The sequence below is a fragment of the Subdoligranulum sp. DSM 23681 genome (genome assembly GCF_057005535.1).
The window spans coordinates 3,042,866-3,099,177 of sequence record NZ_CM168050.1; the positions used below are offsets into that span (position 1 = coordinate 3,042,866).

Annotated in this window: 59 protein-coding genes and 1 other annotated feature (2 of these 60 running past the window's edge); of the genes, 8 read left to right on the plus strand and 51 right to left on the minus strand. The window is 52.9% G+C overall.

The annotated features are described in order from the left end of the window. On the plus strand, positions 1-599 hold the 3' portion of the coding sequence (locus tag AC127K_RS14100; RefSeq protein WP_294539889.1) for a hypothetical protein. The gene continues 88 nt to the left of window position 1, outside the view; 599 of the gene's 687 nt are visible here — the last part of the coding sequence; the start codon falls outside the window, past its left edge; it ends in the stop codon at positions 597-599. Here the strand turns inward: AC127K_RS14100 and AC127K_RS14105 are convergent. The 26 genes from AC127K_RS14105 to AC127K_RS14230 form a co-directional block, all read right to left on the minus strand. Beyond that, positions 567-1,625, minus strand: a complete 1,059-nt coding sequence (locus AC127K_RS14105; RefSeq protein WP_483721040.1) for a tyrosine recombinase XerC — start codon at positions 1,623-1,625, stop codon at positions 567-569. The two genes, AC127K_RS14100 and AC127K_RS14105, sit on opposite strands and share 33 nt — an antisense overlap. A gap of 288 nt (positions 1,626-1,913) precedes the next feature. Next, positions 1,914-2,840, minus strand: a complete 927-nt coding sequence (locus AC127K_RS14110) for a DUF7916 family protein (RefSeq protein ID WP_483721041.1) — start codon at positions 2,838-2,840, stop codon at positions 1,914-1,916. Between the two features lies 1 nt (position 2,841). After that, positions 2,842-3,750, minus strand: coding sequence for an enhanced serine sensitivity protein SseB (locus AC127K_RS14115; protein ID WP_483721042.1), 909 nt, complete (start codon positions 3,748-3,750; stop codon positions 2,842-2,844). 41 nt (positions 3,751-3,791) lie between these two features. Next, positions 3,792-5,192 carry a DNA repair protein RadA gene (gene radA / locus AC127K_RS14120; RefSeq protein WP_483721043.1) on the minus strand — a complete coding sequence of 467 codons (1,401 nt, stop codon included), beginning with the start codon at positions 5,190-5,192 and terminating at the stop codon, positions 3,792-3,794. A 95-nt stretch (positions 5,193-5,287) separates the two neighbouring features. Beyond that, positions 5,288-5,668, minus strand: a complete 381-nt coding sequence (locus AC127K_RS14125; protein ID WP_294539883.1) for a DUF5655 domain-containing protein — start codon at positions 5,666-5,668, stop codon at positions 5,288-5,290. Between the two features lie 96 nt (positions 5,669-5,764). Further along, positions 5,765-6,985 (minus strand): tyrosine--tRNA ligase, encoded by a 1,221-nt coding sequence (gene tyrS, locus AC127K_RS14130; protein WP_294539881.1) that lies wholly within the window; start codon positions 6,983-6,985, stop codon positions 5,765-5,767. Between the two features lie 70 nt (positions 6,986-7,055). Further along, positions 7,056-7,320 (minus strand) — a binding site (T-box leader). 46 nt (positions 7,321-7,366) lie between these two features. Beyond that, positions 7,367-9,034, minus strand: coding sequence for a DNA repair protein RecN (gene recN, locus AC127K_RS14135; protein WP_483721044.1), 1,668 nt, complete (start codon positions 9,032-9,034; stop codon positions 7,367-7,369). A gap of 21 nt (positions 9,035-9,055) precedes the next feature. Next, positions 9,056-9,520, minus strand: coding sequence for an arginine repressor (locus AC127K_RS14140; protein ID WP_294539877.1), 465 nt, complete (start codon positions 9,518-9,520; stop codon positions 9,056-9,058). Positions 9,521-9,530: 10 nt separating this feature from the next. Then, positions 9,531-10,376, minus strand: coding sequence for an NAD(+)/NADH kinase (locus tag AC127K_RS14145; protein WP_483721045.1), 846 nt, complete (start codon positions 10,374-10,376; stop codon positions 9,531-9,533). 15 nt (positions 10,377-10,391) lie between these two features. Continuing rightward, a complete protein-coding gene (locus AC127K_RS14150) occupies positions 10,392-11,210 on the minus strand; it encodes a TlyA family RNA methyltransferase (RefSeq protein WP_294539871.1) in 819 nt (272 codons plus the stop codon). Then, the gene (gene dxs, locus AC127K_RS14155) at positions 11,207-13,084 is read right to left on the minus strand and encodes a 1-deoxy-D-xylulose-5-phosphate synthase (RefSeq protein ID WP_483721046.1); all 1,878 of its coding nucleotides are present in this window, start codon (positions 13,082-13,084) and stop codon (positions 11,207-11,209) included. Before dxs ends, AC127K_RS14150 begins: the two co-directional genes overlap by 4 nt. 11 nt (positions 13,085-13,095) lie before the next feature. Continuing rightward, positions 13,096-13,563, minus strand: coding sequence for a divergent PAP2 family protein (locus tag AC127K_RS14160; protein WP_483721047.1), 468 nt, complete (start codon positions 13,561-13,563; stop codon positions 13,096-13,098). A gap of 45 nt (positions 13,564-13,608) precedes the next feature. Continuing rightward, positions 13,609-14,496, minus strand: a complete 888-nt coding sequence (locus AC127K_RS14165; protein WP_483721048.1) for a polyprenyl synthetase family protein — start codon at positions 14,494-14,496, stop codon at positions 13,609-13,611. A 5-nt stretch (positions 14,497-14,501) separates the two neighbouring features. Further along, positions 14,502-14,714: an exodeoxyribonuclease VII small subunit gene (gene xseB / locus AC127K_RS14170; RefSeq protein WP_294539863.1), complete on the minus strand. Its 213-nt coding sequence runs from the start codon at positions 14,712-14,714 to the stop codon at positions 14,502-14,504. Continuing rightward, the gene (gene xseA / locus AC127K_RS14175) at positions 14,711-15,931 is read right to left on the minus strand and encodes an exodeoxyribonuclease VII large subunit (RefSeq protein ID WP_483721049.1); all 1,221 of its coding nucleotides are present in this window, start codon (positions 15,929-15,931) and stop codon (positions 14,711-14,713) included. The genes xseB and xseA overlap by 4 nt, the downstream gene beginning before the upstream one ends. Next, positions 15,910-16,857 (minus strand): tRNA (adenosine(37)-N6)-threonylcarbamoyltransferase complex transferase subunit TsaD, encoded by a 948-nt coding sequence (locus tag AC127K_RS14180; RefSeq protein ID WP_483721050.1) that lies wholly within the window; start codon positions 16,855-16,857, stop codon positions 15,910-15,912. Before AC127K_RS14180 ends, xseA begins: the two co-directional genes overlap by 22 nt. After that, on the minus strand, positions 16,851-17,291 hold the full coding sequence (gene nusB / locus AC127K_RS14185; protein WP_483721051.1) for a transcription antitermination factor NusB: 441 nt from the start codon (positions 17,289-17,291) through the stop codon (positions 16,851-16,853). Before nusB ends, AC127K_RS14180 begins: the two co-directional genes overlap by 7 nt. A gap of 34 nt (positions 17,292-17,325) precedes the next feature. Next, positions 17,326-17,682, minus strand: coding sequence for an Asp23/Gls24 family envelope stress response protein (locus tag AC127K_RS14190; RefSeq protein ID WP_294539855.1), 357 nt, complete (start codon positions 17,680-17,682; stop codon positions 17,326-17,328). Between the two features lie 109 nt (positions 17,683-17,791). Further along, positions 17,792-18,409, minus strand: coding sequence for a SpoIIIAH-like family protein (locus tag AC127K_RS14195; protein WP_483721052.1), 618 nt, complete (start codon positions 18,407-18,409; stop codon positions 17,792-17,794). Between the two features lie 12 nt (positions 18,410-18,421). Continuing rightward, complete coding sequence (locus AC127K_RS14200) at positions 18,422-18,967, minus strand: stage III sporulation protein AG (RefSeq protein ID WP_483721053.1); 546 nt, start codon at positions 18,965-18,967, stop codon at positions 18,422-18,424. A 1-nt stretch (position 18,968) separates the two neighbouring features. Continuing rightward, positions 18,969-19,406, minus strand: a complete 438-nt coding sequence (locus AC127K_RS14205) for a hypothetical protein (protein WP_483721054.1) — start codon at positions 19,404-19,406, stop codon at positions 18,969-18,971. A 5-nt stretch (positions 19,407-19,411) separates the two neighbouring features. Then, positions 19,412-20,437 carry a stage III sporulation protein AE gene (locus tag AC127K_RS14210; RefSeq protein ID WP_483721055.1) on the minus strand — a complete coding sequence of 342 codons (1,026 nt, stop codon included), beginning with the start codon at positions 20,435-20,437 and terminating at the stop codon, positions 19,412-19,414. A 2-nt stretch (positions 20,438-20,439) separates the two neighbouring features. Continuing rightward, entirely contained in the window at positions 20,440-20,829 is a 390-nt protein-coding gene (locus AC127K_RS14215) for a SpoIIIAC/SpoIIIAD family protein (RefSeq protein WP_483721056.1), read from the minus strand. A gap of 8 nt (positions 20,830-20,837) precedes the next feature. Further along, positions 20,838-21,032, minus strand: coding sequence for a stage III sporulation protein AC (gene spoIIIAC, locus AC127K_RS14220; protein WP_204647906.1), 195 nt, complete (start codon positions 21,030-21,032; stop codon positions 20,838-20,840). Between the two features lie 38 nt (positions 21,033-21,070). Further along, positions 21,071-21,547, minus strand: a complete 477-nt coding sequence (locus AC127K_RS14225) for a hypothetical protein (RefSeq protein ID WP_483721057.1) — start codon at positions 21,545-21,547, stop codon at positions 21,071-21,073. After that, positions 21,544-22,434 carry an ATPase, T2SS/T4P/T4SS family gene (locus AC127K_RS14230; protein WP_483721058.1) on the minus strand — a complete coding sequence of 297 codons (891 nt, stop codon included), beginning with the start codon at positions 22,432-22,434 and terminating at the stop codon, positions 21,544-21,546. Before AC127K_RS14230 ends, AC127K_RS14225 begins: the two co-directional genes overlap by 4 nt. 182 nt (positions 22,435-22,616) lie before the next feature. On the opposite strand from AC127K_RS14230, the gene AC127K_RS14235 reads away from it, so the two are divergent. Both AC127K_RS14235 and AC127K_RS14240 read left to right on the plus strand, forming a co-directional pair. After that, entirely contained in the window at positions 22,617-23,369 is a 753-nt protein-coding gene (locus tag AC127K_RS14235) for a hypothetical protein (protein WP_483721059.1), read from the plus strand. 228 nt (positions 23,370-23,597) lie between these two features. Further along, positions 23,598-24,995, plus strand: a complete 1,398-nt coding sequence (locus AC127K_RS14240; protein ID WP_483721060.1) for an alanine/glycine:cation symporter family protein — start codon at positions 23,598-23,600, stop codon at positions 24,993-24,995. 125 nt (positions 24,996-25,120) lie between these two features. On the opposite strand, the gene pfkB is transcribed toward AC127K_RS14240, so the two are convergent. Continuing rightward, positions 25,121-26,050, minus strand: coding sequence for a 1-phosphofructokinase (gene pfkB, locus AC127K_RS14245; RefSeq protein WP_483721061.1), 930 nt, complete (start codon positions 26,048-26,050; stop codon positions 25,121-25,123). Between pfkB and AC127K_RS14250 the strand changes: the two genes are divergently transcribed. Together AC127K_RS14250 and AC127K_RS14255 are read left to right on the plus strand one after the other, a co-directional pair. Beyond that, complete coding sequence (locus AC127K_RS14250; RefSeq protein WP_483721062.1) at positions 26,049-26,276, plus strand: hypothetical protein; 228 nt, start codon at positions 26,049-26,051, stop codon at positions 26,274-26,276. The two genes, pfkB and AC127K_RS14250, sit on opposite strands and share 2 nt — an antisense overlap. Positions 26,277-26,318: 42 nt before the next feature. Continuing rightward, positions 26,319-27,203: a YitT family protein gene (locus AC127K_RS14255; protein ID WP_483722203.1), complete on the plus strand. Its 885-nt coding sequence runs from the start codon at positions 26,319-26,321 to the stop codon at positions 27,201-27,203. Positions 27,204-27,264: 61 nt separating this feature from the next. Here AC127K_RS14255 and AC127K_RS14260 read toward each other — a convergent pair whose 3' ends face one another. The 7 genes from AC127K_RS14260 to AC127K_RS14290 form a co-directional block, all read right to left on the minus strand. Continuing rightward, positions 27,265-28,011 (minus strand): helix-turn-helix domain-containing protein, encoded by a 747-nt coding sequence (locus AC127K_RS14260; protein ID WP_483721063.1) that lies wholly within the window; start codon positions 28,009-28,011, stop codon positions 27,265-27,267. Between the two features lie 146 nt (positions 28,012-28,157). Next, positions 28,158-29,555, minus strand: coding sequence for an aminopeptidase (locus AC127K_RS14265; protein ID WP_483721064.1), 1,398 nt, complete (start codon positions 29,553-29,555; stop codon positions 28,158-28,160). 64 nt (positions 29,556-29,619) lie between these two features. Continuing rightward, the gene (locus AC127K_RS14270; RefSeq protein ID WP_483721065.1) at positions 29,620-30,228 is read right to left on the minus strand and encodes a lytic transglycosylase domain-containing protein; all 609 of its coding nucleotides are present in this window, start codon (positions 30,226-30,228) and stop codon (positions 29,620-29,622) included. A 24-nt stretch (positions 30,229-30,252) separates the two neighbouring features. Continuing rightward, positions 30,253-30,852, minus strand: a complete 600-nt coding sequence (gene coaE / locus AC127K_RS14275; protein WP_294540515.1) for a dephospho-CoA kinase — start codon at positions 30,850-30,852, stop codon at positions 30,253-30,255. Next, on the minus strand, positions 30,849-31,868 hold the full coding sequence (locus AC127K_RS14280) for an L-threonylcarbamoyladenylate synthase (RefSeq protein WP_483721066.1): 1,020 nt from the start codon (positions 31,866-31,868) through the stop codon (positions 30,849-30,851). The genes coaE and AC127K_RS14280 overlap by 4 nt, the downstream gene beginning before the upstream one ends. 16 nt (positions 31,869-31,884) lie before the next feature. After that, positions 31,885-32,976 carry a peptide chain release factor 1 gene (gene prfA / locus AC127K_RS14285; RefSeq protein WP_483721067.1) on the minus strand — a complete coding sequence of 364 codons (1,092 nt, stop codon included), beginning with the start codon at positions 32,974-32,976 and terminating at the stop codon, positions 31,885-31,887. A gap of 55 nt (positions 32,977-33,031) precedes the next feature. Beyond that, a complete protein-coding gene (locus AC127K_RS14290) occupies positions 33,032-33,223 on the minus strand; it encodes a DUF951 domain-containing protein (RefSeq protein ID WP_294540525.1) in 192 nt (63 codons plus the stop codon). Between the two features lie 133 nt (positions 33,224-33,356). On the opposite strand from AC127K_RS14290, the gene AC127K_RS14295 reads away from it, so the two are divergent. Both AC127K_RS14295 and AC127K_RS14300 read left to right on the plus strand, forming a co-directional pair. Beyond that, positions 33,357-34,262, plus strand: coding sequence for a S1 RNA-binding domain-containing protein (locus AC127K_RS14295; RefSeq protein ID WP_294540510.1), 906 nt, complete (start codon positions 33,357-33,359; stop codon positions 34,260-34,262). Positions 34,263-34,350: 88 nt separating this feature from the next. Then, on the plus strand, positions 34,351-34,926 hold the full coding sequence (locus AC127K_RS14300; protein ID WP_483721068.1) for a DUF4364 family protein: 576 nt from the start codon (positions 34,351-34,353) through the stop codon (positions 34,924-34,926). Positions 34,927-35,005: 79 nt separating this feature from the next. Here AC127K_RS14300 and AC127K_RS14305 read toward each other — a convergent pair whose 3' ends face one another. From AC127K_RS14305 to AC127K_RS14325, 5 genes are all read right to left on the minus strand, one after another. After that, entirely contained in the window at positions 35,006-35,725 is a 720-nt protein-coding gene (locus AC127K_RS14305; protein ID WP_294540506.1) for an ABC transporter ATP-binding protein, read from the minus strand. A gap of 2 nt (positions 35,726-35,727) precedes the next feature. Further along, on the minus strand, positions 35,728-36,489 hold the full coding sequence (locus AC127K_RS14310; RefSeq protein WP_294540504.1) for an ABC transporter ATP-binding protein: 762 nt from the start codon (positions 36,487-36,489) through the stop codon (positions 35,728-35,730). Next, complete coding sequence (locus AC127K_RS14315; protein ID WP_294540502.1) at positions 36,489-37,565, minus strand: branched-chain amino acid ABC transporter permease; 1,077 nt, start codon at positions 37,563-37,565, stop codon at positions 36,489-36,491. Before AC127K_RS14315 ends, AC127K_RS14310 begins: the two co-directional genes overlap by 1 nt. Positions 37,566-37,577: 12 nt before the next feature. Beyond that, positions 37,578-38,471, minus strand: a complete 894-nt coding sequence (locus AC127K_RS14320; RefSeq protein ID WP_483721069.1) for a branched-chain amino acid ABC transporter permease — start codon at positions 38,469-38,471, stop codon at positions 37,578-37,580. A 225-nt stretch (positions 38,472-38,696) separates the two neighbouring features. Beyond that, a complete protein-coding gene (locus tag AC127K_RS14325) occupies positions 38,697-39,905 on the minus strand; it encodes an ABC transporter substrate-binding protein (RefSeq protein WP_483721070.1) in 1,209 nt (402 codons plus the stop codon). A 304-nt stretch (positions 39,906-40,209) separates the two neighbouring features. On the opposite strand from AC127K_RS14325, the gene AC127K_RS14330 reads away from it, so the two are divergent. Further along, positions 40,210-40,791: a xanthine phosphoribosyltransferase gene (locus AC127K_RS14330; protein WP_483721071.1), complete on the plus strand. Its 582-nt coding sequence runs from the start codon at positions 40,210-40,212 to the stop codon at positions 40,789-40,791. A gap of 1,251 nt (positions 40,792-42,042) precedes the next feature. On the opposite strand, the gene tsf is transcribed toward AC127K_RS14330, so the two are convergent. The 12 genes from tsf to AC127K_RS14390 all read right to left on the minus strand — a co-directional run. Further along, positions 42,043-42,960, minus strand: a complete 918-nt coding sequence (gene tsf, locus AC127K_RS14335; RefSeq protein WP_483721072.1) for a translation elongation factor Ts — start codon at positions 42,958-42,960, stop codon at positions 42,043-42,045. A 57-nt stretch (positions 42,961-43,017) separates the two neighbouring features. After that, positions 43,018-43,740: a 30S ribosomal protein S2 gene (rpsB, locus tag AC127K_RS14340; RefSeq protein ID WP_294540494.1), complete on the minus strand. Its 723-nt coding sequence runs from the start codon at positions 43,738-43,740 to the stop codon at positions 43,018-43,020. Between the two features lie 312 nt (positions 43,741-44,052). Next, positions 44,053-45,027 carry a 6-phosphofructokinase gene (pfkA, locus tag AC127K_RS14345; RefSeq protein WP_294540492.1) on the minus strand — a complete coding sequence of 325 codons (975 nt, stop codon included), beginning with the start codon at positions 45,025-45,027 and terminating at the stop codon, positions 44,053-44,055. Positions 45,028-45,201: 174 nt separating this feature from the next. After that, complete coding sequence (locus AC127K_RS14350) at positions 45,202-48,741, minus strand: DNA polymerase III subunit alpha (protein WP_483721073.1); 3,540 nt, start codon at positions 48,739-48,741, stop codon at positions 45,202-45,204. Next, positions 48,734-49,672 carry a DNA-binding protein WhiA gene (gene whiA / locus AC127K_RS14355; protein WP_483721074.1) on the minus strand — a complete coding sequence of 313 codons (939 nt, stop codon included), beginning with the start codon at positions 49,670-49,672 and terminating at the stop codon, positions 48,734-48,736. The genes AC127K_RS14350 and whiA overlap by 8 nt, the downstream gene beginning before the upstream one ends. A 24-nt stretch (positions 49,673-49,696) precedes the next feature. Beyond that, positions 49,697-50,560: an RNase adapter RapZ gene (gene rapZ, locus AC127K_RS14360; protein WP_294540486.1), complete on the minus strand. Its 864-nt coding sequence runs from the start codon at positions 50,558-50,560 to the stop codon at positions 49,697-49,699. Positions 50,561-50,594: 34 nt separating this feature from the next. After that, complete coding sequence (gene murB, locus AC127K_RS14365; RefSeq protein WP_483721075.1) at positions 50,595-51,521, minus strand: UDP-N-acetylmuramate dehydrogenase; 927 nt, start codon at positions 51,519-51,521, stop codon at positions 50,595-50,597. A 38-nt stretch (positions 51,522-51,559) separates the two neighbouring features. Then, complete coding sequence (locus AC127K_RS14370) at positions 51,560-52,516, minus strand: ROK family protein (protein WP_483721076.1); 957 nt, start codon at positions 52,514-52,516, stop codon at positions 51,560-51,562. Next, positions 52,513-53,262 (minus strand): phosphatase, encoded by a 750-nt coding sequence (locus AC127K_RS14375; RefSeq protein WP_483721077.1) that lies wholly within the window; start codon positions 53,260-53,262, stop codon positions 52,513-52,515. The genes AC127K_RS14370 and AC127K_RS14375 overlap by 4 nt, the downstream gene beginning before the upstream one ends. A gap of 32 nt (positions 53,263-53,294) precedes the next feature. Then, positions 53,295-54,230, minus strand: coding sequence for an HPr(Ser) kinase/phosphatase (gene hprK / locus AC127K_RS14380; RefSeq protein WP_204647103.1), 936 nt, complete (start codon positions 54,228-54,230; stop codon positions 53,295-53,297). A 125-nt stretch (positions 54,231-54,355) separates the two neighbouring features. Next, entirely contained in the window at positions 54,356-55,366 is a 1,011-nt protein-coding gene (locus tag AC127K_RS14385) for an acyltransferase family protein (protein WP_483721078.1), read from the minus strand. Beyond that, positions 55,363-56,312: the 3' portion of a rhamnan synthesis F family protein gene (locus AC127K_RS14390; RefSeq protein ID WP_483721079.1), read on the minus strand. 559 nt of this gene lie beyond the right edge of the window; only the last 950 of its 1,509 coding nucleotides appear in the window; its start codon lies beyond the right edge, outside the window; its stop codon occupies positions 55,363-55,365. The genes AC127K_RS14385 and AC127K_RS14390 overlap by 4 nt, the downstream gene beginning before the upstream one ends.

Consider the following 56,312-nt stretch of genomic DNA (forward strand, 5'->3'; position numbering starts at 1 on the left):
GAAAAGCGGATCATACCCGACCGCGGGATGGGAATTCCACCTGGAAAATAACTGCGCTCTTTGGTCTTTTGTTTTTTGCCGGATACATGGTAGGAATCCTGAAAGGCAGGTCGGAAGAATCGAATTTTGGAAAACTGCTGGCTGCGTATTATATGGAGGCAAAAAATTTCTCTCTTTTCACGCCGCTGTTTTGGAATGAATTCGGCAGCGCCTTTTTGCAGGCTGTTCTTGTTCTGGCTTGTGGATTCAGTGCATTGGGGAGCGGATTTCTCTGCCTGTACTTTGCTGCCCGTGGCGCGGTGTGGGGGCTCTGTGCATCCAGCGTTTTTATGCAAGGAGGCACAAGGGCCCTGGTAATCCACTGGCTGTTAACCTGTCTGCCGGATTTGAGTGTTTTTTTGGTCATGCTGTGGCTGGCAATGCAGGCGCACCTATGCGCATCTGGAATACTGCGCGGACTGACAGGAAGTTCTCAGCTGCGGCTAACAGCACAGCTGCGTAAACTCCTGATCAGATTTTTTACGGCAGTTGCGTTGTGTGCCGGATTCTGCATGCTGGGTGCGGCATCAGGAGTTCTCTTCGCCGGCGTCCTTATCTGATACATTTTCCTGCTGAGGTTTGAATTTGTGAGAGGAGAGGGGAGAAGCCGCGACGGCATCCCTAAGCTGCTGCTGATTGATATGCGTATAGATCTGTGTGGTAGAGACATTTTCGTGCCCCAGGATTTCTTTCAATGCCAGCATGTCAACGCCGCCCTGATACATGAGTGTGGCGGCGGTATGCCGCAGCTTATGCGGAGAATATCCGCGGCCGGACAAACCGGCACTTTGCAGGCACCGTTCCACGATCTGCTGTACCCGGCGTGCAGTCAGGCGTTTGCCGGTTCGCTTGGATACAAAAAGAGCGTTGGAATCTGTCAGATGGGGTAAAGCTGCCCGTGCTGGAAGATAGTGAGCCAGAGCATCCTGGCAAGCAGTGTTCAGATATACCAATCGCTCTTTACCGCCTTTGCCGGTGATCCGGATGGTTCCATCCTTGAAATCGCTCAGATTGATGGTGATCAATTCTGCCAGACGCATACCGCAGTTGAGGAACAAAGTAAGGATGCAGAAGTCTCGCTCATAAAAGTCGCTTTGTATATTATTTAACAATTCGATGCTTTCTTCTGCAGAAAGATACTTGGGCAAAGCTTTTTTGGGCGTACCAAGACTGATGTTGGCAGTAGGATCATCATGGATGAGATTCACCTGATTACACAAATATCCAAAGAATCCGCGCAGAGCCGAAAGCTTGCGGGCACGGGCCTTGGGACCATTTTCATTGGTGCGCGTATAATCCAGATAGTTCAGAATGTCCCGTTTCTGAACTTTTCTGATTTGTTCGATGGTGATGTGGGTCAGATCAATCTTGGCGGGATCCGTTTCCAGCGTTTTCTGACTGTACAGGGACCATATGACCATCATATACCGAAAGAATCCTCGCAGATCGAGATAATAGCCGTTGACTGTACGCGGTGAACGCAGCTTGACGAAGTCGAGATAATGAAGATATTCGATCACAGTATCAGGGATATCCAGATAAGGTGCATGGCGTTCAGGATGTGCGACATCAATGTAAGTGCTCATGGGAAAAATACCTCTCTTACGTATAGGTATGGTTAAAGCCGGATGCAAGGAAAATGACTTACAGACCGGCAGCTGCAAAGGCGGAAAAGATAAAAACCACTCCCCTATATTTCGCTAAACTTACATTTAGCGAAATGCTAGGTTGCGCTTTTACTATACCACAACTTTTCCCCGCCTGTCAAAAGTAAGTTGTACCAAGGATACCAAAAACACATCCAAAAACATGAACATGTTGTGCCCGGACCACGACGATCAAAGCCAAGGTGGTCCGGGCACTTTTTGTTTAGTTTATCGGTTGATGGATAAAGCCATGCGGTGATACGTATGGCGTTCTCCACGGATGGCGATGGAATACGCCAGGATATTTTGTGGCAATGCCATCCCGGGTACACCGGTGTCACCAATATGGTGCAGGTCGGCACCGGCCATTTTGCACCAAAGAGCAATCTGCCGTATGGTACCGGGATCGGCTCCCTCCTGGGAGGTTCCGATAGCTGTCATCAACAGTGCACCCCTTTTGTGCACATATCCGGCCAGATCATGGACGGCTTCCACGGTGATTCCCGGTACGGTGCCGGGAGCGGGAACCAACACAATATCAGCTCCGGCATCAATAAATTCCTTGGCATCGTCCTGGGTCATGACAGATGCGCCGCTTTGAGAAAGAATGCCTGCTCCATGCATTTTCCCTGCGGCCAGAATCACTCTATCCCCTGCTGCGGCTTTTATTTTGCGCAGGGCATCCACAATGGCTGCATTGGCAACACCATTGCCGGGATTGCCGGTCAACAAAATCATATCCACACCCATGTCAGCGGCTCTGACGGCGTTTTCAGCTGTAGCAAGCCGTCCGTCTGACATTTGCCATAGTGTTCCGTCGTTGGAAGCGGCCAACCGCGGATCTACCGGCTCCAAATTGATGCCGATGACGCGGCCTGTCAGGCGTTTCAATTCTCGAATGGTGTTTTCCGGCAAAACTTTTGGCAGCGCCTGGATCACTGGTTTTTGAACATCAAACATGTTCAGCAACAGCACATCGGCTCCCAAAGCGGCAGCGTATTCGGCGTTGGTTACGTCATTCAGCAACGGCTGCGTGATCCCGATTGTCTCGCTGACCATAACACGTCCTTCACATCCGGCCATGGATTCCAGCAGCTCTTTTTTTCCAAAAGAAACCAGATCACTGGCTGTACAGTCCAGCAGACGTTTGGCCATCTCAGTCGTCCTCCTCGTCCAGATTGATCCGTCCCTTGCCGCGAACATAGAAAGGCTCACTGTCACGCATTCCCTGCTGGCCAAGCGGGGTTTCGGAGGTGGTGATATTCAGATTGATCTTTTTGGCGATGTTTTCGGGAGAAGACATAAAGGGACGTGCCGTATTGGCGATAGCGGCAAAAAGCTTGTCATCCTTTCCGGCATCAAGAACAAGCAGATAATACCGGTCTGTATCGTTGACAAGCATCATCTGCAGATAGGCTGCCGCAACGCCGGGTTGCTGTGCAAACAGTTCACACAAAGGATCCAGCAATGCATCCGGGTAGACAGTAGGCTCGACGATGGTGATCTTGTCTCCCGGCTTTACCTGTGCAGGACGCAGACCGGCTTTGACGCGTTCCACAGCCGCGTCATGCTGCTGCTTGATGGAGGCAACCATCTTGGACTCGAACCGCAGATTATCCCCAAAAGGATCCACAACAAATCCGGCCACATTATCGTTCTGCTGCAGCATCCGGGCATAGTCATCAAAGCGCAGTGCCATGACCTGGGTGGCTCCATTCTGATGCCATTTGCGCAGTTCTTCCTCGTTGGTAAAAGCAGGAAAGAAAGAGCGGCCATCCGTTGCCTTCAGGAGAGAAAACGTAACACGGGTATCCTTCGGCAGCTGAACACGGCCATTGGCGTCAGGTTTGGGAATATCTCCATTAATCTCCACTTTGGCCGGAGCAAGAAAGATAGCCCGGGTCAGCTGGTTGATGACGGCATTGAGATTCTGGGGATTGTTTTCCTGACGCAGCTTTTTGGCCGCAGCATTCAGTTCAGGATTGGATACCGGCTGTTTGGTCACCGGGTTCAGGATATGTCCGGCGGGCTGCTTGGGCGCGGCGGGATGATTGCTTTTTTTCATGCTAGTCTCCTTTTTATTTATATAAATACGGTCCGTCATTTTCAGTCTTTCAGTTTGATGGCATTTACGGCCTCTCGCAGGTATGAAACTCCAATCAGATGAAGCCCGGGGAATTCACGCTGGTCCAGCATTTTCATGTTGTGTTTGGGAATGATGGCGGTATCAAATCCAACCCGCTGCGCTTCCCGCAAGCGAGTTTCCAGATGTGGCACGCTGCGGACTTCCCCACCCAGGCCAACTTCCCCGATGGCAAGGGTCTTTTCCGCAATGGGCAAATCCAGCAAGCTAGACACCATCGCCAAACAGGCCGGCAGATCACAGGCTGTTTCATCCAACCGAAGGCCGCCTACCACATTGAGATATACATCCTGATTCCCGAAGAAATGGCCGGTGCGCTTTTCCAGCACAGCCAGCAAAAGATACATGCGATTGTAGTCAAAACCACTGGCGGTACGCCGAGGACTGGGAAAAGATGTCTTGGTTACAAGAGCCTGCAGTTCGCCCAATACAGGGCGGGTCCCTTCCATGACACAGGCAACGCAGGTGCCACTGATTCCCAACGGACGCCCTTCCAGCATGACCTGAGACGGGTTTTCAATTTGTTCCAGTCCACGGCCGGTCATGTCAAACATGCCGATCTCGTTGGTGGAACCGTAGCGGTTCTTGACGGCACGCAGAACGCGGTATGGCAGAGTTTTGTCCCCCTCAAAATACAGGACGGTGTCCACAATATGTTCCATGACCTTGGGGCCGGCAATCGCACCGTCCTTGTTCACATGGCCCACAATAAAGGTGGGAATCTCATACGTCTTGGCTACGTTCAGAAACCGGGCGGTGCTCTCCTTCACCTGAGAAACAGTGCCGGAGGACGAAGCGATGTCGGTGCATCTCATGGTCTGAATGGAGTCGATAACGACCAGGTCTGGTTTCATCTGTTCGATCAGCCCACAGATTTCATCCACATCGCTTTCTGCAACCAGAGAAATATTGTCCTGAGGAACATTCAGCCGCACCGCGCGCAGTTTGATCTGACGGACCGATTCTTCGCCGGTCACATACAGTACAGAACGGGTACGGGATACCTCTCCGCAGAGCTGCAGGAGAATGGTGGATTTGCCGATCCCTGGTTCGCCGCCAATGAGGGTTACACTGCCGATGACAATACCGCCGCCGAGCACCCGGTCCAGTTCACCGATGCCGGTGATGATGCGGCTTTTTTCCTCGGTGGTGCTGACGCCGCTCAGTTTAAGAGGCGTCAGGCTCGTCTGACCGGGTGTGCGCACTGCGGCGGTTTTTCCGGAAGCGGTTTTGGCCGGCTCGGCCACCACATCCTCGGTCATGGTATTCCAGGCCCCGCAGGAAGGGCAGCGTCCTAACCATCGCGGACTGGTTTCTCCGCATTGGGTGCAGACATAAATGGTTTTCAGTTTGTCTTTCGGCATGCTTTGCCCTCCCCTATTATATCCCGTTTATTATAGCCCAAAATGAGAAAGGGAGCAAGGGGCACGGGATGTGCGGTACCATAAAGCGGGCTCTGCTATTTCTGCGCAGCAAAATGATACGCTTCCTTTATCCAGGACATCAGCTCTTCATCAATGTCTTCCGGTCGGGTAATCATAAGGTGATGTGTCCAGCGTCCCGGATAGGCTTCAACAGCAGCCTCAATGCGGGACGAATCCAACTTATGAGCCAGCCCAAAGGTCACAACAATATAGACAGGTGGGCGCTGACTGGCCTTGCGGACTTTGAGAAACGAAATGCAGGCGAACACGTGGCGGTTGGAATAAGTGATCTGTGTCTTTTGGACCCGCACAGTGAATGGACCTACAGACTGCAACAAGCGGCTCTCAAAAGCTTCAAACAGAGATAAAGCTGCAGGATTTTGATCGAAGAAGAACAAAGTGTCGGCATTTGGCACGGTGACCGTCTCCTTTTCTTGTTTTAGATAAAAAGCCGTTCCGCAAATTTACGGAACGGCTTTGGTCTCATGCATAGACTGTACGTCGCAGGTTGGTCACAGCATCACTTTATGGTATACTTTTTTACCCTTCTTAATCACAACACCGCTTTTCAGGGACTCGGCTGTCAGCGCTGTGGCAGGGTCAGTGACCTTCTCGCCATCCAGCAGGACACCTCCCTGCTGGACCAGCTGACGGGCCTCCCGGTTGGAAGAGCACAGTCCGGCGGCCACCATGGCAGCCAGCAGGCCCACTTTTCCATCCTTGACAAGGGCAGCGTCCAGAACGGTGGAAGGCATGTGCTCCTGGTCTGCAGCACCGCTGAACAGACCACGGGCAGTCTCCTGCGCCTTCGTGGCCTCTTCTTCACCATGCACCATCTTGGTCAGCTCAAAGGCCAGAATCTCCTTGGCCTTGTTCAGCTGCTCGCCCTGCCAGTGGTCCATCTCGTCGATCTGCTCCAAAGGCAGGAAGGTAAGCATACGGATGCACTTGAGAACGTCGGCATCGCCCACGTTGCGCCAGTACTGGTAGAACTCGAAGGGGCTGGTTTTGTTCGGGTCAAGCCAGACGGCATTGCCGGCGGTCTTACCCATCTTCTTGCCCTGGGAGTCGGTCAGCAGCGTAATGGTCATGGCGTAGGCATCCTTGCCCAGCTTGCGGCGGATGAGCTCGGTGCCTCCCAGCATGTTGGACCACTGATCATCGCCGCCGAACTGCATGTTGCAGCCGTAGTGCTGGAACAGATGATAGAAGTCGTAACTCTGCATGATCATGTAATTGAATTCCAGGAAGGACAGACCCTTTTCCATGCGCTGCTTGTAGCATTCGGCACGGAGCATGTTGTTCACGCTGAAGCAGGCGCCCACTTCACGCAGCAGTTCCACGTAATTCAGGTTCAGCAGCCACTCTGCGTTGTTCAACATCAGGGCCTTGCCTTCGCCGAACTCGATAAAGCGCTCCATCTGCCGCTTGAAGCAGTCAGCGTTGTGGGCAATGTCTTCCATGGTCAGCATCTTCCGCATGTCGGTACGGCCGGAGGGGTCTCCGATCATGGTGGTACCGCCGCCGATCAGGGCAATGGGCTTGTTGCCCGCCATCTGCAGGCGCTTCATTAGGGTCAGGGCCATGAAGTGGCCGGCAGTCAAACTGTCGGCAGTGCAGTCAAAGCCGATGTAGAAGGTGGCCTTGCCGTTGTTGATGAGGTCGCGGATCTCGTCCTCATCCGTGACCTGCGCAATCAGGCCACGGGCTTTCAGTTCCTCATAGATGGTCATGAATCAAAAACCTCCTGTTTTGTGCGGCAAGAGCGCAAAATAAAAAACGCCCCTGCCAAATGTGAATTTGGCAGAGGGCGATAAATACGCGGTACCACCTCTGTTCACCCGCTCCTCACGGCTGCGGGCCTTCGCGGGTGCGGAACAGCAAAGTGTGACTGAACGACACCCCAAACGCTGTAACGTGCGCACACGGCACAGCCTACTGCCACTGGTGGTGGGTTCAGCCTGCTGCTCCGGGATGTATTCCCCGCCGGTCCTGTCAGCTTCTTGCACCAACCGAAGCTTCTCTGGCACAGTACATGGCGGGTACTGGTTCCCATCAACACATTTGAACAAGATTTACCCTACCACAAGCGGGAGCAAAAGTCAAGTCTGTGTTCAATGAGAGCGCTCAATCAGCTCCCGCGCACTGGCCAGACTCAGCTCCGAAACCTTATCCCCGGAAATCATATTGGCCAGCACACGGACTCGGCCATCCATATCCAGCGTATGAATTTCGGTAAACGTACGGCCATCCCGCACGTTTTTCTGAATCAGCAGCTGGTTATCCGCAAAAGCGGCAACTTGTGGTGTATGGGTGATACACAATACCTGATGTCCGGCCGCGGTCTGATGAAGAAGCTGACCGATACGTCCCGCTGCCAGCCCGGAAACACCGGTGTCAATTTCATCGTAGATGACAGTGGGCAGTGCATCCCGGTCCGCCAGTGCACTCTTAAAGGCAAGCATAATGCGGGAAAGTTCGCCGCCCGAGGCAATCTTGGCCATGGGTTTGGGCTCCTCCCCCGGGTTGGTGGAGATCAGAAATTCCACCTGATCCTGCCCATGGGAAGAAAGCGGACCCTTGGCATGGCGTAGGGCAAAACGGATACCGGGCATATTCAAAAATTCCAAAGCCTGCTTCATCTGGAGATTCATGGCCGTGAACCCTTTCAGGCGGCTTTGGGTCAGGGCTTCCGCGGCTTCCCTGGCCCGACGATATAAAGTTTGGGTCTGAGCCTTATACTCTGCAATTTTTTCGTCGGAGGTCTGGATGGTCTCCAGCTCCTGCTCGTCGGCCTCGCACCGTGCCAGCAGGTCTTCCACTTCCAGACCGTAGCGTTTTTTCAGCCGGTAGATGGTATCCAGACGGCTTTCGATCTGGTCCAGCTCCCCGGCATCAAAGTCATAGGCATCCAGCTTGTCTGCCAGGTCGGTAGCAAGCTCCCGAGCACCATAATACAACTCACTGAGTCGCTCCGCCAAAGGTGCCAGACTTTCATCCAGACGGGCGCTTTGCTGCAGGCCTCCCACGGCCTCCCCCAAAAGATCGGCCGCGCCCACGCTCTCATCGGAATCATCTCCGGAGAGCGCCGCATGGGCACCACTCAGGCCTTCCAGAATGCTTTGAGAGTGAGTGATGATGGTGCGGCGCTCCTCCAAAGACTTCTCTTCTCCCACGGAAAGGCTGGCGGCACGGATCTCCTCAATTTCTGCGCTGAGCTGTTCCATGCGCTGCTGCTTGCTGGCCTCCCCGGCCTGCAGGGAATCCAGCTGACGCTTGACTTCTACCAGTTTGCGGTACAGGGTATAGTAAGACTCAAACAGGTCCCGATTGTGGGCATACAGATCCAGCAATCCCAGATGAGTGGCCGGGTTGGTCAGGCTCTGGCTGTCATGCTGCCCATGGATGCTTAAAAGCCCCGCAGAAATATCGCGCACCACTGCGGCGGTAGCCGGCATGCCGTTGACCCGGCAGGAGCCTTTGCCATCGGCACTGATCTCACGATACAAAAGCAAATCGTCCGCATCCTCGTATCCGAACTTTTCCAGCTGTTTATGGACCGAAGCCGGAATCTGTTCAAAGGTTGCCCAGATGGCCGCTTTCTGAGCACCGCTGCGCACCAGTTCCCGGGAAGTACGATTGCCCAGGATGGCGTTAATGGAATCGATCAGGATGGATTTGCCGGCGCCAGTCTCGCCTGTCAGCACATTGAGGCCGGGAGTAAAGCGAACTTCGGCTTTTTCAATGACCGCCACATTTTCGATTTTCAGTTGTGCCAGCATATGTGGACACTCCCCTTTTGCTCAAGTACGGTGTGCGGTGTACTGCTGAAGCTGACGGCAGATATCGGCAGCGGCTTCTTCCGAACGCATCAGAATAAAGAAGGTATCATCCCCGGAAAGGGTTCCCACCACCTTATCCCAGGTGCGGGAATCAAAGACTTCACAGGCGGCGTTGGCCATGCCGGAAAAGCACTTGACCAGAACCATATGGCCGGCATAGTCCACACCAATGACCGATTCCCGGAAGATGGTTTCGAACCGGCTGGCAGAATGGGCTGTTTTGCCGTTCCCGGTGGCGGCCATGTAGCGATAGGTACCATCGCCGGAAGCGGTCTTGATGAGCCTCAACTCCCGGATATCCCGCGACACAGTGGCTTGTGTCACATCGAAACCTTCTTGGCGCAAATGTGCCAGGAGATCTTCCTGCCGGTCAATGGGATATTTTTCAATCAGATGCAAAATAGCCTGATGGCGTGCACTTTTCATAATAGTTGGCTCATCTCCTCATCAGCTTGGTTTCTATGGCGCGGAACTGTTCTTCCCGGTTGAATTCTATTAAACCGAGTTTTTGCGGTGCCGTACGAATTTCCACCGAGGAACCCGGCGGAAGCAGGCAGGGTGCCTGACTGTCGGCACAGACGGTAGCGGTGGAACGGTTTTGTGCCACTACAAGAATCCGCAAGGTGCGCCCGGAGGAAAAAACGATGGGAGCATTGCGGACACCATGAGCACAGATAGGGGTAAGGACCATGACCGGGGCTTCCGCATCAAGAATCGGGCCGCCGGCAGAAAACGAATATGCGGTGGAACCTGTTGGCGTGGCTACGATCAAGCCATCCCCACGGAATCGGCTGACAGCGACTCCGTCGCAGTACACCGTAAAATCGGAAGGATGCAAACGGGATGTACCAAATACCACGATGTCATTCATGGCAATTTTCTGCCACTGTCCGTCGGACGTTGTGGCGGTCAGAAAGGAGCGGGACACCACCGAAAAGTTTCCTGCGGCCAGACGTGCCAGCTTTTCCGGCAGCTCACTTACTTCGCAAGTTGCCAGAAAGCCGGTCCGGCCCAGATTGACTCCCAGTACCGGCTTGCCGGCCTGCAGGCAAAAAGGAGCCGCCTGCAGAAGGGTGCCATCCCCTCCGACAGTCAGAACCTGATCTGCCTGGGCAAAAGCTTCTTCCTGCGGCAGAAACGTGATCCTGGTTTTTTCCAGCTCCGGCTTCAGGTCGGGCAAGGCCAAAAGATCGACACCCAGGTCTTGCAGCAGGCGAGCTACACGCTTGGTCACGGTCAACTTGGCATCTTTGGTTCGGTTGGAGTACAGCAGAACTGCCATGTTCATATCCTCAGATCAGTGAAGGTTGGGAGCCTTGTCCAGTGCCGCGTGAGCGGCCGCCACAGTTTGCTCAATCAGCCCATCAGGCAAGGGCTTGGGGGCGGGATCATGACGCACAAACAGCAAAAATTCAATGTTGCCTTCCGGACCCTTGATCGGCGAAAAATCCAGCCCTGCCGCAGTGAAGTGATTCTGCAATGCGTATTCCTGGGCCATGTACAGTACTTCCCGGTGCGTTTCCGATTCCCGGACAACCCCTTTTTTGCCGACCTTTTCCCGTCCTGCCTCGAACTGGGGCTTGACCAGACAAACGCCACAGGCGTCCGGCGTGCAGATGGCATCTGCCACCGGGAAAATATGCTTCAAAGAAATAAACGAGACATCCACGCTGAAAAAAGCAATGGGGTCTGCCAGATCTTCAGGAGTCACGTTGCGGATGTTGGTGCGTTCCATATTGACTACGCGGTCATCTGTGCGCAGGCTCCAGGCCAGCTGACCATATCCGACATCCACGGCATAGACTTTGACAGCACCGTTTTTCAGCATACAGTCAGTAAAGCCGCCGGTAGAGGCACCGATGTCCATGCAGACCTTGTTGTCCGGATGCATGGGAAAAACCTGCATGGCCTTTTCCAGCTTGAGACCGCCGCGGCTGACATAGCCGATATCGTGGCCACGGACTTCTACCTTGGCATCTTCCTTGATCATTTCTCCGGCTTTATCGACCTTTTGTTCATTTACAAAAACGATGCCGGACATGATGAGCGCCTTGGCCCGTTCACGACTTTGGGCGTAGCCATTTTGGCAAAGATATTGATCGAGACGAATTTTCAATCTTGTACCGCCTTTCCTGCCTGTTGGATCGCATATACCAGCGATGCCGCATCCAACGCCTGGTCACGGCGAAGCTGTGGCACATTGGCGTGCAGCAGATGGGTATTATCGACTGCATGGACCAGGAACCGGCCTGTCCAGCTGAGCTGCTGCATGGCGAAAGAGAGCTGCTGGCCGATGCCGCCGGTCAGTACGGCTTCCTCGGCAAACAGGATGGTATCATACTTTTGCAGCGCTTCGTAAAGTCCCTGAGGCAGCGGATGGATCTGGACCAACTTGCAGCAGTCTGCGGAGATTCCCTGCTGTGCCAGCAGGTCAGCGGCTGCCAGGATCTCCTCGCTCTCGGAGCCGTAGCTTACCAGAACGATATGCGCATCGGGAGATGTGTGAATGAAATCAAAGGGATGGCCACTGCAGGCAAGGGATGCCAAAGCAGGGCTTTCCTTGCCGCGGGCATAACGTATGGCCCGCGGGCCGCGAGGTTCATGCACCAGTTTATCCAGCCAGAAACGCAGCTCTGCATAGTTCGCAGGCGAGTAAGTGGGGATGCCGATCTGGCTGAAGTAACCGGGGTCGTAGATGCCCTGATGGGTCTCGCCGTCGCCAGGAACCAATCCGGCGCGGTCCACAGCAAACAGCACATTCAGACGCATCAGACTCACATCATGGATCATCTGGTCGTAAGCGCGCTGGAAGAAGGTGGAATAGATGGCCACAACCGGCAGCAAGCCCTGGCTGGCAAGTCCTGCCGCAAAAGTCACGGCATGCTCCTCTGCCATACCCACGTCAAAGAAACGGTCCGGATGGGCCTTTTTGAAAAAGTTCAGACCGGTGCCGTACTTCATGGCTGCTGTAATGGCGCACAGCCGGGTTTCCTCATTGGCAAGCCGGCTCAATTCAGTACCGAAACAGGTGGAAAAAGAGTCGCTGGGCGACATTTCCGGGTTGGTCAGATGATTCAGATCAAAAGCAGAAACACTGTGAAACTCGCCGGGATTATCCTCCGCCGGTTTCAGGCCTTTCCCTTTCTGGGTCACCACATGCAGAAAGACCGGGGCATACTGCTCCTGCAGGTTGCCGAACAGGCGGGTCAGTTCCAGCACGTCATGTCCGTCCACCGGACCGACATACTGAAAGCCCATTTCCTCAAACATTGTAGAATGGTAGATGCCGCGGCGAATCAGCTGTTTGCCGCCTTGCAAAGCCTTGACTACACCGCTGCCCACCACAGGGATTCCTTCCAGCATGTTTTCCATCTGGGCTTTGGCATGAAAATATTTGGGGTCGGTGCGCAGTTTGGTCAGATAATTGGCCATTTGTCCGACATTCTTGGAGATGGACATCTTGTTATCGTTGAGTACCACGATCAGGTTGTTGAGCATGCTTACATTGTTCATGCCCTCATAGACCATACCGCCGGTAAAAGCACCGTCGCCGATAATGGCAATGACTTTTCCGGGCTCTCCTTTGATCTTTTTGGCGCGCGCCACACCGATGGCCGTGGAAAGCGCCGTACTGCCATGTCCGGCAACAAAGGTATCGCAAATGCTTTCTTTTGGACTGGGAAAGCCGGAAAGTCCATCCTTCTGGCGCAGTTCGGCAAAGCCGGCGCGGCGACCGGTAAGAAGTTTATGAGTGTAGCATTGGTGCCCTACGTCAAAGAGAATCTTGTCCCGGGGCAAGGTGAGAACGCGATGCAATGCCACCGTCAATTCCACCACACCCAGGTTGGACGAAAGATGACCGCCGGTGGCGGATACGCTCTCAATCAAAAAGTTGCGGATATCGGTGCACAGTGCAGGCAAATCCTGCGCTGCCAGTTTTTTGACATCCCCTGTTTGCTTGATTTGATCCAGCAAAGGATATTTCATCATCGTACACCTCGTTACACCATGGGCATGACAAAACCGATCAGGCAACCAAAAACAGCCCCTGTCACGACCTGGATGGGGGTGTGGCCCACCATTTCCTTGAGCTTTTTATGACCCAGAATCGGCCAGATTTCGGATTCCTGGTCCATCCATTCACTGAGAAGATGGTTCAGGACCTTGGCCTGCTCCCCTGTTTCGCGCCGTACCCCCATAGCATCGTACATGACGATGATGGACACGATCAACGCGATGGCAAAAAGGGTCGAGTGAATGCCACAGTACCGGCCGGTAGCCACAACCATGGCACAAACGGTAGCGGAATGGGCGCTGGGCATGCCGCCGGCACCCCACATGCGTTCCGGTATAAACTTGCCCACAATGATCAGGTTCAGAATCACCTTGATCATCTGGGCGGAAAAGGAACTGAGCAATGCGGTTACAAGTACGTAGTTCCAGCTCAGAGCCTCTTTCAGTAAAGTCATACGGTTCCAACTCCTTACGGCGTCGGCGGGCCCGGGCAGGCCGCCTTATTTTCTGCGCTGCAAAAGCTGCTGCGCCAGTTCACGCAGAAACCAGGCATCGGGACCCAGCGTGTCCAACGCCTGCAGCGAATCTTCGTTGTTTTGTCTTGCCAGTTCCTGTGCGCCGCCCAAGCCGTACAGTGTGACAAAAGTGGTTTTGTCGTTGGCTTCATCACTGCCGACGGGCTTGCCCAGCTCTTCTGTGGTGGATGTTACATCCAGAATATCATCTACAATCTGGAACACAAGGCCCACACCGGCTGCATACCGGGTCAAGGCATGGCACACTTCCGGTCCAGCATCCGCTGCAATGCAGCCCAGCTCGGCTGCAGCCACAATCAAGGCACCGGTTTTATGGCGATGCAAAGCCAGAAGCTCCTCTTCTCCGGCACGCTCATGCTCATACTTCTTGTCCAGTTCCTGCCCATACAACATGCCGCGTGCGCCGCCGCCTGCAGCAAGATAAGCTGCCGCCCGGACACGACTCTCAGCACAGAGATCCGCGTTGGCAATGACCTCAAAAGCGGCGGTCACAAGAGCGTCAGCAGCCAACAAAGCGGTGGCTTCATCGAACTGGCAATGGCAGCTCGGACGCCCCCGGCGGGTGTCATCATTGTCCATGCAAGGCAAGTCGTCATGGATGAGAGAATAACAGTGCAGCATTTCCAGTGCGCAGGCGTAGTCCAACGCAAGCATCGGATCCTTGCCGGCAACAGCACAGGACGCCAGCGTAAGGGCCGCACGCACACGTTTGCCGCCCCCCAGCAAGCTGTAGCGGGCAGCCTGACCAATACGGGCCTTCTCCGGGAGATACTGGTCACACAGCACGTGCAGGCGCTGCTCCACCGCAGTGGTATATGCCTGATACTGTGCCTGATAGTCGGTACTCTGCATATTGCTCACTCCCCTGCGGTTTCTTTGGCAGACGCTGCATCAATCTCTTCAATCTGCAGCTTTGCCTGATCCAATGTGTTGTTGCAGTACGCAATCAGCTGAGCAGCTTCGGCGTACAGTTTGACGGATTTATCCAGGGTAGTTGTTTCATCCTGCATCTGGCGCAGAATCTCCTGAAGGCGGGCAAGCCCATCCTCAAAATTTTTGGGTGTTCTCATGAGGTCTCCTCCGGGGAAAAGGAATCAACTTGATTGACGGTACAGCTGGCTGCGGCATCTGCGCCTTGTATGGTGATGCACTGGCCGGATTTCAATTGCCCTACAAAACGGCAGTGACCGCTTTTGTCGCGGACAATCGTATAACCACGGGCCAAAACACCATATGGACTCAGGGACTCCGCCATTGCTGCGGCTGTGCGCAAGGCGAGATCTTTTTGACGCATCTGGGTGATATTTGCGCTTTTTACGGCCTCTGCCACATCTTGCAGAGCCTTTGCGCGTCCCTCCAACGCTGCCTTTTGCGCCGCCAGCGCACGCTGAGGGGCCAAGACATTAAGATTATTATAACACATTTGGAGGCGTGACTGCATATTTTTTTGAATATTTTGTCTAAGAATGAATAAATTCTGTCGAACCTGGCGGATATCCGGCACACAGACTTCCGCCGCGGCCGACGGGGTTGGGGCCCGGAGATCAGCCACATAGTCCAGGATGGTGTAGTCAATTTCGTGTCCCACGGCAGAAACAACGGGTTTGCTGCATTGACTGACAGCACGGGCGATTCGTTCGCTGTTAAATACCCACAGGTCCTCCTTGCTCCCGCCGCCCCGGGTTACCAGAATCAGGTCGGGACGTGTGTCGGCATCCAAAGCATGAATACCGTCCAGAATGCTCTGTTCGGCCTCCAGCCCCTGAACATTGACGGGGGCCAGCAACAGCTTTGTCAGCGGCCAGCGCCGATCGATCACGTGACAGACATCCTGCAAGGCAGCGCCGGTCTTGGAGGTGACCACTCCGATGCAGCGAGGCATGGGCGGCAACGGACGCTTCCGCGCAGGATCAAACAGACCTTCCGCTTCCAGCTTCTTGCGCAATGCATCGAAAGCCATTTGTGCCGCCCCCGCTCCGAAGGGGCGCATATACTCGGCATAAACCTGTAAGGCACCGTCCCGCTCATACAAAGTGGCACGACCATATACCAGAACCAGCATTCCATTCTGCGGAGCAAATCCCAAAAGGCGGGCCTTGTCCCGGAACATAACAGTCTTTACACTGGACTGCTCATCCTTCAAAGTAAAATAAAGATGGCCGCTTTTGCTGTGCCGGGTGAAATTGGAGATTTCGCCGCAGACAATCAGATTGTTCAGCGGATCGCAGGTTTCCAGCACCCGGCGGGCCAGAGCATTCAGGGCACTTACACGGATGTATTCGGCCATGCCCCCACCTCCCTGGCAGCCAGAATCGATACGCCGATGGCATTGTCGGAGGCAAACTTGCCTGGGACGAAATACGCATGCGGAATCCGATGGGTTATATACTGGCGGACAAGGTCGCTGCTCATCACACCTCCGGCAAAGACCACCGGCAGATTGGGATACTGCGTTCTGGCTGCCATGCACATACGGCGAAGAGTCTCGGCAATGCACAACAGGCAGTACTTGCAGACGTATTCAGCGGGATGGCCCTCGGCCAGCAAACGTTCACATTGATTTTGCAGACCGGACAGACTGCAGTTCATTCCCTGTACACTGAATTTCGGGCGAACGTTTTCGGAACACCGAGCAGCCAATTCACTGACTTGTACGCCAGCGGGGAATCCATATCCCAGCCGCACACCCAGGCGGTCTACCGCCTGCCCTGCGTACAGATCGTTGGATGTGCCAAGACATTCCAAATGACCTGCCGCATCGCAGTGCAGCAGGTCGGTTGTCCCACCGGAGACGTGAAAGATCAGCAATTCCCGCCCAAACAGTTCCGGGCCGGCAGCCGCAAACATCGCCGCTGCCGCATGTCCTTGCTGATGGGTGGTTTGCACCAGCGGGATGCCGCGGGCCAAGGCGAAAGACGTGGCCGCACTGACACCTGTCAGGAAACAAGGCATATAGGAACCTTCCGCATCACGCGGGCGGGCAGAGACACCTACCGCGCCGATCTGTGTCAGATCTACTTTGTCAGCTATCGTCTGCATCAGTTGGGGCAGGGCGGCGGTGTGATGAAACACCGCATCGCTTTGACGCAGACCCAATTGCCCGTTTTTTACCGGCAAAAAGCGCTTGCAATCACAAACAACCTCTCCGGCTGTTGCATTGAAAACTGCCAGAGAGGTTGCATAGTTGCTTGTATCAAACCCGAGAATCAGCATGTTTCGCCTTCGGATTCCGGCACCAGACCCTTTTCCCGTGCAACGGACCCCAGCAGACCGTTGACAAACTGATGGTCATTATCGGCACCATATTTCTTGACAAGTTCCACGGCTTCATTGATAGCGACGGCGGGCTTCTTTTCCTCACCATACAGCATCTCGGCCAAACAAATACGCATGGCGGTCAGGCTGACACGCGGCAGACGAGACAAGGTCCAGCCTTTCAGATGGGAAGCAATCATCTCATCAATTTCATCACTGTGGGCAGACCAATCGTTCAACAGACGCTTGGAAAAGTCGTCCATTGTCAATTCGCCGCTTTCTCCGCCGGCCTGCAGGGTATCCTGCAGCAGATCAATGTGAAAAGTGGCGGCAAAAGCGGCCAGGAAGGCGTTTTCGCGGGATTCGCGTCGGGTCAATGATTGTTGGGTCATGTTTTCTGTTTCCTAACTTTCCGTTTTGATTTTATCAGGCTTCGGCCTCTTCAGCCAGACCGCAGACGATCACGTCCACGCGGGACACCGTGATGCCGCACATATTCTGGATGGTCTGCTTGACGTTTTCCTGCACCTTTTTGCTCACGGACATGATCTTGCAGCCATACTTGGCAATGATGTGCAGGGTGACCATGGCAACACCATCTTCCATCTCGACAGAAACGGGCTTGTGCAGGCTGGTCTTGCTCAGAAGCCCGCGCACACTCTGCATATTGCCGGAAGAAACGGAATCCACGCCGTCCACTTCCAGTGCAGCAACGCTGGCGATTTTGGCAATTACATCGGTCGATATCTGCAGGCTGCCCGCCACGGTATTGCGCACATCCATGGGTCTTACCTCCTGTTATGCGGAGCGTTTGGAACATGCTCCGATATTCATTGTTTAATTAAACATACTATACCATAGAAAACTTTTTTTGTAAATATCGGGCAGCCTTTTACTTCACTTCGGTGATGGTGATGTCCTGAGCTGTCAGGTCTTTGCAGCTGGTCAGCAGTACATCCCGGATCTGCGTCACCTCATCGGCGGTCAGGGCATCGTTTTCGGTCATGACGGTTACATCGGCGCGGCCGACTCCAAGCGTCACAACGCAGTCGGCAAATCCTTTGGCCTTGATTTTGCTCTCCAGACTGGTTTCGGAAGTAATGTTGCTGACCTGCATTTCCAGTTCTTCGGTGAGTTTTTCCTTTTCTTCTTCACTGAGACTGGTATTCTTCAGCGTTTTCTGAATGGAATCCAGCGCCTCATCACGGGCTTTGGTCCGGACCATGCGGGCGGTGTCGAAAAATTCGGTGCCGGTGTCCTGACTGGCGCTGACCAGCTGGGCTTCCCCGTAGTTTTTGTTGGCGGTCTCTTCGGCAGGCAGTTCATCGGTCAAAGGGTCATATACCGCGGTGGTATCAGCCTGGGCCGAAACCGCCGCTGCTTCCGATTCAGTGCTCACAGCCTGAGGCGCGCTTTTGGCAAAATTCCAGTTCATATAAACAGCCGCCCCCAAAGCGAGCACCAGCGTGGCCAGGGTCACGCCGCGGCCTTTGTGTTGCAGTTTCATCATACATTGCCTCCTTTATTGCGCTGTGACCATTTTTGTGACGGTGATATGATTTGCCCCGATCCCGGTCAATGCCCGGACCAGTTCAGTAACAGTATTTTGGACGTGAATGTCGTCTCCGCCTTCGCAGACAATGGCAACACCCTGGATGGCGGGACAGGTAATGCTTTCTATAAGGGCTTCCTCACCCAGCAGCACGTGCTCGCTGCGGCTGGTGGTCTCTCCCTGTTCGGTATCGGTGGCGTAAACGGTTTGTTCGCTGGCGGCGAGCGTTACCATGACGTTGCATTCCCCTGCTCCCTCCACCGTTTCAATCAACCCTTTCAGGCGCTGCTCCAGCTCGGCGGCATATCCCGCCCAATCTTCCTGTTCTGCAGCCTGGTCTTGTGCCAGGGAAGCCTCCGCCTTGGAAGGGGTGGGAATCCATTCCGACAGACACAGCAAAACCATGCCGATCAGGCCGGCTGCTACCAGTAAGTTCAGGCGGGTACGTTCTCCGTGCAGCTGATTTCGCAAAAGGTCCAGCCCGTGTCCAATGGTTTCTTTCCAGAAAGCCGGCATTTTAGCGTCCCCCTTCCGTCTCAAGCACATATGCCAGTGTGCCGCTGTTTTCCTTCAGCAACTCCTGAGCGGCAGAAAGGTCTGTTTCTTCGCGCAATTTTATATGCAGCGTGTCGTTTTCCCATTCAAAGCCGGCGCCGATTCCCTTTTGCAGAAACAGGTCTTCCAATGCCTGAACAGATACGTCGCGCCCCAGTTGCTCCTGATAAGCGGTGATATCTGCCGGTGAGACTTGCGGACTGCTGAAATCACTGATTCCGTCTGCAACAGCCCCCCAATCTGTTCCGGTTCCGGCTTGCAGTACCGACGTTAGAATATATAGCAATAAAACGGTATTTATGACCGGCTTGAACTGATTGTCCGGCCAAAAAATACGGATCATACCTGCTGCGGCACAAAGCAGACAGATTCCCAAAGCCATATGACGGAGCGTCTGCATATCGTTTATCCCCCCGTTCCCGTGAGCAGAAGCAGTGCAGTGGACAGAAACACCATAAAAAAGTAAAGAGTCAGGATAGAACCGCAGAGTCTGGCACCCTGGGCAAAACTGCGGCAGATCTGCCAGCATTGCTGTTGTCCGCTTCCGGCGGCAACGATTCCGGCCAAAGAAAAGCTCAGATAAAAGAGAAGGCAGCGCAAAAATACCGGCAGAAACAATCCAGTCAGAGCCAGAACGGCGGTCAGGGCCAGGGACCCCTTCAGCATCTGTACGGCACTGATCGCTCCTGTCAAGGCAGCCGCGGCTGCATCACCAACTACCGGGATAGCCCCGCTCAGAACGCCGCGTCCCATTCGGATGGCAGCATTATCCACACTGCCGGCCAGAATATTCTGCAGCCCAAGCACAAAACTGAACAAAGCGGCACATAATTTCAACAGCCAGGAAAGGCATTTGGCAAACAGTGAAGCGGCCTCGGCGATTCCCGTGTTGCCCCAGACGGCAGCAGAAATGCCAAAGCAGAAATATATTTGCATCACCGGCATCAGCACGGAACGAATGGCGCCTGAAAGGAAACCGGACATGGCATAAAACATCGTGCTGTACACGGCAGCACCTCCGGTTTGCCCGCCTGCAATGGCTGCCGCGCTATAGACAGGGATAAAGCCGATCAGATAGGTCTGACATTCCTGTGCTGTTTGCCCCACAAGGGAGACAAGATCCATCATACCTGCCAGACTGATGGCACCGAAACCCAATACAGAAACGGCATCTATACATTTTTTCCAGCCCCCTTGGGTGACCAGAAGGCTGGCGGCACAGGAAAGCAACAAGAAGGTTATGGACTGAACCGCCAGCCTTACAGGGGCGCCAAAAGCGTTCTGCACGGCATTTGCGAGCATTTCCCAGAGGGAAGAAAGGTTCCATTGAAGTACCTGAGAAAGCGTGTCCCGCGCCTGATCTGCGTAATCTGCGGGATTCCCTGGTGCTTCTGCCGCCAAAATTTCCGGAGATATTAGCAGGGCAGCCAACGTTATCCCAGAAAATAGGACAAAGAACCGACCAAGCTTTGCAGCAGCGGGAGTGCCTGCAGCATGGCCAGCATGCGTCCGGATAACTCCACGGCGCTGGCTGCAGCATTCATTCCGGATTCCCGACATAAATCCGCAGCGAATTGAGCTACAAGAGCAATCCCCAGTACCTGCAGCACGCATCCGAAATTTTGGCCGTCCGACAAAACGGTATAGGCCGTGAGCGTCTCGATGAATGCAAGAAGAGGTTCGATCTGGCGGAAGGCAAGGACCAGAACGGCGCTGGCACCGCAGACGGAGAGCAAAAAAGCGAAGGCCGGCTGTTCTTTTTTCAGCGTCAGGACCAGCAGCCCGCCGGCCAGGACCAGCGCTGCAATTTTTATGATCAGCATAGTTCATATCACAAATCGAACAGTGCCTTGATCAGCACAAACAAGTCACTGATCTGCCGCACCAACATGGTAAGTACCACGATCAGACCGGCCAGAGTTGTCATCATGGCCTGATCTTCCCGTCCGGAACGGATCAGCAGCTGGTTCAGCACCGCCACAATGATGCCGATTGCTGCGATCTTGAAAACCAGATCAATATCCATTTTGGGGAGTTCCTCCATAGTAAGTACGGCCTGGGCGGTCAAGCCAGCACAATGGCAGCCAGCATTCCCAGGCAAGCCCCCATGCGAGGGTAAAGACGCAGAGCGCGATCGGCGGCGTCCTGTGCCTGCTGGCCGGCATGACGGCACATCTCATTCATGTGGGCCAGGGTATCACATGCGTTTTGGTGCGGAGCAGTCTCCAACGTCCGCAGCCCGTCACGAAGTTCCCTTGTAAGGTCCTGATCCAGACAATCAGGAGGCCTGACCTGAGAAAAAGTGGAGACAGGGCCGGCACAAAAGGCGGCAAAATCAGTACGCTGTGACGCCATATGCAGGACAACTGCTCCCGGTAGACTTCGGAACTGGATGGATTCTAATACATATTGAAGAAAACGCTCAAAATCGGAAATTTTGCGTGCGATTTCCCTTTTTCGGCAGGCGGAGGTCCAGCCTATTCCACCGCTGCACAAGATCAGCAACCCGCCGCCCAGAAACTTTAAGAAAAGATTTGTCATGACAAATTCACCATACGCGTTACCTGACCCGGCTTGTCCCGGCCGGATAAAAAGACTGCCAGAGAAAAAGCTCCGGTTTTGAGCAGGCGGGCCAGCTGAGGTTTTTGGTACAGATGTTCCGGAGTATCGCAATGAACCGAGGCCAGGAAGACGACGCCGGAAGCAAGACCTGCTTCCAAGGCGGATGCATCAGCTGCTGTTCCCAGCTCATCGCATACAATGGCCTGCGGGTTCATGCAGCGCAGAGCCATATTGATTCCGGCTGCGCGGTCCACCCGTGTATATACGTCACAATTCAGGTCTGGCGCGTCTGCCCCATGGGTGAAACTTTGCGGAACCAGCTCTCCCCGCTCGTCCACCACACAAAAAATGCGATCCCATCTTGTCAGCTCCATGATAAGGCTGCGCAAAAATGTGGTTTTCCCGCTTCCGGGAACACCGGCTACCAGGATACCGCCCTCAAGCCGTTGGACGGCCTGTTGAACACGGGATGGGAGCGGACAGGTCACCCATCGTGCTACCCGAAGGTTGAGAGCCCGTACAACGGCAAATCCGTCCTGCGCACACAGACCGGCCACGCCCACGCGGCTTCCTGTGTCGGTTGTGAAATATCCACAGGCCAGTTCCTTCTCATATGCGTATGCACTGTGGCCGCACAAGGCAAGAAAGCACTTCTGCAAGATATCTGGTGTGAGCCGGCGGAGTGCAGCGGCCTGCGGAAGGAAAAGCTGCGCCGGAACCAGCCGGCCTCCGATGGTAAACTGAAGCGGCTGGTGGAGACGAAGACGTATTTCTTGCACAGTCCTGGCTTTGGCTGACGGAAGCCGCATCAGTTCGGTCTTTATCTCAGCGGGCAGCCCTTGGATAACAGTATAATACTCGTCCATTCCTTTCACCTCACACCATCACTGTATGATAGGGGCAGGCCACATAGAACCTGGTTCTCAAAGAGCTGTACATCCCGATTCTGGCAGGCATAGACTGTGATAGCAAACAAGAATAAACAAACCTGAATCCGGCACACTACCCAGGAGTTTGTTTTACGGCTTTTTCCACAGGGAGTTCCGAAATGAAACGTGTTGCCAGACTATTTTTGCTGCTTCTATTTTTGGCAGCAGCTGTCACCGGAAGCTTTTATCTCTATCTTTATACACATCGCAACAGTGGGGCGGTTGCTTCTGCCCTGCTGGCGGGCTTCACCTCTATAAGCCCCTATAAGGTTGCTTATGCAGGTCCGGACAGCGACCCACTGTGCAGGCAGGCTTACGCTTTTGTGAAGAACAATACCGGCGTGTGCTTTATCGAAAATGGAGATTCAAGCCGCTACAATCCCCAGGAAAATATTGTGTATTTGACAGAGAAAGCGCTGCTGACAGATTCGGCGGAAGCCGTGCATGAATTCGGACATGCACTGGATCGATACTTGAATGGTGAAGAATCAGGGTATTTTTCCCGGGGAGAGACCTTTTCTCAAGCATATGCCCTGGATTGTGCACGCATGCAGGAATCCTTTCAGGCACAAGATTTGTTTGAAGCCGAGACTTACCGCAATCTGGCAATCAGCGATATTCTCTTTTCCGTTTTTTATCAGGATACAGCCATGACCAACACGCTGATTGCCAGTTATAACACTTCCGGTGTTCCCTATTGGCGGCATGACGAAAACTATATGTCCGACCTTGAAAAACGGCAGACAGAAGTATTTGCTGATATTTTTGTCGTGCTTCTTTCGGATGATGAACAAGCCCAGAATTTTATACAAGAATTTTTGCCGGAAAGCAAAGAAGTACTTCACTGCGCTGTAAGCAAAAGAGAGTGGTAAAGAAAGGCTGAGGGGGTTGCATACTTTTGAACATACTGTATAATAAAAAGGAAAGTCTCGATAACAGGGCAAATGGCCGCTGAAAGTCTGTCTGATTACAAGAAAACAGAGCAGCATTTTTCCTTGCGTGATATCCCCGGAACAACGTTTTGCAGGATTGCTTTGCCGCTTGCTTGAAAAGCCCGAGACGCAGACAAGAATGTTGATGAAAGATTGAGGACTGCCGATATGGCTCTTTTTAAGGCAATCTATAATATTCTTTGGGAAGATCTGATCCGTATACCGTTGCCGGGTGGCAGTGTGTTAGGACTTTCGCTTCTGGTGCTGATCCTGGTCCCGGCGGGGCTGTATTTTACGGTACGCACACACTTTCTTCCTTTCAGGCTGTTTCCGGAAATGATGAAAGTCACTCTGGAAAAGAACAAAAAAGATGGCAGCGATGCAATTTCCGGTGTGCAGGCACTGATTGTTTCTACTGCCTGTCGTGTCGGCATGGGCAATCTGGTAGGTGTGGTTGCAGCTATTTCCGCCGGGGGCGCTGGTGCTGTGTTCTGGATGTGGATATTGGCTTTGCTGGGGTCATCTACAGCGTTTGTGGAATCTACCCTGGCGCAAATCTATAAGGAAAAGGATCCTTTGTATGGTGGATACCGCGGAGGGCCGGCCTATTATCTGCATCATCTGTTCGTAAAAAAGGAAAGCCGAAAAAAGCGGTCTGTCATAGCCTCTTTATTTGCTCTGTCAGGGCTTATGTGCTGGTGTGGGATCAGTCAGGTGACCAGCAATTCTATTACCTCTTCCTTTCAGAATGCGTTCCACATCCCGCCGCTTTATACGGCAATCGCGCTTGTGATCGTGGCGGGCGTTATCGTTCTGCGAAAAAATGCAACCGTAAAGGTACTGGATGTCATAGTGCCGATTATGGCTGCCTGCTATTTCTTTATTACAATCTTTATCATTCTGAAAAATGCCGGACAACTGCCGGCGGTTTTTGTACGTATTTTCTCCGAAGCATTTGGATTCCGCCAGGTTGTAAGTGGTGGGATCGGAGTTGTCATTATGAACGGAGCTAAACGGGGACTGTTCTCCAACGAAGCCGGCTCCGGATCTTCCCCCTGCGCGGCCGCTGCGGCGCAGGCAAGCCACCCGGCCAAAGTGGGGCTTTTGCAGGCGCTGGGGGTTTTTATTGATACCATTGTGATTTGCAGCTGCTCGGCGATGATCATGCTTCTTACCCCGGAGTCGCTGACCAGCGATTTGGAAGGCATGGATCTGCTTCAGACAGCCATGCGATATCATTTGGGTGAGTTTGGCGTAATCTTTATCGCGGTGATTCTGCTTCTGTTCAGTCTGTCCACCTTCCTGGGAATTCTGTTTTATGCGCGATCAAATGTAGCCTATCTGTTCGGAGATAACTGGCTGTCCCAGACATTGTATAAGATTCTGGCCTTGGTAATGTTGTTTGTCGGCGGACTGGCCGCCTATCAATTTGTTTGGGATCTGGGAGATATCGGTGTCGGTCTAATGACCATATTCAATATGATTGCGCTGTTCCCTCTTGCGCCCGAAGCGCTGGCAGCTCTACAGGATTACGAAAAGAATGTCATAGGGCAAAAAGTGCAATAAGAATTTTCTTGCTGTAGTAAAGTAAAAATTCCCGCCTGTGATGGGAGTGCGACTCTCCTATACAGGCGGGAATTTTGTAAGATACTCTTTTTACCAGAAATGTACTTAATTGTAACAATAAAAAATCACAGCAATTGACAACGTACCTTTGGCAGTAATACCTGGATCTGCTCCATGTCTGCCGCCTGTGTACCGCTGCACATTACGTTGGCGGCTCCGGTGGCGGTGGCAAGTTTGAGGGTGTCTTCAGGTGAAAGTACCTGCTCCTCCGCCAGCGCCAATGCGGCGACTACACTGTCACCGGCGCCCACAGTGCTGCCAACTGGAACAGAGAGCGCGGGCGCATACAGGCATGTATCTTTTGCGACATACATCGCACCCTGCCCTCCCAAACTGACCACGACTTTCTGGATGCCATCCTGCAGCAAAGAGCAGGCAGCCGCTTTGATTTCTTCCAACGTTTGCAGAGGACGCTTTACGAGCCGGCTCAGCTCATCCCGGTTAGGCTTTACCAGATAGGGCGTGGCGCGGATGCCTTTTGCAAGAAGTTCCCCATCAGCATCCAGAAATACTTTTGCGCCAAGCTCCCGGCATTTTTCGACATATTGGGCATAGATATCCGGCTGAGCCCCCTTTGGAACGCTGCCAGCCAGGACTACAATGTCATTGGGGTGCAGTTGTCGGACAAAATGGGAAAAGACGAAGTTGGCCTGTTCTGCGGACAGTTCGGGGCCGGGTTCGTTGATATCGGTGTTGGTCCCCTGGACAGGGTCTATGATTTTCAGATTGGTACGCGTCTGGCCGGGGATTTCTACATAATCTACCTGGATTCCAAGCTGTTCCAGCATCCGGCTAATTTGCTGCCCGCTGCTGCCGCCCAGCAACGCGGTGGCGCGGCTGGTTCCTCCCATTTTTTTGATCACTTTGCTGACATTGATTCCTTTTCCGCCTGGATCCAGACGCAGAGAAACAATACGGTTGACGGTATCAACCTGAAAATTCGGGATAACAACAGTTTTATCCAGTGCCGGATTCAAGGTGAGCGTGTGAATCATGATTCCGATTCCCCTTCTGTTTGAACATGAAAATACGGATTTTGCCTTTTGTGGATTCAATCCAACAATACCAGAGCCACACAATCTTGTCAAATATGAAAATGTTACTCTTCTGAGACTGCAAAATGCAAAAAGCGCAAGAGTGAAGCTTTTTCAACTTGACTTTTTATCCCCCTGGCGATATTCTTTACAAGGACTTGGCCGTCAGGCCTTCGCTTTGATGTAAGAAAGAGAGGATTCTACCACTATGGAGGCAAATGCCAACGCGATGATAAAAGGCCTGCAGAAACAACTGGGCCCTCAAAACGCGAAACAAAACGTCACATTTTTTCTTCTTCTGAATGCCGGTTTGTTCGCAACCGCTGCGGGCATTCATTTTTTCAAAACACCGAACCACTTTGCCTTTGGTGGAACTTCGGGGCTTTCCATCATTTTATCCACACTGTTCCCGACCTTCCCGGTAGGCACTTTTATGTGGATTGTAAATGCTGTCCTTGTTGTATTGGGGTTCGTTTTCCTGGGAGTTCGTTCCATGGGCTGGACAATCTATTCCTCCTTTGCCCTTTCCTTCTTTGTCAGTCTGTGTGAAGCGGTTTTTCCGCTGCAGCATGCCTTGACCAATGATACATTTCTGGAACTTTGCTTTGCAGTGATTTTACCTGCGGTGGGAAGCGCCATTGTATTTAATATCGGGGCTTCTACCGGCGGTACCGATATTGTGGCCATGATCCTGAATAAGTACACAAGCCTGGAAATAGGTCGGGCGCTTCTGGTCAGCGATCTTGGCATTGTGCTGGTAGCCGCGTATCTGTATGGCCCACAGACAGGTCTGTACTGTATCTTGGGCATGATTATGAAATCGACCATCGTGGACAGCGCCATTGAAAGTTTGAACCTGCGCAAGGTGTGTACGGTTGTGACTCACAATCCGGAACCGGTGCGGGATTTCATCGTCAAGGAACTCAACCGCTCTGCTACCGAACAGGAGGCCAGCGGTGCTTATACCCATGAGCCGATTCATGTGCTGATGACGGTGCTCACCCGTCATCAGGCAGCTATGCTGCGCAACTTCCTGCGCGCTACTGACCCCCATGCGTTCATTACCATTGTGAACAGCAGCGAAATCATTGGCAAGGGATTCCGGTCCATTTAAGATCCGGTCAATTTTATATAGAAGACGCCGCCGCAGAGAAAGTGTCCTGCGGTGGCGTATTTTATTTATACTTTTTCCCGACAATATACATAGGAATAAACAAACCACCCAATGTGAGCCCTATGCAGATATACATTACGGCCGCTGTTGGGACGGAAAGCAGACGCAAGGTCAGATACAGCCAAGGAAACAAAAACAGAGAAGAAATCCCCCAGGTCTGGCCGGCCCGCAGGATGTGGGGCCAGTTTCGATTGCTGAAATGAACGCCGGGTACATTCATTCGCAGGATACCATCACTCAGGAAAGAAATTTTGGCTTTGTCATAGATTTCAGGAAGCGTCTGAAGTGCAAAGAGACAGAAATAGCCTCCAAAGAAAATGTACAGGCCGATATATGTGAAGTAATCCCAATTTCCATAACCGCATTTTATGGTGACGATGCTGCCAGCTGCGGCCGCAACAAGAGCAGCCAAATACCAGATCAACACTTTGCTGCGGGTCTGCCAGATCCTTGCTGCCGGACTGTTTTCGTATCCGATGGCCGCCTGTACCGCCTGTTCGGCTTCGGCCCGGGAAAGGCTTTCTGTTTCGCTTCTGTGGCATAAGAGCAACTCCGTTACGGTGACGCCCAGCTGCTCAGCGAGCGGAATCAGAAGCGCCGTGTCCGGAATGCTGGATCCGGTCTCCCACTTGCTGACCGCTTTGTCTGAAACGAACAGTCTGCCGGCAAGCTCTTTCTGCGTATAGCCCTTTTGCTTTCGCAGTTCCGATACAAAGGCACCGAACTGCTTTTTATCAATCGCGTACATGGCTGCACCCTCTTTCCTGCCCTCATCATACAGACAAAACAAGAAATATGCAACCGAACCATAGTAGAATGCCGTAAAGGCGATATTTTTTGAAAAAACGCCCCGGCCGCACAGTTGTGCAGGCCGGAGCGTTTTCATATTAGAACTTACTGGGCATCTTCACAGAAAGCCTTGAAGGTCAGATAAGCCATGTACACATCCGCTTTGGAGACGACCTCAAAGGGAGAGTGCATGGAAAGAACAGGCACGCCGATATCGATGGTGTCGATATCCTGGTTGGCGACATACTTGGCAACGGTTCCACCGCCGCCAAGATCGATCTTGCCCATTTCGCCGATCTGCCAGACAATATTGTTGCTGTCCATCAGACGGGTCAGATAGTTGACCAGCTCGGCGCTGGCATCACTGGTGGAAGATTTGCCGCGGGAACCGGTGTACTTGTAGATGGCAACACCGCGACCGGCGTAGGTGCCATTGTCGGGCTCAAAAGCATCCGCATAGCTGGGATCGTAAGCGGCGGTCACATCGGCAGAGAGGCACTTGGAAGCCTTGCAGGCGGTAATGTAGTCCACACCCTGGGTCTGGCACAGCTGCTGCAGGAAGTGGAAGGTATACATACTGTTCAGACCGGTGACACCGTCAGACCCCACCTCTTCCTTGTCGGTCAGAACGCAAACAGTGGTGTGGGCCGGAGCAGTGGTGGTGATTTCGGCCATCAGGGCGGGATAAGCATCCACGCGGTCATCATGGCCGTAGGCGCCGATCATGGAACGATCCAGGCCCACATCACGGGCGGTAAAAGCGGGGACAATCTCAATTTCGGCGCGGGTAAAGTCGTGCTCGGTGATGCCGTAGGTTTCATTGAGCATCCCAAGAACATTCAGCTTGACACGGTTCTCCACATCCTTGTCTTCGATGGGATCGGAGCCAAAAAGAATGTTCAGGTTCTCACCGGTGATGGCCTCAGGCAGCTTCTTTTCGTTCTGCTTGGCAGCCAGATGCGGCAGCAGATCGGTGATGCAGAAGACGGGATCGCTGGGGTTTTCACCGATGCAGATTTCCGCACAAGTGCCGTCGGCACGGTATACCACGCCGTGAATGGAGAGAGGAATGGTGGCCCACTGATACTTGCGCACACCGCCATAGTAGTGGGTACGCAGATACGCCAGCTTGTTTTTCTCGAACAAGGGGACGGGACGCAGATCCAGGCGCGGTGCATCCACATGGGCAATGTTCATGTGGAACCCTTCCGCCAGACTCTTCTGTCCAATCGTAGCAGCCAAGACACATTTTTTGCGGTTGATCACATAGACCTTGTCGCCGGGATTCAGCTGCTGACCGGGCACGAAGGGCTTATAGCCTGCACTGCGCAGAAGATCTTCGCTGTAGGCAACGACTTCACGCTCGGTTTTGGCATCGTTCAGGAACTGTTTGTAACCTTCGCAGAACTCATGTGCTGCAGCCATCTGATCGGGCATGCAGTCAGCAACGGTCTCATTCTTGTAAAGGAGCTTTTCCAGTTCCTTCCCAGATTTCTTTCCCATAATATTTGGTACGTCCTTTCACAATAATTATCTATATTACGGTACCGAAAACGGTGCCGGCCTCTTATTGGGAGGTATAGATTTCTTGGTAGCGCTCGTAGCTGGTTGTGATCTTGTGTACATACTGGCGCATCTGCGGATACGGAAACTCATCCAATGTTTTTCCGTCGGAAGAATATTCGCTGTCCTTCAGCAGTTCGCTTACCGCAGTTACCCCATTGTGATAGGCAGCAGCAGCGGTGGACAAATCTTCAAACTTCAAAAGACAGTAGGCCACAAAATAACTGCCAAAGCGAATGTTGGTCTCCGGATCATACAAATCATCAAAGGTCAAGGCTTCTGTTGGAGCAATTTTGGATTTGATCCAATCAAAGGTCACTTCCGTGATCTGCATGAGCCCTCTGGCCCCCACATCGGATTCGGCGTTGGGATTGAAATTGCTTTCCGTCCGGATAAACGCATACAGCGTCAAAGGGTCAAGATCATATTTGTCAGCATAATATTCGACAAATTCCTGATACTTGCGCGGATAGCGCAGTTCGTCAATTTTGCTGTGCCAGACAGAAAAGATCAGGCTCCCCGCAATCAGCAGGATGGCCAGAAGCCATACCAATGGGACCAACAGGCGGGGACGGCGGCGCACAGCTTCGGTTCGTGACCGTCTTTTCTTCATAAGCCTCCTTTCCGAAACGGAAGGTCATGCCTCTCGTTCCAGGCGATGTAAAAGGGACAAGGCTCTTTCTTCCAGACATTCAGGGGTACTGTTGTTTTCCAGCACGAAGTCTGCCGCTTCCCGTAACGTTTGTTCCGGCGTTTGGGCATCCAGACGTCGGCGGGCCATGGCGGGGGCTATCCCATCCCGCGCGCAAATGCGGGCAACACTCTGCTCATACGGCGCTGTGATAACCAGGAGCGCGTCGCAGCGCGCGGCAAAGGGGGTACCAACAATGACGGCACCATCCACAAAGGCAAGTCTGGCACCGGAAGACTCGGCTTCCTGCAAATGTACATTGATGCGGCGCAGAATTTCCGGATGGGTAATGGCCGTCAATCGGGCGGTTCCTTCCGGTGTGGCAAAAGCGCGGTCCGCCAGAAGACGGCGCCGCAAGACCCCTGACTCATCTACAATATCAGAACCAAACGCATTTTGCAACTGCTTTATGCAAGCAGAACCCGGTTCCAGGACTTCACGGGAGATAACGTCCGCATCAATGCAAGGATATCCTTCAGAAGCAAAAAGCCGTGTGACGCTGGATTTTCCGCAGCCGGAGCGGCCGGTGACACCAATGATTTTCATAATTCCTCCACGCGGAAAGCAGCCGCACGCAGCAGTCGATTATACACAGCCATGGAAACGCCGCTGCTCAGCGGGCAGCGGGCATACACTACCTGTGCCCCGGCTTTGTCACACTCGCGCAAGGCCGTAAACAGGCGATGTGCCTGTGAAGCGCCGTCACCGTTGGTTCCGTATTCGATATAAGGAACCGGAAGGTCCTTTCCTTCACCGGTGAAGCACATGGCAAACACGCCTGGAGCGGCATGTGCTGTCAGGTAGGCCTTGTATTTTTCGAAGTCACCTTTCAGGATGGTTACCTGTGCCTTTGGAGCATAGTGCTTGTATTTCATTCCGGGAGAGCGGGCGGTCTCACCGGGGCGAAGCTTCTCCAGAATCGCATGGGAAACCAGAACCTCTTCTCCCAGGACCTGCTCCATCTGCTCCTTGGTCACATAGCCGGGACGCAGGAGCACAGGGTGCTCCCCGCATACGGATACTACGGTAGACTCCACGCCCACGTCCGATTCGCCGCCGTCCAGAATCAAAGGCAGACGACCATCCATATCAGCCAGAGTATCTGCAGCATTGGTGGGGCTGGGGCGCCCGGACAGGTTGGCCGAAGGTGCAGCAAAAGCCACACCGGAAGCTTTTATAACAGCCTGTACCACGGGGTGGGAGGGCATGCGGATGCCTACCGTATCAAGTCCGGCACAGGTGACGTCCGAGACTTCCGGGCCCCGGGGCATGACCATGGTCAGCGGGCCGGGCCAGAACGCTTTGGCCAAGCGCAGTGCACGGTCCGGCACCTGCGCAACAAGACCATGAAGCATCTCCATGCCGCAGATGTGAACAATCAAAGGATTGTCCTGCGGACGGCCTTTGGCCAAAAAGATTTTTTTGACCGCTTCCCCATTGCGGGCGTCGGCTGCGATCCCGTAGACTGTCTCGGTGGGCAGAGCCAAAATTTCTCCGCGCCTCAGAAGATCTGCGGCCAGTTGGATGCTTTCTTCATTGACAGGCAAAACCTGTGTCTGCATAGTTTCCATCTTCCTTTTATGCGTCGGCTTGTTCGCCGGTATTCATTTGTTTGAGCTTTTCTTCTCTGTCCGCCAACAGCAATGGTTCCACAAGCAAATCCAGATTGCCATTGAGGATTTCATCCAGTTTATAAACAGTCAAACCAATCCGATGGTCGGTGATTCTGCCTTGGGGAAAATTATATGTGCGGATACGTTCACTGCGGTCGCCGCTGCCCACCTGGCTCTGGCGTTTGGCATTGTATTCTCGGTCATAGGCCTCCTGCTTTTGCTGCAATAGTCGGCTGCGAAGGACTTTGAGGGCTTGCTCTTTGTTTTCCCGCTGACTGCGTTGGTCCTGGCATTCCACTACCATACCGGTAGGCAGGTGGGTCACACGGATGGCACTGGAAGTTTTGTTGATATGCTGCCCGCCTGCGCCGGAGGAGCGAAACGTATCAATGCGAAGCTCTTTCGGGTCCAGTTCAAGCTCCATTTCCTCCGCTTCCGGCATAACAGCCACAGTGGCGGCCGAAGTCTGGATGCGCCCCTGGGTTTCGGTCTGCGGTACCCGCTGTACCCGGTGTGCACCGCTTTCAAATTTCAGCCGACTGTATACACCGCTGCCCTCGATGGAAAGAACAATTTCCTTGATGCCGCCCAGGTCAGCTTCGCTGCACTGTACGGTTTCGCAGGTCCAGCCGCGTTTGGCCGCATACATTGTATACATACGCCACAAATCCCGCGCAAACAGGGCTGCCTCTTCCCCTCCGGTTCCTGCACGGATTTCCATGATGATGCTTTTATCGTCGTCCGCATCTTTGGGCAATAATAGAAGCCGGAGTTTTTCATCCAGGGCCGACAGGCTTAGCCTGTTTTTGCGCAGTTCTTGCTGTACCATATCGGTGAAGAGAGGGTCAGCGGCTTCCTCCTGAAGCATCGCCTGCTCTTCTTCTATCTCCTGCTGAAGCGCGCACCGGGAGCGCCAGCTCTCAATCAAGGGGGTCAGTTCTTTGTAATCTTTTACTAGAGCGGCATAGGCATTCGGATTGGACATTCCTTCCGGGGAACTCAGGCGAAAGGAAATTTCTTCATAACGCCGCTCAATTTCATGCATCTGTTCAAACATAAAACAAGGATTCCTTTACATCTACTTCAAAAAACGGATAAATAAAGAATCCTTGCTAGAGCTCTTCCCCGCTGCGGAAAATTTTTTTAATGTTTTTTTCAATTTTTACGCGGGGCAGCATGATCTCATGTCCGCATTTTTGGCAGCGGATCTTGAAATCCATGCCGACACGCAACACATCGAATCGATTCGCACCGCACGGGTGCGGCTTTTTTGTCTGGATCACATCTCCGACCCGTACATCCATATGCTCACCGTCCATTCAAAATCTTTGCTCTTATTATATACCATACGGGCATTTTTGCAAATATCCGCCCATTATGCCGCATACATTGGATTGACCGCACACACAGATCACACAACACAGAGAGGACAAACAAATGCTTGAATATCGTGCCGAAGGCCTTTGCCGTAATGCCAACCATCTCACTCAGGACGAACTGGAGCACTGCCGCCAGACAGGTGAAGTGCTGCAAAGCACCGCCCTTGCCTTTGATACCGCCCGACGGCTGCGTTTTGAAATCTGCGGACGGCGGGCTGTTATGCCTTTTGAGGAATGCGTGGATGTGCAGCCTGGAGAGCCCATCAAGGACATTGCTGTCCTGACGCGGGTTGGAAGGCCCACCTGCTTTGTGATTACCGGGCAGACGCAGGAGGAGGGCGAGTGGGCCTATCTTCTCTCCCGGGCAGCGGCTCAGCGCGCCTGCCATAAAAATTATCTGGATCTGTTGGAAAATGGCAGCGTCATCCCCTGCACGGTTACGCATATTGAGAATTTCGGCGCTTTTTGTGATGTGGGCTGTGGAATTTCGGCCTTGCTGCCAATCGACTGCTTGTCGGTATCCCGCATTTCCAGTCCGGCAGACCGTGTACAGGTAGGGCAGCAACTGTTGTGCGCTGTAAAAAGCCGGGATGCACAGGGCCGCATTGTGCTGACGCTCCGGGAATTGCTGGGAACGTGGAGCGAGAACGCCGCATGCTTTGCGGCAGGAGAAACCGTGGTCGGTATTGTGCGCAGCGTAGAAGAGTACGGCGTATTTATTGAAATTGCACCCAACTTGGCAGGGCTGGCCGAACCGGACAAAACGCTTCGGGCCGGACAGGCGGTCAGCGTATACATCAAAAGTATCCTGCCCGACAAAATGAAGATCAAGCTGGTGGTGGTAAACAAGAATCTGACCCAAAACATGCGCTTTGAACCACATTACTTTGTTACAAGAGGAAGAATTCGCCGCTGGACCTACTCTACGCCCCAAAGCCGCAAACAGATTGAGACCGTTTTTTAAGACTGCAAATCCGGCGACGTGCTTGTCACGCCCGCATCCATGCGTTATAATAAATGACAGGAATACATGAACAGGAAGTGATTTACCGATGGCGGAAGCATTTACCGCAGGTGTGAAGCCGGGCGGCCTTACAGACAGCACCGAGATCCGGATTCTGCTGTGCTATCTTATCAAAACCGCCGGTCCTGTCACGAGGGAAACGCTGGAAGGTGCCCTTTTGCAGGAAGAGCTGGTCAATTACTTTGAGTTTGCCGGCGCTTTGGGAGAACTGGAACATCAGCAGCTGGTAACCATAAAGGACAGAGGCTACAAAATTACCGACAAAGGCGCGAAAGTAGCGGATACCCTTGCGGAAGATCTCCCGCGCAGCGTGCGGGAAAGTGCGATCCTGGCCGTGATCCGCCTGCAAAGCTGGGCACACCGGGCGGCACAAAATCACGCTGCGGTAGAACATGACGCCAATGGGTACAAAGTGGTCTGCATCATCCGGGATGAAGGGCAGCCGGAAAGTTTTCGTCTGGAACTGGCCATGCCGGATGCCCTGACGGCTGAGGAGGTCAAGAACCGCTTCATTGCCAGCGGAAGTCAGATTTACATGTCCTTTCTGGAGAAGCTCACACAGCCTCTTTCGGACAATGACCGACCACCGGCTGCAGCCCGCTGACACTAGATTTGCATAAAAAAGCGCCTCCCGTTGCGGTTGTATCCGCGTCGGGAGGCGCTTTTTTCATTGATGGGGACGATTATTGAGCGCCCAGATAGGCCTTGCGAACCTCAATGTTGTTGGCCAGCTCGGTGGCTTCCCCTTCCATTTTGATGGTACCCGTTTCCAGTACGTAAGCACGATTGGCAATTTCCAGTGCCATCTTGGCATTTTGCTCCACCAGAAGGACCGTTACGCCGTTTCGATTAACGTCCCGGATGATCTTGAAAATCTCCTTCACCAGCAGAGGAGACAAGCCCATGGAAGGCTCGTCCAGAAGCAGCATCTTGGGGCGGCACATCAGTGCACGGCCAATAGCCAGCATCTGCTGCTCACCACCGGAAAGGGTGCCTGCGGGCTGTGTACGCCGTTCCTTCAGACGAGGCAGCAAGTCATACACCATGTCGAAGTCGGACTGGATGGCATCCTTACCGTCGCGGCGGGTATAGGCGCCCATTTGCAGATTCTGCTGAACCGTCAGTCCGCTGAAGACCCGGCGTCCTTCCGGAACCTGAGCCAGACCCAAGCGGATGATTTTGTGTGCTTCCATTCTACTGATGGTCTGGCCGCAATAGACAATCTCGCCACTTTTGGGCTTGAGAAGACCGGAAATGGCGTGCATCGTGGTGGTTTTGCCAGCACCGTTGGCACCAATCAGAGTGACGATCTCCCCTTCGTCCACGTGGAAAGAGACATCACGGATGGCGTGAATGGAGCCATAGAAAACGTTGATGTTTTTAACAGCGAGCATTTCCCCCATCGTTAGTCACCTCCCAGATACGCCGCAATGACCTTAGGGTTGTTGCGGATGGATTTGCCGTCGCCGTGGGCAATCACGCGACCGTAGTCCAGCACGGTGATTTCTTCGCAGATGCCCATGACGAAGTTCATATCATGCTCGATCAGCAAAATGGCGATGCCAAACTGATCGCGTACGCTGCGGACGGTATTCATCAGCTCTGCCGTCTCGTTGGGGTTCATACCGGCAGCAGGCTCATCCAGCAGCAGCAGTTTGGGGTTGGTCGCCAAAGCGCGGGCGATTTCCAGCTTGCGCTGTTTGCCGTAAGGCAACTGAGAGGCCTTGAGAGACGCTTCCTTGTCCAGATCAAAAATCTTGAGCAGACGCAGAGCCTCTCGGTCCATCTCGTGTTCTTTCTCACGATAAGCAGGCAGACGCAGAATGCCGGTCCACATGCTGTACCGGATCTGATTATGAAGGGCAACTTTTACGTTATCCAGTACTGACATGTCATTGAACAGACGGATGTTCTGGAAGGTCCGGGCCACACCAGCCTTACTGATCAAGTCCGGACTTTTGCCGGTGATGTCTTTGCCATCCAGCACGATATTGCCTTCCGTGGGGGTATACACACCGGTGAGCATGTTGAATACGGTAGTTTTGCCGGCACCGTTGGGCCCGATCAGCCCATACAGGTGTCCTTTTTCGATTTTCAGGTCAAGCTGTGCAACCGCTTGCAGGCCGCCGAAGGCAATGCCCAGGTTGCTTACTTCCAGCAATGCCATCATTGCACCTCCTTAGCCTTGGGGCCGGGTTTCATACGGCTGCGGATGCCATCCAAGATGCGCTTGCGCCAAGCCACAACCTGCGGGCTCTGGCTGAAGATCATGACAACAATCAGGACGATGGCGTAGATCAGCATACGATAGTCGTTGACAGCACGCAGCAGTTCAGGCAGCACAGTCAGCAGAGCAGCGGCGATGACAGACCCACGGATATTCCCGATGCCGCCCAGAACCACAAACACAAGAATCAGGATGGAGGTATTGTAGTCGAACTTTTTGGCAACCAGAGAAGAATAGTTCAGAGAATAAAGGACCCCGGCGATACCAGCGAAAACAGCCGAAGTAATAAAGGCCATCAGTTTATATTTGGTGATGTTGATGCCCACGCTGCGAGCAGCAATCTCGTTGTCGCGAATGGATTCAATGGCGCGGCCGGCACGGGAATTGATCAGATTGAGGATTACCAGCAGAGTCAGGATTACCAATACAATCCCGATGGTAAAGGTAGAGGCTTTCTTGATGCCAGTAATACCCATGGCACCATTGATGATCATGGTACCGGTAGGATCCATATTCATGGAAGCCGCATCTTTGAAGGACAGATGGAGGCCGGTGGAATCATAACCAAGATAGCAGGCATTCATGACATTCTTGATGATTTCGCCGAAAGCCAAGGTCACGATTGCCAGATAGTCGCCGGACAGACGCAGAACAGGAACACCGACGATAAATCCGAACAGGCCGGCAACCACGCCGCCAACCACGAAGGAAAGCAGCAGACCGAGCCAATTTGGAACCTGACCATACAGTGTGGTCCAGACGATTGTTCCGGAGAAGGCGCCGACACTCATAAAGCCGGCATGTCCCAGACTCAGCTCACCCAGAATACCGACCGTGAGATTCAAAGAAACAGCCAGAATAACATAGGAACAAATGGGAACGAGCTGACCGGACAAAGAGCTGGTCAGCAATCCCAAGGCCGAAAGAATCTGAATAACAATATAAAACCCGATCACGATACCGAAGGTGACGAGGTTGCTTTTGGTTGATTTGCGCATATTCTTCAAGCGAAACATCCTCACCCCTCCTTACACCTTCACATTGACCTTTTTCCCCAGCAGGCCGGTAGGCTTGACGAGCAAAACCACGATCAGCACAAGGAACACAATGGCATCGGACAGCTGTGTAGAAATGTACGCCTTGCCCAGGTTTTCAATCACGCCCAGCAGAACACCGCCCAAGAAGGCACCAGGAATAGAACCGATACCGCCGAAAACAGCCGCCACAAAGGCTTTGATACCAGGCATGGCACCGGTAGTGGGCTGCAGTGTGGGATAAGACGAGCAGAGCAGCGCACCGGCAACGGCAGCCAGAGCCGAGCCAATAGCGAAGGTCAAAGAGATAGTGGCGTTTACGTTCACCCCCATCAGCTGGGCAGCTCCGCGGTCTTCACTCACGGCTTGCATGGCGTGGCCGGCCGGTGTGTGATTGATGAAATAAAGCAGCGCAACCATGATAACGATACAGGCAAGAATGGTGACGATAGTTTCTGCCGAAATGGTCAGCTGACCATCAAAGAGCTGCAGCGGCTTAAAGATGGAGGAATTCGCCACGACGGACGGGAAACTTTTGGGGTTGGAAGTCCACAACAACTGTGCCACCTGCTGCAGCAAGTAACTGACGCCAATGGCCGTAATCAGAACGGCCAAAGACGGTGCTTCACGCAGAGGCCGGTATGCCACCCGTTCTACCAGAACGCCCAGCACGGTGCAGACAATCATCGAAAGGATGATGGCTACAGCCGGATTCCAGCCGAAGGAACCAAAGGTAAAGAAAACAACATAGCTGCCGATCATGATGACATCACCATGGGCAAAGTTCAGCATCTTAGCGATGCCGTACACCATTGTGTAGCCCAGTGCGATCAGAGCATACACACTGCCCAGGCTGATGCCGTTGATCAGGTAGGACAAAAATTGCATCCTGTAATACACCTCAAATCTTAAAACGATAGCCACCGCACCGCTATAGTGGGGGCACGACATCATTCTATCATAGACGTCGCTTGCAGACAATGTTTTGTCCACATGAGCCTCTGGGCACGAAAACGAGCCCAAAAAGACAAAGAGGGCTGCCGAATTTGAATTCGGACAGCCCCCTTTGGCAAAACATTCTCAGTTCTTCAAACCCAAGAACCGTAAATTCAATTATTCAGCGGTCTGGTAGGCGCCGTCGGTAACAACGTACACACGCGGAGGCTTGTTGACAGTGCCGTCAGCGGACCAGGTCTGACCCTCGCCAGTGGTGCCATTAAAGGTCATGGTGGTGAACTGGGCCTTCAGGGCATCACACATATCGCTGGCGCTCATATCACCGTTGATGCTGCCGTTCTGCACGCACTCATAGATAGCGTAAACGCAGTCATAGGCATCGGCCGCAAACTGGATGGGAGTTTCGTTGTAAGCAGCCTCGTAAGCGGAGACGAACTTCTGGGTGGTCTCATCGGTAGCAGTGGCGGAGAAGGGGCACAGGAGCATCAGGCCTTCAGCCAAAGAAGTGTCGAAGCCTTCAATGGTCAGGATGCCGTCCATGCCGTCGCAACCGAAGAAAGTGGGCTTGTAGCCAACCTTATCAGCGGCGATCAGGATCTGAGAAGCTTCATTGTAGTAGATGGGCAGGAAGACCAGATCGGCACCGGCTTCCTGGCACTTGGCAACCTGAGTGGACAGATCGCTCTTGTTGTCGCTGGTGAAGCTGACAGCAGTGACAACTTCCAGACCCTTGGCGGTAGCCTCTTCGGCAAAAGCATTATAGATGCCCATGGAATAAGCATCAGAAGAATCGTAGATCACGCCGATCTTGGTGCCCAAGCCCTTTTCGGCGATATAGTCAGCAGACACAATACCCTGGTTAGGGTCGGTGAAGCACATCTGGAAGACGTTGTCACCGGTCTCTACTACGTCCACGGCGGAAGCGGAAGGCGTCAGCATGAACATGTTGTCGTTCACGGTCTCGCCAGCCACAGAAAGGCTAGGAGTAGAGGTGACGGGTCCCAGCAGGACCTGCATTCCCCAGTCTTTCAGGGTGTTGTAAGCGTTCATGGACTTCTCTGCATCGTGCTCGTCGTCCTCAAACTTGAATTCAAAAACGGTATGACCGGCAGCTGCATTGATCTCGTCAACAGCCAGCTGCTCGCCCTGCATAACGGCAATGCCGTAGCTGGCCGCAGAACCAGTGGTAGGTCCGATGCCACCCAGCTTGATAGGGGTAGTGCCATCGGTGGCGGAAGCCTCGGCGGTAGCGGCGGAATCACCGGTGGTAGCAGCAGAAGTACTTTCGCTGCTGCCGGTAGAGCCGCAGGCTGCCAGACTCAGCACCATAGCAGAAGCCAATGCTGCACTGATAAGCTTTTTCATAATTTTTCCCTCCTATATTCACAACGCCCACTGCAATCGCTTGCAGATTGGGCCGCACATGCCCGACGTTGTTATATAAAGGTATTATAGTCTCCCCTAACAGAATCTTCAATGTGTTAAATCGACATAGTTTGTTTACATATTTTTCATTTTCTTAGTCGCTTTTCACAAAGAAAGATTACAAAAGTTTAACATTTCGTCGACTTGCTAATGTGTTCCTCCTTTTTTCGTGTAAAAGGATTGCAAAATGTCCCGAGATTCGGCATAATAGTAGCAATAGAATGAAAGGGGTATAGAAAGTTCGATGAAATTATTGGAAGAGCGTATTATGAAAGATGGGCAGGTACGTCCCGGCAATGTGCTCAAGGTGGATTGCTTTCTGAATCATCAGCTGGATGTGGAGCTGCTGGACGAGATCGGTGCCGAATTCAAGCGCATTTTCGGTAATGACGGCGTCAATAAAATTCTGACCATCGAGGCTTCCGGCATTGCCATCGCTTGCATGACTGCGCGTCACTTTGATGTACCGGTGGTTTTTGCCAAAAAGGCCAAGAGCAAGAATATCGATGGCGATGTATTTACTTCCAAGGTGCAATCGTATACTTACGGAAAAGAATATGAAATCACCTTGGCCAAAAAATTCCTGAGCCCTGAGGATCGGGTTTTGATTCTGGACGACTTTCTGGCCAACGGCAAAGCCATGCGGGGCCTTTTGGATGTTTGCAAGCAGGCCGGTGCTACGGTTGCCGGCATTGGTGTGTGCATCGAAAAAGGATTTCAGAATGGTGGACAGGAACTGCGCAACGAGGGGTACAAGCTGGCCAGTCTGGCCATTGTGGACAAGATGACCGATGATGGCGGCATCGTTTTCCGGGCGCAGGACTAATTAGGAGATCAGCAAAAGCAGTGTTTGCCGTTATGGCAGACACTGCTTTTTTGTCAGTATTCTGAAAATAGAGAAGATTTCCCTATTCCGCCATGCTTTTCACTGAAAACAGAGAATAAGAGAAAGACAGATTTATATAGCTTTCTTGGCATGTAAATTTCTAAATGTTTATGATGTGTTTCCCGCACACATCCTGCAAGATTCTGCAGGCGAGGTATCGGAGCATTTGAAGATATTTGAAGAACTTTGGTCCCCTCCCCTTTCTGACAAACAAAAAAAGAGTAGTGTGAGGAAAAACCTCTACACTACTCTTCTATATGCGTCTTATGACAAATTATTTTTGCTTCTGTGACAATTTAATTTGCCCCTGGACAAGCATTGTCAGGGGGCAAAACAATTTGTCAATCGAGCAAAAATAATTTGTCAATGGAACTTGAGAACAGGATAAGAGAAATTGCTCGGGGTACCCGGCCGCTTTTTCACGTTTTGCAGTTGTAATAGGATGAAAGTAAAGTATTTGAAGAGGTACCCGGCAGTCATTGACACGCAAAATATTTTGCGATAATTCGCAGAAAATTACCTGCATTTCTGATAATTTCCCTCATTTTCCACCCTTTACAGAAGGGTTATGAGGAGAATCATCAGAAGAGCACTTGGAGGTCATCCGCTGCAAAAAGGGTAAAAAAATAACGGAGTAATGAGAGCAAAAACTCCACATTACTCCGTTATATTTCACTTCATTGACAAATTAAATTGCCTTTTTGGACAAGATAATTTGCCCCAAAACAAGCATGTTTATGGGCAACATAATTTGTCACGAAGTGCGTGTTAATTTGTCAAAGAAGAGGGAAAAAGAAGAAGGATGAAGAGGTTTGAATCGCTCGTGAGCAGAGCGAGAAATATGTAGGAAGCGCCTGGGGGAGGCGCCGGCTGCCGGGGGGTGGATGGGGCCTCCCGGCGGGGATTTTAAGGAATGATGGGGATAGATGAAGAGCTTTGTTGTCGTTCCTCGGAGAGTATAATTGACGATTAGTCGATGAATAACTGCGGTTTCCGATGCGTTCCACGCTTACCCATGAAAGGCGGCGCGGGCTGGGTATCGGAGTATTTGAAGAACTTTGGTCCCCTCCCCTTTCTGACAAACAAAAAAAGAGTAGTGCGAGGAAAAACCTCTACACTACTCTTCTATATGCGTCTTATGACAAATTATTTTTGCTTCTGTGACAATTTAATTTGCCCCTGGACAAAGCATCAGCCCTTGATGGCGGCAGCAACTTCGGCAGCGAAATCCTCGTTGCGCTTCTCCAGACCTTCGCCCTTGACGAAATGGGTGTACTCGACGATCTTGATATCGCCGCCCAGTTCCTTGGCGGTGGCAGCAACATACTTGTTGACGTCCATGTTGCCGTCCTTGATGAAAGCCTGATCAACCAGGCAGTTCTCCTTGTAGAACTTGCCCAGCTTGCCGATGGCCATCTTTTCCTTGATAGCATCGGGCTTGTTGGCGGTCTTGGGATCGTTGGCCATCTGGGCCAGAATGATCTCCTTTTCCTTGTCGATGACAGAAGCCGGCACAGCAGCCTCATTCAGGTAGCTGGGGTTGGCAGCCGCGACCTGCATGGCAATGTCCTTGCCGAAAGCCGCAAAGCCTTCCTTGGCAGCAACTTCATCAGAGGTGTCGAACTTCACAATGACACCGTGCGTGCCACCGCCATGGACATAAGCGGCGCAATGACCCTCATAGCGGGCAAAGCGGCGAACCTTGATGTTCTCCTTGATGACCAGAATCAGAGCCTTCAGAGCATCGTCAACAGTGCCTTCGCCCATCTTGCAGCCCATCAGAGCATCCACGTCAGCCGGGTTGGACTCGGCGATGACATTGGCCAGATTCTTGGTGAACTCGACAAACTTTTCGTTCTTGGCAACGAAGTCGGTCTCGGCATTCACTTCGACGACAACGGCGCAGTTGGGATAAGAAACGGCATAAACCATGCCCTCGGCGGCAATGCGGCCGGCCTTCTTGGTGGCAGTGGCCAGACCCTGCTCACGCAGGATCTCGATAGCCTTGGCGAAGTCGCCATCAGCCTGGGTCAAAGCCTTCTTGCACTCCATCATGCCGCAGTCGGTCTGCTTGCGCAGCTCCATAACGTCCTTAGCAGAAATAGCCATAACGTATCGTCCTTTCTTTGAAAAAAGTCAGCGTTGAATCGGATCCACTGCTTCAGATCAAGCCTCGGCAGCTTCAGCAGCGGCAGGAGCATCCTGCACGCCCTGCTTGCCTTCCAGAGCGGCGTCGGCCATGGCGGCAGAAATCAGCTTGACAGCGCGGATAGCGTCGTCGTTGCCGGGAATGACGTAATCGATCTCATCAGGATCGCAGTTGGTATCGACAATGGCCACGATGGGGATGTGCAGTTTGCGGGCCTCGGCAACAGCAATGCGCTCCTTGTGGGGGTCAACGATGAACAGGGCCTTCGGCAGGCTCTTCATGTCCTTGACACCGCCCAGGTACTTGTCCAGCTTTTCCATCTCCAGTTCCAGCTTGACAACTTCCTTCTTGGGCAGCAGATCAAAAGTGCCATCTTCCTGCATGGCCTTCAGCTGCTCCATGCGATCGATGCGCTTGCGGATGGTGCGGAAGTTGGTCAGCATGCCGCCCAGCCAACGAGCGTTGACAAAGTGCATGCCGCAGCGGGTGGCCTCATCACGGATGGACTCCTGGGCCTGCTTCTTGGTGCCGACAAACAGGATCTCGCCGCCGTTAGCCGCGGTGTCGCGCACGAAGTTGTAAGCCTCGTCCAGCTTCTTCACGGTCTTCTGCAGGTCGATGATGTAGATGCCGTTGCGCTCGGTGAAGATGTACTTCGCCATCTTGGGGTTCCAGCGACGGGTCTGGTGACCGAAGTGGACACCGGCTTCGAGAAGCTGCTTCATAGAAACGACTGCCATAGTAATTTTCCTCCAAAAATTTAGTTTTACCCTCCGCATCGCGTGATTGTTTCCTAACCTTTCCAGTTCCAGTATGGACCGTTCAGGCACAAAAAAACAACGCAATGCGTGTGTATTGCCGAAACATAATACCACAATGTCAAGTGAATTGCAAGAGATTTTTAGAAAAAAGTGCCCTGATTCAAAGAAAGGTTCCCGCTGCATAGGACACTTTTATAATAGTTATAGGTGCGGTGGCTTATATTCTTTTTCCGCACATAAAAGCACGAAGCCGAACAGGTGCCGGCTTCGTGCATAAGGATTTGCTGAAAATCAAATGGAGATGGAGTTTGCAACTTCAATCTCGCTGGGGTCGATGGTCTTGTGCATGGAAAGAGCCACGTTGACATCGTAATCCACAATTTTGCCTCCGGATACGGCAACTACACGGTTATAAATGCCCTTATCCAGCAGATCGATTGCGTGGTAGCCCATCAGGGAAGCGTTCACACGATCACGGACCGTAGGCGAACCGCCGCGCTGAATATGGCCCAGAACCGTAGCACGGGAATCGACACCCGTCGCTGCCTGGATCTGGTTGGCCAGTTCCTGAGCACCGATGACACCCTCGGACACGATAATGATGAAGTGCTTCTTGCCAGTAAACTGTGTCTGACGCATACGCTGCAGAATGTCACGCTCAAAATCAAAAGGACGTTCCGGCAGCAGGACGGCCAAGGCACCGGTGGCGATGCCCACGTTCAAAGCAATGTAACCGGCATGATGGCCCATAACCTCGACCACACTGCAGCGGTCATGACTTTGGGTGGTGTCGCGCAGCTTATCGATAGCTTCCACGGCCGTATTCATAGCTGTGTCATAGCCGATGGTATATTCGCTGCAGGCAATATCATTATCGATAGTGCCAGGAATGCCGACACAGGGAATTCCCTGGTTGGCCAGTGCGCGGGCACCCATGAAAGAACCGTCGCCGCCGATGACGACAAGCGCGTCAATGCCCAGTTCCTTGCAGCGGGCCAGACCTTTGGCCTGACCTTCCTTGGTCTTGAACTCAAGGCAACGGGCTGTGTACAGGATGGTGCCGCCGCGATGAATGATCTCGGACACGCTGCGGACGTTCATCTCATAGCACTCGCCGTTGATCAGTCCATTGTAACCGCGCTGAATGCCCATCATGCGGTAACCCCGAGTGATGCCGGTGCGAACAATGGCACGCACGGCAGCGTTCATCCCGGGGGCATCGCCGCCGCTGGTCAAGACACCGATGGTTTTAATCTCCTTAGCCATAGATTTCCCTCCCGTTAAATCAAAGGCTTGGCGTTTTTACTCCGTTTGCGGATATTCCGCCAATTGGGGCACGGCCCTTCCCGACCGTGTGTTAAAGGTGTAACAATCCCCATAAAGTATTATACCATATGTATGCCCCGCCAATTATGGATAAATCTTGCAAAAGATATGGATTTATTTTGCTCTTTGCTCTTTGACATGCTCCGGACCCAGAATTCGTTCCAGCTCTTTGCGAAGAATCGGCAAATCATTGACCCACAGACTTTGCGGAGCCCGCATGCGTTGGCCGGAATCCTCAAACTTGAAATAAACCGGCGTGGGACCGTCGAATATGTTACGCAAAAGGTTTTCTATCTTGGCCATTTCCGGGCTTTGTCTGGACGGAACCAGAAGCCACAGACCAATCACTCGGTTGGATGCACCGCCGGAGGTGGCAGTATGGGCTTCAGGCCGTCCCGCGGGAGTTGCGAATCCCCTGGCAGGGTCATAGTCATCCACTGGAGCAATCTGCTCGGCTACCAGACGGGTCCCCTCATCTTCCTTATAGGAAACACGGCCGGATACTACAATAACCGCGTTTTCCTGCAGATATGCCCGGTAGGAAGAGAAAACTCTCGGAAACACCAGAAGCTCCATAGTGCCAGTCAGGTCTTCCACAGTGGTAAAGGCCATCAACGTATTGGATTTTGTGGTCATCACCTTGTTCCTGACTACCGTGCAGAGCAGGGTCACCGCTTTGTTGTCAAAATCTTTGGCGTCTTCCCCGCTCAGCTGCGAGATCATACAGGTAGATACTTTTTGTATCTTCTCCCGGTAAGCGTCCAGCGGATGACCAGACAGATACAGACCGGACACTTCCTTTTCCATTTTCAGCAACTCGGAAGTAGGATACTCAGGCAGATTGGGAACTTTGTAATCTTCTGCGGCAGCATCAGCACCGTTTCCTGCCAGAGCACTGAACAGATCCAGCTGTCCTTCCAGATTCTGACGGGCGTCAGTCTCGACGCTTTTCAGAATACCTTCCACACTCTGCATCATTCCGTGGCGGCTGGGTTCCAGCGCATCGAAAGCACCAGCGCGGATCAGATTTTCCAAAGCGCGGCGGTTCAGTTCCGCACCGCGCATCCGCTTGCAGAAATCGTACAGACTGCGAAACGGCCGGTCACGGCGTTCCCGGATAACTCCTTCAATCAGATTCCGGCCCACACTCTTGACGGCGTTGAGACCAAACCGGATACTGTTGCCGTCAGCGGTAAAGCCGCCGCGGGAAACATTGATATCAGGCGGCAGCACCTTGATCCCCAGACGCTGACATTCGGTGGAGTATTCGATCACTTTGGAAGTATTGTCCAGTACGCTGGTCAGAAGTGCAGCCATGAATTCCTGGGGATAGTGACATTTCAGATAGGCCGTCTGGAATGCAACGTATGCGTAGCAGGCAGCGTGAGATTTGTTGAACGCATAGGAAGCAAAACTGCTCATGTCATCATAGATGGCATTGGCCGCATCTTCCGAAATTCCATTATGGATACAACCGGGACATTCTTTGCCGGGATCCGTACACCCGTACACAAAGTGTGCGCGTTCCGCCTCCATGACCTTGTGCTTTTTCTTACTCATGGCGCGGCGGACGTTATCGGCCTGACCGAAGCTGAAACCAGCCAGTTCACGGCAGATCTGCATAACTTGTTCCTGGTACACAATGCAGCCGTTGGTAACATCCAGAATATGGGCCAGCTGTGGTGTGCGGTAGCTGATTTTGTCCGGTTCCCGGCGATTGCGCAGATAGGTTGGAATGGAGTCCATGGGGCCGGGGCGGTACAGGGAGATCAAGGCGATGATGTCTTCCAAATCTTTCGGCTTCAAGCCCGTCAGCACCTGTTTCATGCCGGTGGATTCCAACTGGAACACGCCTTCTGTTTCGCCATTGGTCAGCATTGAGTAAGTGGCCTGATCATCATAGTCTATGGACTCATGGGTAAAGGAAGGATCACGGCGCTGTACGGCAACTTCGGTATCGTGAATGACCGTCAGAGTACGCAAGCCCAGAAAGTCCATCTTCAGAAGACCAAGACGCTCGATTTCGGTCATGTTGAACTGGGTGACAGGCAGACCGTCATTGGTGGAAAGCGGCACGTATTCGGTGGCTGCTTCCCGGGTGATGACTACGCCAGCCGCATGGGTAGAGGCATGACGGGGCATGCCTTCGACTTTCAGGGAAGTGTCAATGAGCTCGTGCACCTGCGGATCGGCCTCGTACAGATTTTTCAGGTCCGGTGAGACTTCCAGCGCATGCTGCAGGGTCATTTTGAGTTCCATGGGAATCAATTTGGCCACCCGGTCCACATCCTGGTAGGACATGCCCATAACGCGGCCGACATCCCGTACGGCGGCCCGAGCGGCCATGGTACCGAAAGTTACGATCTGTGCTACATGATCCCGTCCATATTTTTCATTGACATAATCGATGACTTCCTGTCGCCGTTCGTAGCAGAAGTCCACGTCAAAGTCCGGCATGGAAACGCGCTCCGGATTCAGGAACCGTTCGAAAATCAGATTATACCGAATAGGATCAATGTCGGTGATTCCAACGCAGTAAGCGGCCAGACTGCCGGCACCGGACCCGCGTCCCGGACCGACCGGTATACCACGGTTTTTGGCGTAGTTGATAAAATCAAAAACGATCAGATAATAGTTGGTATACCCCATCTTGGAGATTACGCCAATCTCATATTGCAGGCGATCCCGCAATTCCTGGGTCACGCGGCCGGGGTAACGGCGTTCCAGACCATCCCAGCACAGCTTTTCAAAATAGGCCTGGTTTTCCATTCCATCAGGTGCCTTGAAATACGGCAGCTTTGTCTCACCGTAATGAAAATCAAAATGGCACTGCTCTGCGATACGGTTGGTGTTTTCGCAGGCTTCCGGCACCATGGAAAACAAGTCATACATTTCGTCGGTGCTCTTGACATAGAATTCATCCGTCTGGAATTCCATGCGGTCAGCATCGGCGATGGTCTTGCCGGTCTGGATGCACAGCAGGATGCTCTGCATCTTGGAATCTTCCCGGGTCAGATAATGGGCATCATTGGTGGCAACCAGAGGAATGCCGGTTTCCCGGGACAAGCGGATCAGCTGAGGGAGTACAACATTATCCTCCTCCAACCCGTGGTCCTGCAGTTCAATGTAATAGTTGCCTTCGCCAAACAGATTCTGATAATACAAAGCTACCTGCTTGGCACGTTCATAGTCTCCGGCCAGAATCGCCTGAGGGACTTCACCGGCCAGACAGGCTGAAAGGCAGATCAGACCTTCATGATGCTGTTCAAGCAGCTCCTTATCCACACGGGGCTTGGAGTAAAATCCTTCCAGGAATCCGGCACTGACCATCTTGATCAGGTTTTTATATCCGGTCTCATCCTTGCACAGCAGCACCAGATGATTATTGCCATCAATGCGGTTTACCTTGTCAAAACGGGTGCGGGTGGCCACGTACACTTCGCAGCCGATAATCGGGCGGATCCCCGCCGCTACAGCTGCATCATAAAACTGGACGCAGCCATACATAACGCCGTGGTCAGTTATGGCCACGGCGGTCTGGCCCAGCTCCTTGATGCGGTCGAAAAGTTTGTCAATTCGGCACGCGCCATCCAGCAGGCTGTATTCTGTATGCAGGTGCAGGTGCGTGAACTGTCGTTTTGCTTGATCAGGCATGTTGGTCCTTTCCTTTGGTTTCAGAAGAAGCGCTCAGACGTTGTGCTGCCTGTTGAATCCGCTTGAATCGGTGAGACAGTCCGGCCTTGCTGACGGGTGGATTGAACTTTTCAGCCAGTCTTGCCAGAGGCAGGTCCGGATATTGCATTCTCATTTTGGCGGTAGTCAAAAGCGGCTCCGGTAAAGTTTCCAGCGCGCCGGCCGCTTCCAGAGCACGGATGGCCATCTGAACCTGAACCGCGGCCTGTACGCTTTTGCCCAGATTGGCAGTTTCGCAATTAGAAAGCCGATTGGTTTTATTGCGCATTTCATTGTACATGCGCTGTTCCATGATCCGCATGGCGGCATTGCCGGCCCCCATAAAGGTCAGCAGATCTTCGATGTGATCTCCGGCCTTGATATAAACAGTGTTTGCTCCTTTGCGCAGCGCGCGGTGCGGATGAAATTCGTGCTCGGCCAGAATCGCTTCCAGCTGCTGAGAGAGTTGGTAACGTGTGGAGAGAAACTCGATATTATAGCCTTTTTCCGGATCGGTAGCCGTACCGCAGCACAAAAAAGCCGCTGCCACAAAATGGGATACACATTGCTGACACTTGAAGCAGCCGGGTTTGATCCGCAAAGCCGTTTCTCGTCCTGTGTGGCCAAAAAGTTCCAGCATTTTTCGGATTTCTTCCGGATCTTTAACACTGAACTCATAAACAACCGAACCAGCCGCACGCTCTTTGCGCAGAATCTGGCCGGTGATGCCGCAGCGCGCATACATTTTCTGCGCAAAAGCGGCGACCCCTTCTGTTTCGGTTTGCAGGACAATACCGCGGTCATCAAAATATTTGCCAAAGCAGGCAATCGCATAAGCCGCAGCAGTACAGCAGCACGGCCGGCTGACCTTGCGGCGCAGAATTTCTGCTTTGACATCCTGAGAAAAGCTCATTGCGCAGATGCCTCTTTCTGATTTTTACATAGTGCGTTTTGCATCTCGGTGCAAAACCGTGGGCGTATATCCCAGCTTGCCACAGAATTCTGCCAGTTTGCGCGCAAAAGTAATGGAACGATGCTTGCCGCCGGTGCAGCCAACAGCCACCACCAGCTGACTCTTTCCTTCCTTGACATACAGCGGCAAAGAATACTCCAGCATGCTTTCATACCGGCGCAGCAGTTCCTGAGATTCGGGGGCGGCCATGACATAGTCCACTACGGGCTGATCGAGACCGGTCAGTTCTTTCAGCTCCGGGACGTAAAACGGATTGGGCAGACACCGCACATCCAGTACGATATCCGCTTCCTGCGGCAGACCGTATTTGAAGCCAAAAGACATGATGTTCAGAGACATGGCGCACTGGCCCCGATCCAGGAACAAACCGCAGATTCGTTCCTTGGTCTGGGCGGTCGAGAGCTGTGTGGTATCGATAACATACCGGGCACGCTCCCGCAGTGGCTGCAAAATGGAGCGTTCCCGCCGTATAGCTTCGTCGATAGGCAAGCTTCCGTTCAGGGTCATGGGATGTACCCGGCGCGTTTCTTTGTAACGGCGCCGAATGACCGAATCTGCCGCGTCCAGAAACAGAATATCATACTCCATCTGTTTGTCATCCAAAGCGGCCAAAGCCGTTTTGACTTCTTCCACAGAACGCAGACCGCGGATATCCATCACGACTGCCACGCGATTCAGTTGATTTTCGCCTTGCAGAGCGAAATCCACAATACGAGGCAGCAAACCGGCCGGAATGTTATCGATGCAAAAAAAGCCGATATCCTCCAGCGCATTGGCGGCCATAGACTTGCCTGCGCCGGAAAGTCCTGTCACGACCAAAAAATTCATGCTGCTCCTCACTTCCCTGCTCTACTGATGATTTTCAGCGAACGACTCTGATTTCCCGTTCCAATACGTGGCCCGTTTTTTCCTGTACAATGGCGCGGACCTTGTCTGTCAGTTCCACCACATCGGCACAAGTAGCGCCCCCCAGATTGACAACAAAGCCGCAATGTTTCTGGCTGACTGCGGCTCCGCCCACCGAAAAACCGCGCAGACCGCATTGTTCAATCAATTGTCCGGCAAAGCATCCGGCAGGACGCTTGAAGGTACTGCCGGCCGAAGGTAAATCCAATGGCTGCTTTTCCCTACGCCGGGACATATAATCCTGCATCTTTGCGTTGATTTCCTCGTGTATACCGGGCTGAAGGACCAATTCCGCCTCGAGGATGCACCAGGGCTGCTTTTCAAAGATACTGGTGCGGTAACCAAGGGCCAGCTGGTTTGCTGGCAGTGTCCTCAATTTCAGATTTTCATCCAGAAACGTAACGCGGTCGAGCACGTCCTTCATTTCCCCGCCATACGCGCCTGCGTTCATATAAACGGCGCCGCCTACCGTACCGGGAATCCCGAACGCAAATTCCAGGCCGGTCAGGTCCAGATCCAGAGCACGGTTGCAGACTGAAACCAGCAGTGAACCGGCACTGGCGGTCAGGCGGGTACTTCCGTCAGACTGTTTTTCCGCAGTGGCCTGCGTTTTCAGATCAGTCAGGCAGATGACCGCACCTGCAAAACCCTCATCCGCAAACAAAGTGTTGGAGCCGTTTCCCAACAGATAGGTGCGCACACCGGTTTGCCGACAAAGCTCCAGGGTGCGGGTCAGTTCCACCACGGTGCGGGGCTTGCAGAAGACCGCAGCCGGACCGCCGATTTTGAAGGTGGTATGACGATTCAGCGGTTCATTGTAAATACAGGGCAGCGCCTGAGCGCCCATCGCATCCAGCAGATCGGCAATCGGCTTTTCAATCATGCTTGCCCTCCCCTTCTCAATTGTTATGCTCGATCCGGTCAGATCGAATCTGCCAATGCCGCAGCACCGATCACACCAGCATCGTTGCGCAGCACGCAAGCGGCAATGACCGGGTTACGGCCGGTGGTAATGTTATGGGTTTCCCGCTCCACATATTCGCGGACAGGCGCCAGCAGCACCTCACCTTGATTGGATACGCCGCCGCCAATACAGATAACTTCCGGCTGGAAGGTGTTGACCACGTTGGCAACACCGCAAGCGACATACTCCATCCAGGTTTCCACTACCTGCTTGCCGCAGGCGTCACCGGCCGCCATGGCGTCAAAAGCTGTTTTTGCATTGACGTGATCCAGGTCGCCGGCAATCTTCCACATGAGAGTATCGGGATTCTTCTTCATAGCTTCTTTGGTATCCTCGCTCAATGCGCGGGCCGAAGCGTACCGTTCCCAGCACCCACGCCGCCCACAGTTGCAAGGACGTCCGTCTTTGACGATGACAGTATGGCCCATCTCGCCGGCAGCAAAATTAAAACCACGGAGAATCTTGCCACCCAGGATGATGCCGCTGCCGATACCGGTGCCCAAAGTCACGATAACAGCATCCCGGTAACCCTTGGCTCCACCGGCCAGATATTCGCCGAAAGCGGCGGCATTGGCATCATTTTCTACATAGACCTTGCAGCCAAGCAATTGTTCCATGTCGGGACCGAGATTCCAGTCGTAATAGCCAAAGTTGGTGTTATATCCCACAAAGCCGGTGGTAAAATTCACGCTGCCCGGCGTACCGATACCTACGTAGGCTACCTGAGAAAAATCGATTTTCCCCTCTTTGGCCACGGCACGGCACAAATCTGCCAGCGCACGTTCCAGGTCGTCAGCCGGACGAGGCAGGCGGGTCGCCCAGGTAAGCTTGGCTACGATATGATAGGTTTCATCCACAAGTCCGGCGGTCATGGTAGTGCCGCCAAGATCGATACCGATGGTGTACTGACTCATAGCAAAATGCCTCCTATTTCTTGCGCGCATCTCCGATGATGACGCTTCAATTCCGCAACCAGATTTTCCACACTGGCATTTACGATCAGCTCTTCCGGAAAATCAATTTCCTCCACCAGCGCAAACAGGGCCGACATATTTTCCCGCAATTGCCGAACACTGTGCGCGTCGGTGTCCAAAGAAATCCGGCATCCATTTTTTAAGCAGGCTTTCAGCAGGGCGCGCATGTTGGGAATGCCGTCTTTTCTTACCTGAAAGGAGTTTCCGTTCAGTTCCACAACCTTATTGTTTCTGGCAAACGCCTTGGTCACCAGATCATAGTCATAACGGTAATGCTGCTGTTCTGAGTGTCCAATGCAGTCTACATAAGGATTTTCCGCTACCCCCAACCACAGACGATTGGCCTCTTTCTCGGTCAGCAATCCAGGGATACACGGGCTGTGGATCGAGGCAACCACCCAATCCTGAGTGGCCAGCATTCGGTCCGGCAGATCAAGTCCGCCTTTGGTATCCATCACATTGACTTCCACCCCGTATAACATGACCACGTTCCCGATCATGCGGGGCATGGTACTCCAGTTTCCAAAATGCCAGATATGGGGTGAATCAGGCATGGAAGGTGCGTGGTCGGTCAAAGCCATGGCACGATAACCCAGCTTTCCCGCCTCATCGGCCATTTCCAGCGCGGTATGAAAGGCATGGGTTGCACTAAGGGTGTGCGTATGAAGATCGGCAATTACTTGCATGCGGAATGGTTCCTCTTTCGTTTGAAAATGAATTAAAATCCTGTGATATCGTTTTGCAGGCCCAGGCTGTTCAACAGATCCTGTGCAGCATTGTAGCCCATTTCCTTCTGGCGGTTGTTGATGGCGGCCGTTTCCAGAATGACCGCCAGGTTCCGTCCAGGCATGACAGGGATCAGCATGCTGGGGACGTTAACGCCAAGAATATCATAACTGTCGTGTTCCAGACCAGTGCGGTCGTAATTCTTGGTGCGCTCCCAAGGTTCCAGTTCCACCACCATTTCTACCTCAACACTGTTTTTGACAGCGCCGGCACCGAAAAGGCGGGCCACATTGATGATGCCAATTCCTCGCAGCTCGATGAAGTGACGAATATTCTCCGGCGCCATTCCCATGATCTTCCGGCTGGAAACCTTGCGCAATTCCACGGCATCGTCGGCAATCAGGCGATGCCCGCGTTTGACAAGCTCGATTGCGGTTTCGCTTTTACCTACTCCGGAGTCACCCAGAATCAAAATTCCCTCGCCATAAACTTCTACCAGAACACCGTGACGGGTAATGCGCGGGGCCAATTCGGTGTTCAGAGTGGTGATCAGAGTAATCATCAGCACCGATGTCATCTCTTCGGAGAGAAGCAGCGGGACACCGTACTGCTTGGCAAACTCAAACATTTCAGGCGGTGGTGTCATGCCTCTGGATACGATTACGGCCGGAGGAACAAAGGAAAACAGTTTTTCCAGATGCGTGCGGCGGATAGCGGGATCCAGCTCTTCCAGGTACGAAAGCTCGGTCAGACCAATGATCTGGATTCGCGTATTGTCAAAATACTGGTAGTATCCAGCCAGCATAATGCCGGGACGATAGACTTCCGCAGAATAGACCTTGATCTCTTTCAGATCTTTGGGGGTGTAGGCGATTGCCAGATTGGATTCTTCTGCCAGCTTGGCCAGAGTTACAGAAAATTGCGCCACGGATGTTTCTCCCCTTTCAAAAAAACGATATGCGGCAATGCCGGCGGCCTTGCCATATTTATTAATTATTATACCGTAAGCCCTAATCTTTGTACAGAGAAGACGTATCCAAATCCCTATAAAATTCAGCCATGCAAAAGCGAAGAAAATCCATGACGGACTTTTCCGTCCAGCCAGTACAGCGTGGCAGAGGCCAAAGCCGTAAACACCAGGTAAGCGCCAAAGAGCAATGCGGTATCCCGGCGGGAAAGGGCTCCCAGATCAAAACCTTCTACCAGACGCAGGATGATCACATGGTGTACCAGAAAGACAGCGTAGGAGTATTTTCCCAGCAATGCGCACAGGCGTTTTACGGGGCCAAAAGCTATTGCATCCGCCGCTATGACAAGCACAACAAATACAACGGCACCAAAAAGGGCACACACGATCTTGGTGTCCCACGCTCCGAGTAACGTCTGCAGTGCCAGCAATACGGCTGCCGCTGCAGCGAGAAGAATTTGCCGCCTGTGGGAAAGTCCCACGACCAGCATTCCAAAGAAAAATTCCGGCAAATGGATGGCCACCAACCGGGCATCCCATCCTGCCAGATGAATTGAGCTCCCGACGGCACAGGTCACAGCAAAAGTCAACCATGGGTGTTTGCGGTACCCATACAGCAAAATCGGAAAAAGCAGATACAAAAAAAGGATGCTGCCCAGGAACCATTCACCAACACAGGCAAAATCCTGTCCCACCCAGCCTGCGGCGACCGCAAAATTATCAAGGCCCAGCACCGTCAGGATCAAAGTGATTGTTCTGGCACTAGCGTAGTAACCTGGTCTGGCCACGAAACGGATGGAAAAGCAGATGACCCAAGCAAGCCAGAACATGGGATATACGGCCCGGAATCTCTTTTTATAAAAAGAAATGGTTTCAAAGTGTTCCGGCGCGGTATAACAAAGAGAAGCACCGGAAACGATGAAGAAAAGTGTGGAGCCGAAATCTCCCAAATAGATGCCAAAGGGCAGCGTGCTGGTAAACAGCTGATGGGGCAGAGTAAAATAGCCTGTAACCGAGGCATTGAAATGGATGATCAGAATACTGATCAGGGCCACAGCGCGGATCAGATCAAGGTAAAACAGGCGGGGCTTCTTCATTCGTCGGCCTCCTTGGGGTCCAGTATTGCATGCTTGATTCGGCGCACGAAAATTTTCCCGGCGCCGCCCGATGTCTGTACCTGCCAAAGCAAAGCGTGGTACACATCGGCACGGGCAGCCATTTGACTGCTCGTTTCGGCATCCGCACTGTAAAAACCATTTTTCTGTGCCAGAAGCGGCAAGAGCCAAAAGTCTTTATGGCTGCGCAGCGGCGGCAATCCTTTTGGAAAAGCAGATCCTCTCACCAACAGGATACCTCCGTTTGGAACAGGCAACGGTTGATTTTCTTCCATAGGCAGCTGCAAATCCAGGTCGGCCATGGATCTTCTCAGGGCTGACAGATCATTTTTCCAAAGGCGGTATCGAGCACGGGCGTATTCGGGATACAGTGGCATGGCCGGTCCCAAAACTCCCAGCATGGGATGCTCTCCAAACAGATTCACGGCTGCGCAGAGCAGAGACCCGGACCAGCACAATTCTTGTTCATACAAGCGTAGTGTCGGTTGCTGAAACAGGCTCGTCGGCAGACAATAAATGGAATCAGCAGAAAGTTTTACTCCGTTTTGCAGCTCTTCGGGCGTCAGGATAACGGGTGGCTCACTTTTAGTCCCTTCTTGCAGCTGATAGTGCCAATGCAGATTTTGTGCCATTGCCGTCAATGAGTGGGCCGGAAGCAGGCTGGCAATCAGTTCATCCACGGGGAATGAAGTTTCCTGCTTCAGATACCGATACAAAGTGGAGGCAGCCTGACCATCGGTCCGCCGCAGTTCGTCGGCATACGGAGTAAAAAAACTGCGGCGCTTGAAGAAAGGACATCTGTGCGTCACAATTAGATCCTTGGGGCAGGCCATAATGGGATTTACAAAAATTCCACGATACGCCGTTTTGTCCAAAAAGGTATCCCACTTATACCCCAGATCAGAAAAATGAGCTGTAAAACAGGTTT

What these genes read in the sequence shown, in the direction of transcription:
- AC127K_RS14140 (WP_294539877.1), bottom strand. Translation starts at nt 9,520, where the DNA reads ATGAAAAGTGCACGCCATCAGGCTATTTTGCATCTGATTGAAAAATAT.
- AC127K_RS14375 (WP_483721077.1), bottom strand. Translation starts at nt 53,262, where the DNA reads ATGCAAGTAATTGCCGATCTTCATACGCACACCCTTAGTGCAACCCAT.
- prfA (WP_483721067.1), bottom strand. Translation starts at nt 32,976, where the DNA reads ATGTTTGAACAGATGCATGAAATTGAGCGGCGTTATGAAGAAATTTCC.
- AC127K_RS14270 (WP_483721065.1), bottom strand. Translation starts at nt 30,228, where the DNA reads ATGAAGAAAAGACGGTCACGAACCGAAGCTGTGCGCCGCCGTCCCCGC.
- AC127K_RS14190 (WP_294539855.1), bottom strand. Translation starts at nt 17,682, where the DNA reads ATGGATGTGCGCAATACCGTGGCGGGCAGCCTGCAGATATCGACCGAT.
- AC127K_RS14145 (WP_483721045.1), bottom strand. Translation starts at nt 10,376, where the DNA reads ATGGCAGTTCTGCTGTACTCCAACCGAACCAAAGATGCCAAGTTGACC.
- AC127K_RS14305 (WP_294540506.1), bottom strand. Translation starts at nt 35,725, where the DNA reads ATGGGGGAAATGCTCGCTGTTAAAAACATCAACGTTTTCTATGGCTCC.
- coaE (WP_294540515.1), bottom strand. Translation starts at nt 30,852, where the DNA reads ATGAAAATCATTGGTGTCACCGGCCGCTCCGGCTGCGGAAAATCCAGC.
- AC127K_RS14115 (WP_483721042.1), bottom strand. Translation starts at nt 3,750, where the DNA reads ATGAAAAAAAGCAATCATCCCGCCGCGCCCAAGCAGCCCGCCGGACAT.
- AC127K_RS14370 (WP_483721076.1), bottom strand. Translation starts at nt 52,516, where the DNA reads ATGAGTCAGTACACCATCGGTATCGATCTTGGCGGCACTACCATGACC.
- whiA (WP_483721074.1), bottom strand. Translation starts at nt 49,672, where the DNA reads ATGAGCTTTTCTCAGGATGTCAAAGCAGAAATTCTGCGCCGCAAGGTC.
- rapZ (WP_294540486.1), bottom strand. Translation starts at nt 50,560, where the DNA reads ATGAATTTTTTGGTCGTGACAGGACTTTCCGGCGCAGGCAAGTCTATG.
- AC127K_RS14180 (WP_483721050.1), bottom strand. Translation starts at nt 16,857, where the DNA reads ATGCTGATTCTCGGGTTTGATACAAGCAACTATGCAACCTCTCTGGCA.
- AC127K_RS14310 (WP_294540504.1), bottom strand. Translation starts at nt 36,489, where the DNA reads ATGGCATTGCTGGAAGTAAGCAACCTGGGCATTGCCTTCGGCGGCCTG.
- AC127K_RS14325 (WP_483721070.1), bottom strand. Translation starts at nt 39,905, where the DNA reads ATGAAAAAGCTTATCAGTGCAGCATTGGCTTCTGCTATGGTGCTGAGT.
- AC127K_RS14315 (WP_294540502.1), bottom strand. Translation starts at nt 37,565, where the DNA reads ATGTTTCGCTTGAAGAATATGCGCAAATCAACCAAAAGCAACCTCGTC.
- AC127K_RS14200 (WP_483721053.1), bottom strand. Translation starts at nt 18,967, where the DNA reads ATGCCGGCTTTCTGGAAAGAAACCATTGGACACGGGCTGGACCTTTTG.
- AC127K_RS14260 (WP_483721063.1), bottom strand. Translation starts at nt 28,011, where the DNA reads ATGTACGCGATTGATAAAAAGCAGTTCGGTGCCTTTGTATCGGAACTG.
- AC127K_RS14105 (WP_483721040.1), bottom strand. Translation starts at nt 1,625, where the DNA reads ATGAGCACTTACATTGATGTCGCACATCCTGAACGCCATGCACCTTAT.
- AC127K_RS14255 (WP_483722203.1), top strand. Translation starts at nt 26,319, where the DNA reads ATGATAAAAGGCCTGCAGAAACAACTGGGCCCTCAAAACGCGAAACAA.
- AC127K_RS14110 (WP_483721041.1), bottom strand. Translation starts at nt 2,840, where the DNA reads ATGGCCAAACGTCTGCTGGACTGTACAGCCAGTGATCTGGTTTCTTTT.
- AC127K_RS14195 (WP_483721052.1), bottom strand. Translation starts at nt 18,409, where the DNA reads ATGATGAAACTGCAACACAAAGGCCGCGGCGTGACCCTGGCCACGCTG.
- AC127K_RS14250 (WP_483721062.1), top strand. Translation starts at nt 26,049, where the DNA reads ATGATTCCGATTCCCCTTCTGTTTGAACATGAAAATACGGATTTTGCC.
- AC127K_RS14295 (WP_294540510.1), top strand. Translation starts at nt 33,357, where the DNA reads ATGCTTGAATATCGTGCCGAAGGCCTTTGCCGTAATGCCAACCATCTC.
- spoIIIAC (WP_204647906.1), bottom strand. Translation starts at nt 21,032, where the DNA reads ATGGATATTGATCTGGTTTTCAAGATCGCAGCAATCGGCATCATTGTG.
- AC127K_RS14205 (WP_483721054.1), bottom strand. Translation starts at nt 19,406, where the DNA reads ATGCAGACGCTCCGTCATATGGCTTTGGGAATCTGTCTGCTTTGTGCC.
- AC127K_RS14235 (WP_483721059.1), top strand. Translation starts at nt 22,617, where the DNA reads ATGAAACGTGTTGCCAGACTATTTTTGCTGCTTCTATTTTTGGCAGCA.
- AC127K_RS14240 (WP_483721060.1), top strand. Translation starts at nt 23,598, where the DNA reads ATGGCTCTTTTTAAGGCAATCTATAATATTCTTTGGGAAGATCTGATC.
- AC127K_RS14265 (WP_483721064.1), bottom strand. Translation starts at nt 29,555, where the DNA reads ATGGGAAAGAAATCTGGGAAGGAACTGGAAAAGCTCCTTTACAAGAAT.
- AC127K_RS14280 (WP_483721066.1), bottom strand. Translation starts at nt 31,868, where the DNA reads ATGCAGACACAGGTTTTGCCTGTCAATGAAGAAAGCATCCAACTGGCC.
- nusB (WP_483721051.1), bottom strand. Translation starts at nt 17,291, where the DNA reads ATGACCCAACAATCATTGACCCGACGCGAATCCCGCGAAAACGCCTTC.
- AC127K_RS14165 (WP_483721048.1), bottom strand. Translation starts at nt 14,496, where the DNA reads ATGCAGAGTACCGACTATCAGGCACAGTATCAGGCATATACCACTGCG.
- tyrS (WP_294539881.1), bottom strand. Translation starts at nt 6,985, where the DNA reads ATGACCATCTATGAGGAACTGAAAGCCCGTGGCCTGATTGCGCAGGTC.
- AC127K_RS14330 (WP_483721071.1), top strand. Translation starts at nt 40,210, where the DNA reads ATGAAATTATTGGAAGAGCGTATTATGAAAGATGGGCAGGTACGTCCC.
- AC127K_RS14160 (WP_483721047.1), bottom strand. Translation starts at nt 13,563, where the DNA reads ATGACTTTACTGAAAGAGGCTCTGAGCTGGAACTACGTACTTGTAACC.
- AC127K_RS14290 (WP_294540525.1), bottom strand. Translation starts at nt 33,223, where the DNA reads ATGGATGTACGGGTCGGAGATGTGATCCAGACAAAAAAGCCGCACCCG.
- xseA (WP_483721049.1), bottom strand. Translation starts at nt 15,931, where the DNA reads ATGGCCGAATACATCCGTGTAAGTGCCCTGAATGCTCTGGCCCGCCGG.
- AC127K_RS14350 (WP_483721073.1), bottom strand. Translation starts at nt 48,741, where the DNA reads ATGCCTGATCAAGCAAAACGACAGTTCACGCACCTGCACCTGCATACA.
- AC127K_RS14230 (WP_483721058.1), bottom strand. Translation starts at nt 22,434, where the DNA reads ATGGACGAGTATTATACTGTTATCCAAGGGCTGCCCGCTGAGATAAAG.
- tsf (WP_483721072.1), bottom strand. Translation starts at nt 42,960, where the DNA reads ATGGCTATTTCTGCTAAGGACGTTATGGAGCTGCGCAAGCAGACCGAC.
- radA (WP_483721043.1), bottom strand. Translation starts at nt 5,192, where the DNA reads ATGCCGAAAGACAAACTGAAAACCATTTATGTCTGCACCCAATGCGGA.
- dxs (WP_483721046.1), bottom strand. Translation starts at nt 13,084, where the DNA reads ATGATGAAATATCCTTTGCTGGATCAAATCAAGCAAACAGGGGATGTC.
- pfkA (WP_294540492.1), bottom strand. Translation starts at nt 45,027, where the DNA reads ATGGCTAAGGAGATTAAAACCATCGGTGTCTTGACCAGCGGCGGCGAT.
- AC127K_RS14385 (WP_483721078.1), bottom strand. Translation starts at nt 55,366, where the DNA reads ATGAAGAAGCCCCGCCTGTTTTACCTTGATCTGATCCGCGCTGTGGCC.
- rpsB (WP_294540494.1), bottom strand. Translation starts at nt 43,740, where the DNA reads ATGGCAGTCGTTTCTATGAAGCAGCTTCTCGAAGCCGGTGTCCACTTC.
- xseB (WP_294539863.1), bottom strand. Translation starts at nt 14,714, where the DNA reads ATGAGAACACCCAAAAATTTTGAGGATGGGCTTGCCCGCCTTCAGGAG.
- recN (WP_483721044.1), bottom strand. Translation starts at nt 9,034, where the DNA reads ATGCTGGCACAACTGAAAATCGAAAATGTGGCGGTCATTGAAAAAGCC.
- AC127K_RS14225 (WP_483721057.1), bottom strand. Translation starts at nt 21,547, where the DNA reads ATGACAAATCTTTTCTTAAAGTTTCTGGGCGGCGGGTTGCTGATCTTG.
- AC127K_RS14300 (WP_483721068.1), top strand. Translation starts at nt 34,351, where the DNA reads ATGGCGGAAGCATTTACCGCAGGTGTGAAGCCGGGCGGCCTTACAGAC.
- AC127K_RS14215 (WP_483721056.1), bottom strand. Translation starts at nt 20,829, where the DNA reads ATGCTGATCATAAAAATTGCAGCGCTGGTCCTGGCCGGCGGGCTGCTG.
- pfkB (WP_483721061.1), bottom strand. Translation starts at nt 26,050, where the DNA reads ATGATTCACACGCTCACCTTGAATCCGGCACTGGATAAAACTGTTGTT.
- AC127K_RS14320 (WP_483721069.1), bottom strand. Translation starts at nt 38,471, where the DNA reads ATGCAATTTTTGTCCTACCTGATCAACGGCATCAGCCTGGGCAGTGTG.
- murB (WP_483721075.1), bottom strand. Translation starts at nt 51,521, where the DNA reads ATGATTGAAAAGCCGATTGCCGATCTGCTGGATGCGATGGGCGCTCAG.